The following is a 54,838-nucleotide window of genomic DNA, read 5'->3' as shown; positions in this document are numbered from 1 at the left end:
CGTCGCGCATGCGTCCGACGTCCTGCCCGCGGTCGACCCGGTCGGTCACCCAGATCACGCCGGTGTACATCCGCTCGTGCGGCCGCGTCAGCAGCATCCGCCGTGCCACGTTCTCGTCCCAGGTCACCCCGACGTCGCCGGACGGCACCCCGGACGAGGAGGCGCGGCGCGGCACCACGCGGTCGCGCAGCACCTGCAGGCGGCCGGGTTCGGCCACCGAGCCGATGCGCGCCTCCTGGTCCGTGTCGCGCAGCGCCTCGAGGCCGTACGGCCAGAGGCCGGGGCGCCGTCCGGCCGCGTGGTCGGCGGCCCAGCCGGCCACGTCGCGTTCGTGGGCGAACAGGACCTCGATCACCGCGCCTCCTTCTCGTCGTCGTCGTCGGCACGGTGGCCGTCACCGGCACGGTCATCGGCACCGGCCCGCTCGTCGGCGGCTCGCTCGGCCACCGCCCGCTCGGCGATCGCCTGGTCGGTCGCGGTCTCGTCTCCGCGCTGCTCGTCGACGTCGAGGCCGGCGGTCGCCGTCGTCCCGTCGCCGTCGCCGTCGGCCGGCTGGTCGACCGCGGCACTCGAGGCCGCCTCGGCCCGGCGGCGTCCGAGGTCGCGCGACACGTACCAGAGGTTCGGCACGAGCTGGCAGACGGCCACCGAGATCGCCGACCCCAGCACCGGGCCCGCCGCGCCGACGAGGCCGATGAACCACCACGAGAGCCCGAGGTTGAGCGGCACCATCAGCACGATGGGCAGCACCTGGAAGACCAGTCCGGTCTTGTCGGTCATGTACATGCCGACCGGGTACTTCGCCGCCTGCAGGCCGACGAACACGACGAAGCCGACGAGCATCCAGCCGTCGAGCGTGATCGCACCGCCCGACACGAAGCGGGCCAGGAACGGGCTGAGCACGGCGAGCGCCGTGCCGAGCACGAGGCCGCCGAGCAAGAACCAGAGCGTCGGCACGGTCGGCGACTCGACCCGCCCGGCGGAGCGTGCCGCCGCGTAGACCGGCCAGAGGGCGATGCCCGCGGCGGCCACGGTCTGCAGCACGATGCCGAAGAGCTGCGAGGCGAGGTTGTACTGGGCGAGCTCGTCCGGCCCGGCCAGGTGGCTGAGCAGCAGGCGGCCGGTCTGCATCGCGACCGGCAGGGCGATCATCTGCACGAGCATCGGCCAGGCGAGGCCGAGTGCCGGCACCCCGCGGTAGCTGCGGACGCGCGGCACGAGCTTCACGGCCGAGCCGATCTGTGGCGACAGGGCCCGCGCGGCCACGATCAGGCAGATCACCGAGACGAGGCTGTTCGCGACGTACGAGATGACGGCGAGGTAGCTGCCGACCGGCACGCTGAACATGACGGCCGAGCCGATCGCGAGCAGCATGAACGGGGCCACGACCGCCTGGCTGGCGACCTGCGTGCTCGTCTTCTTGAGCCCCACGAGGATGCGCTGGCCCACCGTCAGCGGGATCACCAGGCCGAACACCGCGAGGCAGAGCCCGGCAGCGAGCGAGCCACCGTCGGGCAGCAACCCCTCGCCGAGCAGCACGGGCCACCAGCCGGCGAGGGTGATGAGCAGGGCGACCGCGACCATGATGCCGCCCGACACGAGCAGCACCCGGAACGCGGTGACGATCGACCGCTTGACGAAGTCGTCGGTGCGGACCGACGACGACCCGGCCACGGCGTTGATCACGATCGCGGCGATGCCCAGGTCGGCGAACGGCAGCAGGGTCGGGAAGGTCGAGAGCAGGCCGTACTGGGCGTAGGCGTCGGTGCCGAAGTTCTGGATGATCATGCGGCTGGTGATGATGCCGAGCACGCCCGACAGACCCATCACGATCACCTTCACGGCGGCGGTCGAGCCGACGGCGGCCATCGCACCGCCCCGCTTCGGTCGTCCCGCCGAGCCCGTGGCCGCGCGGGTCACGAGCGCGTTCCGTCGTGCGCACTGCCCGCGGCGGTGCTGGTGCCGTCGGTGCTGGTGCCGGCGGTGCTGGTGCCGTCGACGCTGCCGTCGACGGCGGGTGCGCCGTCACGCCCGAACAACCGGTCGTCCGCCGCGAGCCGACCGTCACGGGTCGGCAGGTCGGCCAGCACGTCGTGGGCCGACCGGGCGGCGTCGAGCGCCTCGACGATCGCGGCGGCGAGCACCTCGGGCGACGCGGCGTCGGCGGTGACGACGTGCCCGTGGTCGGTCAGCCAGTCGGCGAGTCCCGTCTCGGTCGTCGTCACGACGGTGCAGCCGTGCGAGAGCCCCTCGACGATCGGCAACCCCACCTGCTCGCGCCAGGTCGGGCTGGGTTGCGACCAGAGCACGAGCACGCGCGAGTCGTCGAGCACCGAGTGGATGCGCGGGCGCGGCGGGTCGACCTCGAGGGTGACCGAGGGCTGCGCGACCGACAGTGCCCGCGCCTCCTGCTCGAGGGCGCCCTTGCCGAGCAGGGCGAGCGTCGCCTCGGGGCGGGCCGCGACGACGAGCGGCCAGGCCGCCGCGAGCACGCGCAGGCCCTTGCGCTCGACGAACGAGCCGACGAAGGTGACCGCCGGCGGACGGACGCCGCCGCCGCGGGCCTCGGGGTGCCGGGTCGGCAGCGCGGGCACGGTGGTCACGGTGGCGCGCGCCGCGGGATCACCGAGGAGGCGCGCGTACGTCTCACGCGCGGCGTCCGTCCCGTGGACCACCCGGTCGAGTCGACGCCAGACCGCTCGCGCGAGCACGCGTTCGCCGCGCCTCCGGAGCCGGGTGCGCAGCCGGGGCGCGGTCGCCGCGGCGAACGGGTCGGCGTTGCCGATCAGGTAGCTCACGACCGTGGTCGATCGCCCGGTGAGGCGGCGCCGCACGGCGAGCGCGCCCAGCACGAGCGCCGTGGCGGGCAGGCTCGAGGTCATCAGGGGCTCGTTGACCTCGAGGGTCTCGACGCCGGAGCGGGCCACGAGCCAGGCCGCACGCACCGGGCCGGCCGGCACGAGGTCGAGCCCCTCGGCGAGCGAGGCGTCGAAGTCGTAGCGCGTCACCCGGTAGACGATGCTCGCCGGGGCGAGTTCGTGGGCCCGTTCGAGGTGGGCCGTCCGCAGCGACTCGTACAACCGGACGGCCGGGAGGCGCGGGGCGGCCCCACGGGACGACCGAGACGAGGTCACGGTGCGTCGATGCCCCGACGGACGGTCCGACCGGAGGTCACGGCCTTGGCCGAGGTGCCGCTCGAGCGCGGTCCGCCGGAGCGCTGACCGCCCTCGGTGAGGCCGTCGAGGATGACGCCGATGACGGGCACCTGGACGCCACCGAGCGCCCGGACCGCCTGGACGAGCTGGCCCCGGGACGAGTGCCCCACCGTGGCGACGAGCACGACGCCGTCGGTCAGGCGTCCGAGCTCGAGGGCGTCGGACGAGGTGAGCACGCCGGGGGCGTCGACCACGACGACGTCGTAGCGTTCGCGCGCCGCCTCGACGAACAGCGCCATCGACTTCGAGCTGAGCAGCGGACTCGGGTTCGGGGGCACCTCGCCCGTGGCGATGACGTCGACGCGGTCGCGCCACGGGGTCACGGCGTCGTCGAACTCGACCCGCCCCACGACGACGTCGGTCAGGCCGACCTCGTCCGACACGGCCGCGAGGTCGGCGAGCCCGCCACCCCGCAGGTCGGCGTCGACGACGAGGACGGACTGCCCGCGCTCGGCGTAGGCGAGGGCGAGGTCGAGGGTCACGGCCGCGCGGCTCTCGCGGTCGTCCGCACTGACCGACGACACCGCGATCGTGCGGGCGACCGAGTCGACGTCCGAGAACTGCAGCTGCGCCCGGATGCGCCGGAAGTCGTCCGCCGCGGCACCCTGGGGCTCGTCGGCGAACGCGAGGCTGCCCCGGCGGCGGCGGCCCACGGTGCCGAGCACCGGGGCGAGGCGCAGCTCGTCGACGTCGGCCGTGCTCCGGAGGCGCGTGTCGACGACCGAACGGACGAGGGCGAGGACGACGCCGAGCGCGAGGCCGATCGCCAGACCGGTGAGCGTGATGAGCCGGCGGTTCGGGCCGACCGGCTGGTTCGGCGGGGTGGCCTCGGCGATGGGGGCGACGCTGAGGGTCGACAGGCCCGCCGCGCTCTCGGGCGACAGCGACCGGGCCTCGGCGCTCAGCGACCGGGTCACGGCGTTGGCGATGTCGGCCGCGCGCTGACGGTCGCCGTCGACGACCGCGACGTCGATGATGACGGTGTTGAGCGGGTTCTCGGCGGTGATCTGACGGGCGAGCTGCACCGGGGTCACGTCGAGGCCGAGGTCCGAGATCACGGGCTCGAGGACGATCGTCGCGGTGGCCAGGCGGGTGTAGCTCTGCACGAGGTTCTGGGTGTACGACGATCCCTGCAGCAGTTCGTTCGGGTCGGAGCCCTCGGCCGCCGACACGAAGACGCTGCTCGTCGCGCGGAAGCTGTCGGGTCGGGTCTGGGCGAAGCCGTAACCGGCCGCGCCGCCGAGCAGCGCGAGGACGAGGATGACGGGCCAGCTCTTCACGAGCGCGCGCCAGTAGTGCTGAGGATCCAACTGACACTCCCGGGTTAAGTGGCTGAACCTGGCGAGCATACCCGCAGCGCGCGAGGGCCCATGACCCCCGGGCGGGGGTGCCCGGGCCCGGTCGCACGCACGATCACCCGTTCTCACCCGCTCTCGCCCGTCGTCGTCGCGACGGGTGCGCACCCGGTCGGCGCCCGCTGGCGCAGGGGCTCACCCGGTCGGCAGCGAGACTCCGGCCCAGCGAGGACCGTGCGGGGTGATCGTGACGCGGCGCGGCTCGTCCGGCGGATCGCCGGGATCGCCCGGATCGCCCGGATCGCCTGGATCGCCCGGGGTGCCGTCCGCCCGGGCACCCGTCGGGCGGTCGATGACGACGTCGAGCCACGAGTCGGACACCCCGTCGAGCAGGCCGGCACCCCACTCGACGACGACGATCGAGCCGTCGTAGTCGAGGTCGAGGTCGTCGAGTTCGGCCTCGGTCGACAGCCGGTACGCGTCGACGTGAACGAGCGGGGTGCCCGACGCCGTCGGGTGCGTCCGGGCCAGGACGAACGTCGGGCTCGCCACCTGACCACGCACCTCGAGTCCGGCGCCGAGCCCCCGGGTCAGGGTCGTCTTGCCGGCACCCAGCGGGCCGGTCAGCACCAGCAGGTCGCCCGCCCGCAGCACGGCCGAGAGCTCGCGACCCAGCGCCTCCATGGCGTCGGCGTCGACGACGGTCGACTCGACCGGGTCGCCCGCCTCGACCGGGTCGCCGGGACCGCGGGCTCCGCCCGGGGTGGTCACGGCCGCCCGCCGAGGTAGACCCGCGGCACGCGTGCACCGACGCGGCAGGCGACCTCCTCGGGGATGGTGCCGGTCGCGTCGGCCCACTCGCCGATGGTCATCTCGCCGCGGTCACCCGGGCCGAACAGCACGGCCTCGTCGCCCACCTCGACCGGGTCGTCGCCCATGTCGACCAAGAACTGGTCCATCGCGACCCGACCCACGATCGGGCGGGGTGCGCCGGCCACGACGACGTGGACGGCGCCTTGGGCCCGTCGGCTCACGCCGTCGGCGTACCCCAGGGGCACGAGGGCCACCGTCGTGTCGGTCGGCGCGCGGAAGGTGTGGTCGTACGACACCCCGGTGCCGGCGGCGATGCGCTTGACCTTCACGACCGAGGCCGAGAGCGTCAGCACCGGCCGCAGCCCGCGGTCGGCGGCGGTGACGCCCTCGGTGACGGGGATGCCCAGGCCGTTCGACCCCATGCGGACCATGTCGAAGCGCCTCTCGGGGTGCTCGAGCGCGGCCGAGCTCGACGACATGTGGCGCTTCTCGACGGTCGCACCGAGCGCCTCGGCGTCGGCCACGGCGCGCTCGAACACCCGCGCGGCGGCCTGGTCGTCGGCCTCGCTGGTCTCGCTGACGTGAGAGAAGATGCCTCGCAGCCGCACGACGCCCTCGTCGCGCAGGGCGACCGCCCGGCCGACGAAGGCCGGCCAGTCCGAGGGCAGGCAGCCCTCGCGGTGCAGTCCGGTGTCGATGGTCAGGTGCACGAGGGCGACGCCGCCACGAGCCCGCGCGGCGTCCGCCACGGCCTCGAGTTGGTCGAGCGTCGAGACGCCGAGGTCGACGGACAGGTCGACGGCGGCCTCGAGGTCGTCGGACGGGCTGAGCTGCCAGGCGAAGAACGACGCCTCGCCGCCGATGCCCAGACGTCGCAACCGGAGGGCCGGCGCCAGCTCGACCGTGCCGAACCAGCGGATGCCCGCGGCCACGGCCTCGGGCACGAGCACGTCGGCGCCGTGCGAGTAGGCGTCGGCCTTCACGATGGCCAGGATCTCGACCGGGTCGAGGCGGGCGATCAGCGACTCGAGGTTGGCCCGGTACGCGGCCAGGTCGACGGTCGCCCGGCGCAGCGGCGTCGCGGCGGTCATGCGGTGTACCTCCGGTCCAGGCCGGCGGCGAGGCAGGCGACGACCTCGTAGGTGATGCCGTCGATCGCCTCGGCCCAGTCGGCCGCGGATCGGCGCCCGAGCGCCGGGTCGCCGAACAGGACGACCTCGTCACCGACCTCGACCGGGTCGTCGCCCACGTCGATCACGAGGGCGTTCATGGCGATCCGACCGCGGACCCGGTAGGTGCGCCGACCGATCGTGACGGATGCCCGCTCGCTCGCGGCCCGGTCGACGCCGTCCGCGTACCCGACCGGGACGATCGCGATCGACGTGTCGCGTTCGGGTCGGAAGAGGTAGCCGTACGAGACGCCCTCGCCCGCCGGGATGCGCTTGACGGTAGTCACGGGTGCGGTGAGGGTCATGGCCGGACGGAGGCCGAGGTCGGCCGAGGTGCGGTCGGGATGGGGGCTCAGGCCGTAGCTCGCCAGGCCGAAGCGCACCATGGTCGCCCGTGCGCCCGCGTAGTCCAGGGCGGCCGCCGAGGCGGCGAGGTGCAGCAGCGGTGGCCGCACGCCCCGCTCGTCGAGCAGCTGCGTCGCCCGGGCGAAGCGGGCCATCTGCAGGCCGTCCTCTTCGGCCGAGGCGTTCGACACGTGGCTCATCAGCCCCTCGACGGGCACGGTGGCGGAGTGCCCGGCGGCCCGGTCGAACAGCTCGGGCCACTCGGACTCGACGGCCCCGTTGCGGCTGAGCCCCGTGTCGATCGCGAGGTGCACGGCGCGGACGCCGACCGCCACGGCCGCCTCGAGCTGGTCGACGCTCGACACCGCCGGGGTGATGCCGAGCGCCGCGGCCTCGACGAAGTCCTCGCCGGGTGCGTGCAGCCAGGCGAGCACCGGGGCCTCGACGCCGGCCCGGCGCAGGGCCACCGCCTCGGCCAGGTCGGCCACGCCGAGCCAGTCGACGCCCGCCTCGACGAAGACGCGCGCGCACTCGACGGCTCCGTGCCCGTAGGCGTTCGCCTTGACCACCGCCATGACGGCCGCGGGCGCGACGGTCTCGCGCAGCACCCGGACGTTGTGCCGCAGGGCCGTGGTGTCGACGGTGATGGTGACGTCGTGCGTCATCGTCCTGCCCCTTCGTCGTGCGGCCCGCCGGGGTGGGCGGGCCCGAGGTCGGCGCCCTCGGCGACCACGTACGCCACGGCGACCCCGCCGTCGTGGCTCAGCGAGAGATGGAGGCGCGAGACGCCCCGCGAGTCGGCCAGCGCCCGTGCGCCCCCGCTCAGCACCAGCGACGGGGCGCCCGCGTCGTCCGACACGACGACGACGTCGTGCCAACTGACCCCGGTGGACCCGCCCAGGGACTTGATCAGCGCCTCCTTCGCGGCGAACCGCGCCGCCAGCGAGTGACGGCCCCGCGGGCTGCCGTCGTGCAGCACGAGCTCACCCTCGCGGAACAACCGGGCGGAGAGCGCCGGCGTGCGCTCGAGCGTGCGGTCGAAGCGCTCGAGGTCGACCACGTCGACCCCGATCCCGACGATCACGTCGTCACCCGCTCGCTGCGCTGTCGCGGTTGCACGGGCCGCTACTCGACGGTGACCGACTTGGCCAGGTTGCGCGGCTGGTCGACGTCGAGGCCCTTGGCCGCGGCGAGCTCCATGCCGAAGACGTGCAGGGGCACGACCGACAACAACGACTCGAACAGGGGCGCGGCCAGGGGGATGTGCAGCACCTCGTCGGCGAACGGCAGCACGGCTGCGTCGCCTTCTTCGGCGATCGCGATGACGCGGGCACCCCGCGCGCGGATCTCTTGGATGTTCGAGACCACCTTCGGGTGCAGCGAGCGGGGGTCGCGAGGGCTCGGGACGATGACGAAGACGATCTGGCCGGGCTCGATCAGGGCGATCGGCCCGTGCTTCAGCTCGCCCGCGGCGAAGCCCTCGGCGTGGATGTACGCGAGCTCCTTCAGCTTGAGGGCGCCCTCGAGGGCGATCGGGTAGCCGACGTGACGACCCAGGAACAGCACCGAGCGGGTGTCGGCCATCCAGCCGGCGAGGGTCTTGATGCGCTCGGACGACTCGAGCACGCGCTCGATCTTGCCCGGGATCTCGACCAGGTCGGCGACCTGCTCGGCCACGGCCTCGGGGCTCAGGGTGCCCCGCAGGGTCGCCAGGTGCAGCCCCAGCAGGAACAGCGCGGTGCCCTGCGCGACGAAGGCCTTGGTGGACGCGACGGCGACCTCGGGCCCGGCGTGGGTGTAGAGCACGGCGTCGGACTCGCGCGGGATCGTCGACCCCTGGGTGTTGCAGATCGAGAGCACCTGGGCGCCTCGCTCGCGGGCGTACTTGACCGCCATCAAGGTGTCCATCGTCTCGCCCGACTGGCTGATCGACACCACGAGGGTCTTCTCGTCGAGCACGGGGTCGCGGTAGCGGAACTCGTGGGCCAGCTCGACCTCGACGGGGACCCGGGCCCACTGCTCGATGGCGTACTTGCCGAGGATGCCGGCGTAGGCGGCGGTGCCGCAGGCGATGACGATCACGCGGTCGACGGTCGTCAGCCGGTCGCGGACGCCGTCGAGCTCGGGCAGCGTGACGGCACCGTCGGCGACGCGACCGAGCAGGGTCTTGGCGACCGCCTCGGGCTCCTCGCTGATCTCTTTCGCCATGAAGCTCGACCAGCCGCCCTTCTCGGCGGCCGACGCGTCCCAGTCGACCTCGAACTCGGTGGTCTCGACCGGAGCACCCGAGAAGTCGACGACCTCGACCGAGTCGGGCCGGATCGTCACGAGCTGGTCCTGACCGATCGACATGGCGCGGCGGGTGTGCGCCACGAAGGCCGCCACGTCGCTGCCGAGGAAGTTCTCGCCGTCGCCGAGGCCGATCACCAGCGGCGAGTTGCGTCGCGCGCCGACGACGACGCCGGGCCGGTCGGCGTGGACGACGAGCAGCGTGAAGGCGCCGTCGAGCGTGTTGACGACCGTGCGCAGGGCCTCGGTGAGGTCGCCCGTCGCACGGTAGGCCCGGGCCACCAGGTGCGCGGCGACCTCGGAGTCGGTCTCGCTGTGGAACTCGACGCCCTCGGCGAGCAGCTCGGCCTTGAGCTCGGAGAAGTTCTCGATGATGCCGTTGTGGATCAGCGCCAGCTTGCCGCCGTCGGCCAGGTGCGGGTGCGCGTTGGCGTCCGTCGGGCCGCCGTGGGTCGCCCACCGGGTGTGCCCGATGCCGGTCGTGCCGTCGGTCAGCGGCGTGGCCTCGAGGTCGTCGACGAGCATCTGCAGCTTGCCCGCCTTCTTGCGGGTGCCGAGGTCGCCCGCGGCGTCGATGACCGCGACCCCGGCCGAGTCGTAGCCGCGGTACTCGAGACGGGTGAGACCGCCCAGCAGCACCTCGATGCTCTTGTCGCCCGATCCGACGTATCCCACGATTCCACACATGGGCTCGATCTTAGAGGCTGTCGTCCGTGAGCCCGGCGGGCCGTGCCGAGGCCGCGCGACCGCGTGACGCACCGTCGTGCCCACCGTCGTGCCCACCGTGCGGCCGCCGAGCCGGTAGCCTCGTGCGCATGGCCGAAGCCACCCCGACGACCGCGCCCTCCACCGTGCACGCGAGCCCGTTCGTCGAGATCGGGCGAGACGCCTGGGCCGATCTCGCGCCCACCACCCGCCTGCCGCTGACCGAGACCGAGATCGTCCAGCTGCGCGGGCTCGGCGACCGACTCGACATGCGCGAGGTGCAAGACGTCTACGTCCCGCTCAGCCGCCTGCTCAACCTCTACGCCGCCGGTGCGCGCAACCTGCACCGGGCGACCAGCGACTTCCTCGGCGAACGGGCGCAGCGCACGCCGTTCGTGATCGGCGTCGCCGGGTCGGTGGCGGTCGGCAAGTCCACCGTCGCGCGCCTCCTCCGTGAGCTGCTGAGCCGCTGGGACGACACCCCGCGGGTCGAGCTGGTGACCACCGACGGGTTCCTCTACCCCAACGCCGAGCTCGAGCGTCGGGGCATCATGAGCCGCAAGGGGTTTCCCGAGTCGTACGACCGCCGGCACCTGCTGCGCTTCGTGTCGCAGGTCAAGAGCGGGGCCGAAGAGGTGCGCGCGCCCTTCTACTCGCACACGAGCTACGACATCATGCCGAGTGCCGAGGTCGTGGTCCGCCGGCCCGACATCCTCATCGTCGAGGGGCTGAACGTGCTGCAGCCCGCGGTGGCCGGTCGGCTCGCGCTCAGCGATCTGTTCGACTTCACCGTCTACGTCGACGCCCGCACCTCCGACATCGAGAACTGGTTCGTCGAGCGGTTCCTGGCACTGCAGAAGGGCGCCTTCACGCAAGAGCGCTCGTTCTTCCACCGCTTCGCCGACATGGACGAACCCGAGGCCCGGTCGTTCGCCTCGGGCATCTGGAAGTCGGTCAACGAGCCCAACCTCGTCGAGAACGTCCTGCCCACGCGGTCGCGCGCCACGCTCGTGCTGCGCAAGGCCGCCGACCACAAGGTCAGCTCGGTCCTGCTGCGCAAGATCTGACCCGGCGCCTCCGGCCGGGGCCAGGAGGCGCGGGTCAGGAGGCGCGGGTCAGGTGAGGAGGCGCGGGTCGGGTCAGGAGGCGCGGGTCACGTCGCCCCGCGCCGCGCCCCGTCGGCCGTGCGGCCCAGGGCCCCCACGCTCCGGGGCTCAGAGCGCGAGTCGCTCGCGGACGACGTCGGCCAGCGCGTGCGCCACGCGGTCGGCGGTCGCCTGGTCGGCGGCCTCGACCATGACGCGGACGACGGGCTCGGTGCCCGAGGGGCGCAGCAGCACGCGGCCCGAGTCGCCGAGTTCGGCCTCGAAGCGCCGGACGGCCTCGGCCACGCCCTCGTCGGAGGAGGCGCGTGACCGGTCGACGTCGCGCACGTTGATCATGATCTGCGGGAACACCGTCATGACCGAGGCGAGCTCGGCCAGGCTCTTGCCGGTCGCGGCCATGCGGGCGACGAGCGAGAGCCCGGTGAGGATTCCGTCGCCGGTCGTGGCGTGGTCGGCGAAGACGATGTGGCCGGACTGTTCGCCCCCCAGGGTGAAGCCGTGCTCGTTCATGTCCTCGAGCACGTAGCGGTCGCCGACCTTGGTCTGGCGGACGGTGATGCCGTGCTCGGCCATCGCCCGGATGAGGCCGAGGTTGCTCATGACGGTGGCCACGAGCGTGTCGTCGACGAGCGCACCGCGCTCTTTCTGGGCCACCGCGAGGATCGCCATGATCTGGTCGCCGTCGACCACGGCTCCGGTGGCGTCGACGGCGAGGCAGCGGTCGGCGTCGCCGTCGTGTGCGATGCCGACGTCGGCTCCGTGCTCGAGCACGGCCTCCGCCAGGTTGTCGAGGTGCGTCGACCCCACGCCGTCGTTGATGTTCACGCCGTCGGGGTCGGCACCGATCAGGGTGACGGTGGCGCCGGCGTCGGTGAACACCTCGGGCGAGACGGCCGCGGCCGCGCCGTGCGCGCAGTCGAGCACGACGTGGATGCCGTCGAGCCGGTTGGGCAGGGCGCCGAGCAGGTGCAGGACGTAGCGGTCCTCGGCGTCGGCGAACCGACGGATGCGCCCGACGTCGCCACCGATGGGCATGAGCTGCGGGTCGGCCATGGCCGCCTCGATGCGGTCCTCGACCTCGTCGGGCAGCTTCGTCCCGCCGAAGGCGAAGAACTTGATGCCGTTGTCGGGGGCCGGGTTGTGCGAGGCGCTGATCATCACGCCGAAGTCGGCACCGATGTCGTCGACCAAGAAGGCCGCGGCGGGCGTCGGGATGACCCCGGCGTCGAGCACGTCGACGCCCGAGCTGGCCAACCCGGCACACACGGCCGCGGTGAGGAACTCGCCCGAGATGCGGGGGTCGCGCGCGACGACGGCGACGGGTCGCCGCCCTTCGGCACGGCGGGCATCGGCGTGATGCCCCTTCGTGAGCACCACCGCGCTCGCCTGGGAGAGCCCCAGGGCGAGCGCGGCGGTCAACTCACGGTTGGCGAGGCCTCTGACACCGTCGGTACCGAACAAACGCGTCATCGCGAGACCTGCCTCGTGTGTGGTGCTGGTTAGCGCTTCGAGAACTGCGACGCCTTGCGGGCCTTCTTGAGACCGGCCTTCTTGCGCTCGATGACGCGGGCGTCGCGGGTGAGGAAGCCGGCCTTCTTGAGCGTGGCGCGGTTGTTCTCGCGGTCGATCTCGTTCAGCGCACGGGCGATGGCGAGGCGGAGCGCACCGGCCTGGCCCGAGGGGCCACCACCGGTGACCTTGACGGCCACGTCGTACGAGCCGAGCAGGTCGAGGACCTTGAACGGGTCGTTGATGAGCTGCTGGTGCAGCTTGTTGGGGAAGTAGTCCTCGAGGGTGCGACCGTTGACGACGATCGTGCCGGAGCCGGGCGTGAGACGCGCGCGAGCGATGGCCTCTTTGCGACGGCCGACGGCGGAGCCGCCGACGCTCAGCACGGGGCGGGGCGTCGCGGCGGCCTCGGGGGCCGAGCTCTCGGTGGTGAAGCTCTCGGGAGCCTGGTCGATGGAATCTGCGATCTGAGCCACTGTGTGGGGGTCCTTAAGTCTGAAGGCGGACGCTACTGGGCGACCTGGTCGAGGGTGTAAACCGTGGGCTGCTGAGCAGCGTGGGGGTGCTCGGCACCCGCGTACACCTTCAGCTTCTTGATCTGGGCACGGCCCAGCGAGTTCTTCGGCAGCATGCCCCGGATGGCCTTCTCGACCGCACGGGTGGGGTGCTTCTCGACCATCTCGGAGTACGTGGTGGCCGTGATGCCGCCCGGGTAGCCCGAGTGACGGTAGTAGAGCTTCTCGGCCAGCTTGGAGCCGGTGAGGGCCACCTTGTCGGCGTTGATGACGATGACGAAGTCGCCCATGTCCATGTGGGGGGCGAAGGTCGGCTTGTGCTTGCCGCGCAGCAGGGCTGCCACGTGGCTCGCGAGGCGGCCGAGCACGACGTCGTCGGCGTCGATGATCAGCCAGTTCGGCTGGACGTCAGCCGGCTTGGGGGAGAAAGTGCGCGTCACAGTAGTGCTGCTTCCTGGTCGAGGTGAGAGGTTCGTGAATCCCGCTCCGTTGCCGTTGTCACCGCAGAGGCGATGAGAACGAGTCAGGTGGAGGGCTCAACTTCGGGCGAAAGCGCGCAGTTGCGCAGACACCAAGGGTCCACGTTACCCGACACGAGCGAGACGGTCAACCGACGCTCGGCCCGCCACCGGGCGGCGAGGTCACTCCCCCAGCTGGTCGTGCGACCGCTTCACCTGCGTCAGGGCGACGCGCGCGGCCATCTCGTCGTCGGGCGGGTAGCCGACCTCGACCATCGTGAGGCCGTGGGCGGGCACCACCCTGAACTCGCCGTTGCGCTGGGCCTCGCGGCGCACGCCCACGGCGCGGTGCGCCTCCATGGCTCCCTCGCCGACGGCGACGCAGGCGCCGACGAGGTTGCGCACGAGGTTGTGGCAGAAGGCGTCGGCCTGCACCGACGCCACGAGCACGCCGTCGGCCTCGCGCCGCCACGAGAAGTGCTGCAGCTCGCGGATCGTCGTCGCGTACTCGCGGTGGCGGCAGTAGGCGGCCCAGTCGTGCAGGCCGACGAGGCCGGCGGCCGTGGCGTTCATCAGGTCGAGGTCGAGACGCTGGTCGTACCAGAGGGTGTGGCCGCGTCGGGTCGGGTCGCGTTCGGTGCCACGGTCGGCGATGCGGTACTCGTAGCGGCGCCAGAGGGCACCGAACCGGGCGTGGAAACCAGGAGGCGCGACCCGTGCACCCGAGATCACGATCTCGTCGGTCGCGCCCGCGAGCCCGTTGAGCCGCCGGGCGAGCACGGTCGGGGCGTCGAGGGGCGACTGGTCGCGCATGCCGCGGTGCGGCTTCTGCAGCTGGGCGATCTGGGCGTCGGTCAGGTCGAGGTGCACCACCTGGCCCCGCGCGTGCACCCCGGCGTCGGTGCGGCCGGCCACGGTGACGGTCGGCACGTCGCCGAGGCGGCGGAACAGCGTCTGCAGGGCGGCCTCGATCTCGCCCTGCACGGTGCGGCGGCCGGGCTGCTCGCTCCAGCCCGAGAAGTCGGTGCCGTCGTACGCGACCCCGAGCCGGAGGCGCGTCAGGGCCGGGTCGTCGATCGTCACCCGACGATCCTAGGGGGCCGACGCCGCGCCTCCTCGGCGCCCGTGGCGCAGACGACGACGGCGGTCGCGACACGGTCACCCGTGCCACGACCGCCGTCGGTCGCGTCGTGCTACCCCACGCGGGAGGCGCGGCGGCGGACCACGAGGACCGTGCCACCCATCGCCATCAGCACGAGGGCGAGTGCCAGCCAGCCGGCGACCGGCGCCGAACCCGTGAAGGCCAGCGAGCCGTCCGCGGTCGGTGCCGTGGCGCCCGGCGAGACCTCACCGGGGGCACCCGGCACGGTCGGGTCGGCGTCGTCACCGGGCGTCGTGCCCGGGTCCGTCACCGGCGGCACGGGCTCGGTCACCGGCGGCACCGGGTCGACCTCGTCGGCGAGCAGCGACACCCCGACCACGACCGGGTCGTGGTCGCTCGAGCGGAACTGGTCGGGCTGGTAGAGCTGCTCGACGTTGTAGTTGAAGCGGCTGTACTCGAGGCCGACCGACTCGCCCGCGTTGATGTTCCAGATGTCCACGCCCGTGACCGCCTCGGCGGCGGCCGGCGAGGCGAGCACGTGGTCGAGCGACCCGCTGAGGCCGCTGAACACGTAGCTGTACTCGTCGGTCTCGCTCGAGCCGAGGTCGACGTAGCCCGCGGCCCGCAGCACCTCGATCGGGTCCTCCTGGCTGTAGGCGTTGAAGTCGCCGAGCAGGAACACCTTGTCGGTGCCCACGGCGGCCTCGCGCTCGGCCGCGAACGCGACCAGGGCGTTCGCCTGGTTCACGCGCGAGGCGTTCGACCCACCCTGACCGTCGCCGAGGTCGGCGTCCGGGCCCGAACCGCTGCCCTTCGACTTGAAGTGGTTCGCGATCGCGAGGATCGTCGACCCGGCGTCTCCCCCGACGGGCCGGAAGGCCTGGGCGAGCGGCTGACGTGCGTTGCTGAAGGCGGCCGAACCGGTGAGGATCGTCGACCCGCCGACGGGCTCGACGACCGCCTTCTTGTAGATGAAGGCGAGACGGATGACGTCCTCGTTGGCGGGCAGCGCCTCCGGGGAGCGTGCGTAGTCCCAGACCTGGGACCCCGCTGCGGCGTTCAGCGCACCGACCAGGGTCGCGAGCGCGGAGTCGCGGTCCTCGCCGAAGCGGGCCGAGTTCTCGATCTCCTCGAGCGAGACGACGTCGGCACCCAGGGCGTTGATCGCGGTGACGATCTTGACCTGCTGGCGCTCGAGGCTGGCGGCGTTCGCCGCACCGCGGGCGTCGCAGCCGCCGTCGACGGTCACGGGCACGCCCGCGCGGTCGGTGTAGTAGGTGCACCCTTCGAGCGAGTCGCCCGTCGTCGTGAAGTAGTTCAGCACGTTGAAGCTGGCGAGCCGCACGTCACCGCCCACCTCGAGCGGGGCGTCGGTGCGGACGTCCTCGAACGTGACCGGCAGGTCGCCGTACGCCGTGTCGCCCGTGATGCGCACGGTCGGCTGGTACTTCCAGGCCGAGTTGCGGTAGTCGAAGACGACCGGCTCGGTGAAGGCGACCGAGGCACCCACGGTGACGGGGTCCTCGTTCGAGAGGTAGGGCACGGGGATCGACTGGTTCGCGGCGGTGAAGAAGTTCGTCGTCGCCCCGTCGTCGAGGGTGACGGCGCGGGCCGCGTTGTCGGCCACGACCGCGGCGAACTCGACGCTGCCCGGACGGGCGACCTCGGTCGGCTGGATGAGCGGCCGGTCGCCCGAGGCGAGCTTGACCTCGCCGTACTGGTTCGTCGTGTAGGTGTCCGCGACGGTGAACCCGCCCTGCGGCAGCACGAGCATGCTCTCGAGCGTCTCGCGCTGGGCGTCCGTGGCCGGCAGGCCGACGGTCGCCGCCTGCGGTGCCACGACGCCCGTCGCGTCGAGCGCCCGGAGCGACGACGCCCCGGTCACCGTGATCTGGGTCAGTCCGAAGAACTCGGTGACGGTGCCGTCCACCTCGACGTAGTCGCCGACGGCGACCGAGGAGGCGGTGCTCGCGGAGTACACGAACAGCGCGTCCGACGCGAGGTGCGTCGACAGGTCGAGCGCGCCTCCGGTGCCCGGCGTCTGGATGACGTAGCCGTTCAGGCCACCCGTGGGGTAGGTCGCCGTGACGACGCCGCGCGTGGTGACCGTGCGGCCGACCAGCGGGCTCGTGTCGGTGACGCCCTGGATCTGGGCGACGGTGACGTCGGCCTCGGGCGTCGGCTCGGGCTGCGGCTCGGGGTCGGGCCCGGGCTCGGTGCCCGTGCCGCCCGAGTTCTGCGGCGTGACGGTGGTCTGCGTCGAGAAGTCGGCCGAGTTCACGTCGGTGTCCGCACCGCCCGCGCGAGCGAGCGAGTTGGGGACGCCGTTGGCACCCGTCACCGGCGCGACCGTCGTCTCGAAGGTGTTCGAGGCGCCGTAGCCCAGCAGGTCGACGACGCCGGCGGTGCCGGCCGTGACCGACCCGGGAGCGAGCGTGAGCGGCTCGGCCTGGTCCGACAGCACGACCGTGCCGGTCGTGCCGCTCGGGTTGAGCGACGCGGTCGCGTCGGGCGTCGGCAGTTCGGCACCCGTGGCCCCGTTGCCCGGGATCGCCACCAGGAAGTGCCCCTCGGCGGGGACGGTGCCGGCGAGGGCCGAGGCCGAGAAGGCGCCGGAGCCCGTCGCCGAGCGGTACTGCAGTGACCAGCCGGCGAGCGACACCGAAGCCGAGGTCGGGTTGTAGAGCTCGACGAACTTGCGGTTGAACGGCGCGTTCGCGCTGCCGCCCTTGAGGTACGCCTCGGCGATGACGACGCCGGAGCCGTCCGGAGCGGCGACGGCGGCGACCGGCACCAGGGGGCCGAGCAGCAGCGAGAGGCCGGCCACGAGGGCAGCGGTGCCCAGTGGGGTGTGTCGGGGTCGGGATGACATGGGTTCCTTCGGAGATTCGGAAGAGGACCCTGTGAATCTACGTGCCCCACCCACCCGGGGGGTTTCCGACGCGTGTCTCCCAGGTAAACGACACCTGTTGCGAGAACGGCGAAGGGCCCGTCACCTCACGGTGACGGGCCCTTCGTGCGGTGGCGCAGGGACTACTTCGCGGCCTCGTCGTCCGACTTGGCGGCGGCGTCGGCCTCGACCTCGTCGGCGGCAGCCGTCTCGGTCTCGGGCTCGACGGGAGCGGACTCCTCGACCGTCTCGGTCTCGTCGACGGGAGCCTCGGTGGGCTCGTCGGCGGCGGGCTCGGCGACCGGGGCCGCGGCAGCGGTGGTCTTCGAGGACTTGACCTTGGGGGTCACGGGCTCGAGGACGAGCTCGATCGACACCATCGAGGCGTTGTCGCCCTTGCGGAAGCCGAGCTTCGTGATGCGGGTGTAACCGCCGTCACGGTTCTCGACGAGGGGCGCGATCTCGGTGAAGAGGATGTGCGCGGCCTCTTTGTTGTTGCGGAGGGTCTGCATGGCACGGCGACGCGAGTGGAGGTCGCCACGCTTCGCGAAGGTCACGAGACGCTCGGCGACGGGACGGAGGCGCTTGGCCTTGGTCTCGGTCGTCTTGATCGTCTTGTGCTCGAAGAGCGAGGCGGCCAGGTTGGCCAGCATGAGGCGCTCGTGCGCCGGGCCGCCTCCGAGGCGGGGTCCCTTTGTGGGCTTGGGCATTGTCTGTTCCTAAAGGTGAGTCGAGAATGGAGGGCGTCGGGCGGAGAGACCTAGTTGGTGGTCTCTTCTTCGTCGTAACCGCTGTAGAAGTGGGCTCCGTCAAACCCGGGGACCGTGTCTTTCAGCGAGAGGCCGAGCTCGACGAGCTTGTCCTTCACCTCGTCGACCGACTTCTGACCGAAGTTGCGGATGTTCATCAGCTGGGTCTCGGAGAGGGCGACCAGCTCGGACACCGTGTTGATGCCCTCGCGCTTCAGGCAGTTGTAGCTGCGGACCGACAGGTCGAGGTCTTCGATCGGCGTCTGCAGCTCGCTCGACAGGACGGCGTCGACCGGCGCGGGGCCGATCTCGATGCCCTCGGCGGCGGTGTTGAGCTCGCGGGCGAGGCCGAAGAGCTCGGTGAGGGTCCGACCGGCCGACGCGATGGCGTCGCGCGGCGAGATCGACGGCTTCGACTCGACGTCGACGACGAGACGGTCGAAGTCGGTGCGCTCACCGGCACGCGTCGCCTCGACGCGGTAGGTGACCTTCAGCACGGGCGAGTAGATCGAGTCGATCGGGATCTGACCGGCCTCGCTGAACTCGCTGCGGTTCTGCACGGCCGACACGTAGCCGCGGCCACGCTCGATCGTGAGCTCGAGCTCGAACTTCGCCTTGTCGTTCAGGGTGGCGATGACCAGCTCGGGGTTGTGGATCTCGACGCCGGCCGGAGCCGAGATGTCGGCGGCCGTGACCTGGCCGGCACCCTGCTTGCGCAGGTAGGCCGTGATGGGCTCGTCGTGCTCGCTGGCGACGACCAGCTGCTTGATGTTGAGGATGACCTCGGTGACGTCCTCTTTCACTCCGGGGACGGTCGTGAACTCGTGCAGCACGCCGTCGATGCGGATGCTGGTGACAGCAGCGCCGGGGATCGACGAGAGAAGCGTGCGGCGCAGCGAGTTGCCGAGGGTGTAACCGAAGCCGGGCTCGAGCGGCTCGATCACGAAGCGGGAGCGGAACTCCGAGATGTTCTCCTCGGTGAGGGTGGGGCGCTGTGCAATGAGCACTGTGGATTCCTTTCGGCGAAGAGTCCGCTATATGACTCTTGGCGGTACGACAGGTGGCTGGCCCGTCGGGTCTGTTGAGTTGTGGGCGCCTCGGGCGAACACGCGGGAGGCGGTGCTGACGCGGGGGAGCCCGCCGCACCCGACGGCCCCGGTGACGGGGCCCGCAGCGGGTGCGACGGGCGGTAACTCAGTTAGACGCGACGACGCTTCGGCGGGCGGCAGCCGTTGTGCGCCTGGGGGGTGACGTCGTTGATCGAGCCCACCTCGAGGCCGGCGGCCTGGAGCGAACGGATCGCCGTCTCGCGACCCGAACCCGGGCCCTTGACGAAGACGTCGACCTTCTTGACGCCGTGCTCCTGCGCCTGGCGGGCGGCCGACTCGGCGGCGAGCTGCGCGGCGAAGGGGGTCGACTTGCGCGAACCCTTGAAGCCGACGGCGCCCGACGAGGCCCAGCTCAGGACCGCACCCGAGGGGTCGGTGATCGAGACGATCGTGTTGTTGAACGTGCTCTTGATGTGGGCCTGGCCCACGGCGACGTTCTTCTTCTCTTTGCGGCGGGGCTTACGCGCGGCCGTCTTCGGTGCTGCCAATTTTTTCTCCTACAACCTTGAGGGGCGTACGGCGGGAGCCGAGGCCTATCGAGCCTTCTTCTTGCCGGCGACGGTGCGCTTCGGGCCCTTGCGGGTACGAGCGTTCGTCTTGGTGCGCTGGCCGCGGACGGGAAGGCCACGGCGGTGGCGGATGCCCTCGTAGCTGCCGATCTCGACCTTGCGGCGGATGTCGGCGGCCACCTCGCGGCGGAGGTCACCTTCGACCTTGTAGTTGCCCTCGATGTAGTCGCGGAGCAGGACGAGCTGGTCGTCCGTGAGGTCCTTGACGCGGATGTTGCCGTCGATCTCGGTCTCGGCGAGAGTCTTCAGCGCGCTGGTGCGGCCGACTCCGTAGATGTAGGTCAGTGCGACTTCGACGCGCTTGTCGCGCGGGATGTCAACGCCTGCTAGACGTGCCATGGTGGCCTCTTTTCAGAGATGGTGGAGGTCTGTCACAGCGCCGGTGCCCGGGCCTCCGACCCGGGGTGTCCCCCGCCTCCGTCCACCCGAGGGTGGACGTGACGAGTTCTGGTGCTGCTGGGATGGTGTTGCGGGGTGACCCGGGCTGGCCGGGTCGGCATCGGCACGCCGCCTGCGCGGCGGTCGAGTCAGCCCTGGCGCTGTTTGTGGCGCGGGTTGCTCTTGCAGATGACCATGACGTTGCCCTTGCGGCGGATGACCTTGCAGTGCTCGCAGATGGGCTTGACGCTGGGGTTGACCTTCATTGCTGATTCCTTGATCTCGCTGGCTTCGTGCCCCACGGGTGCGTGGGGCCGTTCCTTTCCAGCACGCCCTACTTGTAGCGGTAGACGATCCGGCCGCGGGTCAGGTCGTAGGGGCTGAGCTCCACGATCACACGGTCTTCGGGGAGGATGCGGATGTAGTGCTGCCGCATCTTGCCGGAGATGTGCGCGAGGACCCTGTGTCCGTTGGTCAGCTCAACGCGGAACATCGCGTTGGGCAGAGCTTCGATCACTGCGCCTTCGATTTCGATGACACCGTCTTTTTTGGCCATAGCCTCACTGTCGCTAAGAATAGGGGTGTTGGTCGTGCGGGGATGCGGTGCCCAGGCGCGCGGAAACGCACACGGAACACCAAAGATCGATCTTATGCGATGCCGGTATAGTTCAGCAACCCGGCCGGTCAACCCGACACGCCGGAGCATCCGACGACCGCCGCCGGCCACCCCGCCCGTCGTGCCCCCGGGTGCCGACCACGACTGCCGGGAGCACCATGCCTGAACGCTCGACCACCGCCTCCTCGCCCCGGGGCGTCGCCCGTCACGGACGGCTGCGCCGGCGCGGCCCGGTCCGCATGCTCCTCGCCCTCGTCGCGGGTGCCACGGCCGTCGTCCTCGTGAGCGGCGTGTCCGTCGCCGCGATCGCGGTCCGCACCGCGACCTCCGGCGTCCAGACGGTCTCGCTCGGCAACGAGGGCGAGGTGCAGGGCCTCGACATCTCGGCCATCGAGGGCGGAGCGAACATCCTGCTGGTCGGCAGCGACGAACGCGACCAGGGCAGCCAGGTCGACACCGGCCAGGTCGAGGGCGTCCGCAACGACGTCACGATCCTCGCGCACCTGTCGGCCGACCACACGCAGCTGACGGCCGTGAGCTTCCCCCGCGACCTGATGATCGACGCGCCCGAATGCGTGGGTGACGACGGTCAGGTCCACCCGGCCGAGGACTACGTGCAGTTCAACACCATGCTCGGCCGCGGTGGCCTGTCGTGCACGGTCACGACCGTCGAGAGACTCACCGGGCTCGCGATCCCCTACGCGGGCAAGATCACCTTCGACGGCGTCATCGAGATGTCGAACGCCATCGGCGGCGTCGACGTCTGCGTGGCCAGCCCCATCCGCGACACCGACTCGGGCATCGACCTGTCCGCGGGCACGCACACCCTGCAGGGCGGCGAGGCGTTGGCCTTCCTCCGGACGCGTCACGGTGTCGGCGACGGCAGCGACATCGCGCGCATCAGCTCCCAACAGGTCTTCCTGTCGTCGATGATGCGCAAGATCATCTCGGGCGGCACGCTCGGCGACGTGACCACGCTCTACAAGCTGGCCTCGGCCGCTCTGAGCAACATGACGCTGTCGTCGAGCCTCGGCTCCCCCGACACCCTCGTGCGCCTGGCACTCGCCCTGAAGGACATCCGGCCCGCGGGCATCGTCTTCGTGCAGTACCCGGTCGTCGCCGATCCGCGTGACTCCAACCGCGTCGTCGAGTCCACGGCCGACGCCGCCGCGCTCAACGCCGCCCTGAACGCCGACGAGAAGTTCACGCTGGGCGACGACAGCGCCGGCCGGGGTTCGGTCTCGGACGGCTCGGTCGCCGCCGGGACGACGGCTCCCTCCGCCCCCTCCGACACGGCGTCCCCGTCCGACGCGACCTCGGGGTCGGCATCGCCGGTCGATCCGGCCGCGACCACGGCACCGACGACCACCCTTCCGTCGACCATCACCGGCCAGTCGGCCGCCGAGGCGACCTGCAGCGTCGGCTCGTCCCGCTGAGCCGGCCCGCGCCTCCCGGCCTCGCGGTCCGCGGCCGCAGTGGCCCGACGTCAGGGGACGAGGAGGCGCGGCTCAGGCGATCGGGACGGGCGTCACGCCCAGCGGCGCCAGGCCGGCCGCACCGCCGTCGTGTGCCGTGAGCACCCAGATGCCGTCCGCGTGCACCGCCACGGAGTGCTCCCAGTGCGCGGCGAGCGACCCGTCGCGGGTGCTGACCGTCCACTCGTCGTCGTGCGTGAGGGTGTCGATGCCGCCGGTCGTGACCATGGGTTCGATGGCGACGACGAGCCCCGGACGCACGGCGGGCCCGCGACCGCGGACGCGGTAGTTGAAGACGGGAGGGTCTTCGTGCATGGACCGCCCGATGCCGTGACCGGTGTAGTCCTCGATGATGCCGAAGTCGCCCTGCGAGGCGATGTGGTCCTCGATCGCGCCGCCGACCTCGTTGAGGTGGGACGCCGAGGCCAAGGCGGCGATGCCGTGCCAGAGCGACGCCTCGGTCACGTCGTTCAGCCGGCGTCGCTCGGCGACCACGTCGGGTCGGTCGGGGTCGTCGAGCACGAAGGTGCGGGCGCTGTCGCCGTTCCAGCCCTCGAACTGGGCCCCGCTGTCGACGGACACGAGGTCGCCGGGCACGAGCACACGCGGGCCCGGGATGCCGTGGACGACCTCGTCGTTCACCGATGCGCACACCGTGTGCCGATAACCCGGCACCAGCATGAAGTTCGGCTCGCCCCCGCCGTCGCGGATCACGGTCTCGGCGACGGCGTCGAGCTCGAGGGTCGACACGCCGGGGCGCACGGCGGCGGCGACGGCGTCGAGGGACGCCGCCGTCAGCAGGCCCGGCCGGACGAGGCGACGGAGTTCGTCGGGCATCTTGTAGACCCCGGAGCGGCGGAACGCCACGAGGTCAGGATGCCGAGGCGACGGGCGAGAAGCCGCGGTGGGCCAGGGCCGTCTCGATGCGCCCGGCGACCTCGTCGATGCTGCCGAGTCCGTCGACCTCGACCAGCAGGCCGCGGTCACGGTAGGCGTCGATCAGCGGGGCGGTCTCGCGCAGGTACACGTCTTGACGGTGGCGGATGGCGTCCTCGGTGTCGTCCGACCGACCCTGGTCGACCGCTCGACGCCGGAGGCGCTCGACGATCTCGTCCGGGTCGGCGACGAGCTGGACGACGGTCGTCAGGGCCTGACCCTGTTCTGCGAGGTGCTCGTCGAGGAACTCGACCTGCTGCAGGGTGCGCGGGTAACCGTCGAGCAAGAAGCCCTCGGCCGCGTCGGGCTGCGACAGCCGGTCGGAGATCAGTTCGTTCGTGAGACTGTCGGGCACGTAGTCGCCGGCGTCGAGGATGGCCTTGACCTTCACACCGAGCTCGGTCTCGTCCTTGACGTTGGCCCGGAAGATGTCACCGGTCGAGATCGCCGGAATGCCCAGCGACTCGGCGATCGCCACGGCCTGCGTGCCCTTGCCGGCCCCGGGAGGGCCGACGATCAGGAGGCGCGGGCTGGGTCGGGTGTCGGCCGCGCTCATCGGAGCAGACCCTCGTAGTGACGCTGCTGCAGCTGCGAGTCGATCTGCTTGACCGTCTCGAGGCCGACGCCGACGATGATCAGGATGCTCGCGCCTCCGAAGGGGAAGTTCTGGTTCGCACCGACGGTGGCGAGGGCGATCAGCGGGATGAGCGCGATGATGCCGAGGTACAGGGCACCCGGCAGGGTGACGCGGGTCAGCACGTAGTCGAGGTACTCGGCCGTGGGGCGTCCGGCACGGATGCCGGGGATGAACCCGCCGTACTTCTTCATGTTGTCGGCGACCTCTTCGGGGTTGAAGGTGATCGCGACGTAGAAGTACGTGAACCCGACGATGAGGGCGAAGTACAGCACCATGTAGAGCGGGTTGTCGCCCGAGGTGAGGTTCGCCTGCACCCAGCTGACCCAGGCCGGCGGAGCCGTGCCGTCGGAGGGCTGGTTGAACTGGGCGACCAGGGCCGGCAGGTAGAGCAACGACGAGGCGAAGATGACGGGAACGACGCCCGCCATGTTGACCTTGATCGGGATGTACGTGTTGTTGCCGCCGTACGTCCGCCGCCCGACCATGCGTTTGGCGTACTGGACGGGGATGCGCCGCTGTGACTGCTCGACGAAGACCACGAGCGCCATGATCACCAGGCCGACGGCGATGACGAGCAGGAAGATCTCGAAGCTGCGCGACTGGGCGATGCTCCAGAGGGCGGTCGGGAAGCGCGCGGCGATCGACGTGAAGATCAGCAGCGACATGCCGTTGCCGATGCCGCGCTCGGTGATGAGCTCGCCCATCCACATGATGAGGCCGGTGCCGGCGGTCATGGTGACGACCATCAGCATCACGGCGTACCAGGCGTCGTTGGTGATGAGCTGGCTGCACTCGGCGATGCCGGACGAGCCGAAGAGGGCGCCGGAACGCGCCACGGTGATCAGGGTGGTCGACTGCAGGACGCCCAGGGCGATGGTGAGGTACCGCGTGTACTGCGTGAGCTTCGCCTGCCCGGACTGGCCCTCTTTGTACAGGGTGTCGAAGTGCGGGATGACCACGCGCAGCAGCTGCACGATGATCGACGACGTGATGTAGGGCATGATGCCCAGCGCGAAGACCGACAGCTGCAGCAGGGCGCCGCCGCTGAACAGGTTGACGAGCTCGTAGAGACCCGACGTGCCCTGGTTGCCGGCGAGGCAGGCCTGGACGTTCTGGTAGTCGACGAACGGCGCGGGGATGAAGCTACCCAGCCGGAAGAGCGCGATGATGCCGAGCGTGAACCCGATCTTGCGACGCAGGTCGGGGGTGCGCATGATGCGCGCGACAGCTCTGAACACGTGGGGCCTCCCGGTATGAAGGATAGACGACTGATGGGGGTGGCCCTGGCGGACCACCCCCTCAGGTGATTTTTACTTGCTGACGGACCCGCCGGCGGCGACGATCTTGTCTTCGGCGGAACCGGAGACCTTGTCGACCGCGACGGTGAGCGCGACGCTCAGGTCGCCCTGCCCGAGGACCTTGACCTTCTCGTTCTTGCGGACGGCACCCTTGGCGACGAGGTCACCGACGGTGACGTCACCACCCTGCGGGTACAGCTCGTTCAGCTTCTCGAGGTTGACCACCTGGTACTCGACGCGGAACGGGTTCTTGAACCCGCGCAGCTTCGGAGTGCGCATGTGGAGCGGCATCTGGCCACCCTCGAAGCCGACCTTGACCTGGTACCGGGCCTTCTGACCCTTGGTGCCACGACCGGCCGTCTTGCCCTTCGAGCCCTCACCACGGCCGACGCGCGTCTTCGCCTTCTTGGCACCGGGAGCCGGACGAAGGTGGTGCACCTTGAGCACCTGGGGACGCGCGACGTCGTCGGAGGACGTCGTCGAGGCGGGAGCGGCCTTGGTGGTCGAACCCGTCGAGGCGGCGGCCTTGTCGGCAGCCGGCTTCTTGGCGGCCGCCTTGGGGGCAGCAGCCTTGGTGGTCGTCGCCTTGGGGGCGGCGGCCTTCTTCGGGGCGGCCTTCGCGGCGGCCTCGTTCTTCTCGTCAGCCATTAGTCAATCTCCTCGACCTTCACGAGGTGGGCGACCGTGTTGACGTAGCCGCGGTTCTGCTTGGTGTCCTCGCGAACGACCGACTGGCCGATGCGCTTGAGGCCCAGGCTCCGCAGCGTGTCACGCTGGTTCTGCTTCTCGCTGATTACGGACTTGATCTGGGTCACCTTGAGGTTGGCGGCCATCAGGCACCTGCCTTCTCGGTCGCGGCGGTACGGGCTGCCTGCTCGGCACGGACCATGAAGGCCGGCATGACAGCGTCGATGTCGAGTCCACGACGGGCGGCGACGGCGCGGGGCTCTTCGAGCTGCTGCAGCGCCTCGACCGTGGCGTGGACGATGTTGATCGTGTTCGACGAACCGAGCGACTTGCTCAGGACGTCGTGCACGCCGGCGCACTCGAGCACGGCGCGGACGGGACCACCGGCGATGACACCGGTACCGGCCGAGGCCGGACGCAGCATGACGACGCCGGCAGCGGCCTCACCCTGCACGGGGTGCGGGATCGTGTTGCCGATGCGCGGGACGCGGAAGAAGTTCTTCTTGGCCTCTTCGACGCCCTTGCTGATGGCGGTGGGGACCTCGCGGGCCTTGCCGTAGCCGACGCCGACGAGGCCGTTGCCGTCACCGACGACGACGAGCGCGGTGAAGCTGAAGCGACGACCGCCCTTGACGACCTTCGACACGCGGTTGATGGTGACGACGCGCTCCAGGAACTGGCTCTTGTCGTCACGGTCGCCGCGTCCGCGGCCGCCCTGGTTGCGGTCTCCGCGACCCTGGCCGCCACGGCGGTCGGTGCGACCACCCTCGCGGTTGTTGGACTCCGAGCCGGCAGCGGTCTCGACGGGACGTTCGACGACGGCCTCGGCCGGTGCCTTGGTCGCTTCGCCCTCTGCGGGGGGAGTGGTGTTCGTAGCGTCGCTCACAGGTTCAAACCAGCCTCTCGGGCGCCTTCGGCGATGGCCGCGACGCGTCCGGCGTACTTGTTGCCGCCGCGATCGAACACGACGGCCTCGATGCCCGCGGCCTTCGCGCGCTCGGCGACGAGCTCGCCGACCTTGCGGGACTTCGCGGTCTTGTCACCGTCGAACGTGCGCAGGTCGGCCTCGAGGGTCGATGCGCTGGCGACGGTGAAGCCCTTGCTGTCGTCGACGACCTGCACGAAGACGTGCCGGGCCGAACGGGTGACGACGAGACGGGGGCGCTCTTCGGTGCCCACGACCTTCTTGCGCAGGCGGGTGTGACGGCGCTTGGTGGCAGCCGACTTGCTTTTTCCTCGTGTACCGAGACCCATGATTACTTACCTGACTTTCCGGCCTTGCGGCGGACGACCTCGCCGGCGTAGCGGACACCCTTGCCCTTGTAGGGCTCGGGCTTGCGCAGCTTGCGGATGTTGGCAGCCATCTCGCCGACGGCCTGCTTGTCGATCCCGACGACGGTGAGCTTGTTGTTGCCCTCGACCGTGAAGCTGATGCCCGCGGGCGGCTCGACGGTGATGGGGTGCGAGTAGCCCAGGGCGAACTCGACGTTCGAGCCCTTGGCCTGGACGCGGTAGCCGGTTCCGACGACCTCGAGGCCCTTGGTGTAGCCCTCGGTGACGCCGATGATCTGGTTGGCGATCAGGGTGCGCGTGAGGCCGTGGAGCGAACGCGACTCGCGCTCGTCGTCCGGGCGGGTCACGACGACCGTGCCTTCTTCGATCTTGGCTTCGATGGGGCTCTTGACGACGAGCGACAGCTCACCCTTGGGGCCCTTGACGCTGACGGCCTGGCCGTCGATCTTCACGTCGACCCCGGCAGGGATCGAGATGGGGAGTCTTCCGATTCGAGACATGACGAGTTACCACACGTAGGCGAGGACTTCTCCGCCTACGCCCTTCTTCTGGGCCTCACGGTCGGTCAACAGACCGGAGGAAGTCGACAGGATGGCGACGCCGAGGCCACCGAGCACCTGGGGGATCTCGGTCGACTTGGCGTAGACGCGGAGGCCTGGCTTCGACACGCGCTTGATGCCCTTGATGGAGCGCTCACGGGCGGGGCCGTACTTGAGGTCGATCGTGAGGGTCTGGCCCACGCGGGCGTCTTCGACCTTCCACGACTCGATGAAACCTTCACGCTTGAGGATCTCGGCGATGTGGGACTTGAGCTTGCTGCTCGGGAGCGACACGGTCTCGTGGAAAGCCGAGTTCGCGTTGCGCAGTCTGGTCAGCAGGTCTGCGACCGGATCTGTCATCGTCATGCGGTTTGTCACTTTCTCGTCCGGTTTCGACATCCGGTACACCGGGTGCCGACCTGGGCGATCGATTGGTCGACGAGCGGTTCTCGTCGACCTCAGGGGAACGGCCGGCAACCCTACGAGAGAGTTGCCGACCGGACGATCTTAGTTGGCCGAGTCGGCCGAACGGAACGGGAAGCCCAGCGCCTTGAGCAGCGCGCGACCCTCGTCGTCGTTCTTGGCGGTCGTGACGACGGTGATGTCGAAGCCACGGACGCGGTCGATGCGGTCCTGGTCGATCTCGTGGAACATGCTCTGCTCGTTGAGACCGAAGGTGTAGTTGCCGTTGCCGTCGAACTGGCGGTCGCTGAGACCACGGAAGTCGCGGATGCGCGGAAGCGCCAGCGACAACAGACGATCGAGGAACTCCCAAGCCCGGTCGCCACGAAGCGTGACGTGGGCACCGATGGGCTGACCCTCGCGCAGCTTGAACTGCGCGATGGACTTGCGGGCCTTGGTGACCTGGGGCTTCTGGCCGGTGATGGCCGTGAGGTCCTTGATCGCACCGTCGATGATCTTGCTGTCGCGAGCGGCCTCACCGACACCGGTGTTGACGACGATCTTCACGAGTCCGGGCACCTGGTGCACGTTCGTGAAGCCGAAGTCCGACTTCAGCTGCGGGAGGATCTCGGCGCGGTACTTGGCCTTGAGCCGCGGCTGGCTCGTACCAGCCTGCGTGGTGGTGTCGGTCATCAGAGGTTCTCACCAGACTTCTTGGCGTAACGGACGCGAACGGTCTTGGACACGCCGTCCTTGGTGACCGTCTCTTCGCGGAAGCCGACGCGGGTCGGCTTCTTGGTCTTGGGGTCGACGACGGCGACGTTCGAGACGTGGATCGGTGCCTCGTGGGTCTCGATGCCACCGGTCTTGGAGCCGCGCTGGGTCTGGCCGACACGAACGTGCTTGGTGACGAAGTTCACGCCTTCGACGACCACGCGGTTGCGCTCGACGAGCACCTCGAGGACCTTGCCCTGCTTGCCACGGTCTCCGCCGCGGGCCTGCGAGGCACCGGTGATGACCTGCACGAGGTCACCCTTCTTGATGTTTGCCATGACTTAGATAACCTCCGGCGCCAGCGAGATGATCTTCATGAACTTCTTGTCGCGGAGCTCGCGACCGACCGGTCCGAAGATGCGGGTTCCGCGGGGGTCTCCGTCGGCCTTCAGGATCACTGCGGCGTTCTCGTCGAACTTGATGTAAGAGCCGTCCGGACGACGGACCTCTTTCTTGGTGCGAACGATGACCGCCTTGACGACGTCACCCTTCTTCACGTTGCCACCGGGGATGGCGTCCTTCACCGTGGCGACGATGACGTCACCCAGGCCGGCGTAACGACGGCCGGAGCCACCGAGCACACGGATGGTGAGGATCTCTTTCGCCCCGGTGTTGTCCGCGATCTTGAGGCGGGATTCTTGCTGAATCACTTGTGTCTCCTTCTACGCAAGCAGGCCGCGAGGCCTACTTCGCCTTCTCGAGGATCTCGACCAGGCGCCAGCGCTTCGTGGCGCTGAGCGGACGGGTCTCGCTGATCACGACGAGGTCGCCGACGCCGGCCGAGTTGGCCTCGTCGTGGACCTTGACCTTGGACGTGCGGCGGATGACCTTGCCGTACAGGGGGTGCTTCACGCGGTCCTCGACCTCGACGACGATGGTCTTCTCCATCTTGTCGCTGGTCACGTAACCGCGACGCGTCTTGCGGTAGCCGCGGACCTCGACGGCAGCCGAGTCGACCTCGGTCTTGTTCTCGGTGGCCATTACTTGCTCTCCTCGGCGGTCTCGTCAGCCGTCTCGGCCGGCTTGTCAGCCTTCTTGGTCGACTTCTTGGCGGCCTTGGGGGCCGCCTCGACCGGGGCGGGGGTGGCACGGATGCCGAGCTCGCGCTCACGCAGGACCGTGTAGATGCGAGCGATGTCGCGCTTCACGGCGCGCAGGCGGCCGTGGCTCTCGAGCTGGCCGGTGGCCGACTGGAAGCGGAGGTTGAAGAGTTCTTCCTTCGCCTTCTTCAGCTCATCGACGAGACGCTCGTCTTCGAATGTGTCGAGCTCGACAGGACGGAGCTCCTTGGAACCGATCGCCATTATGCGTCGCCCTCCTCGCGCTTGATGATGCGTGCCTTGAGGGGCAGCTTGTGGATTGCGCGAGTGAGCGCCTCTTTGGCGATCTCCTCGCTCACGCCGCTGAGCTCGAAGAGCACGCGACCCGGCTTGACGTTCGCGACCCACCACTCGGGCGAGCCCTTGCCGGAACCCATGCGGGTCTCGGCGGGCTTCTTCGTGAGCGGACGGTCGGGGTAGATGTTGATCCACACCTTTCCGCCACGCTTGATGTGACGCGTCATGGCGATTCGAGCGGACTCGATCTGACGGTTGGTCACGTAAGCGGGCGTGAGGGCCTGGATGCCGTACTCACCGAAGCTGACCTTGGTGCCACCAGTGGCCTGGCCGCTACGGCCGGGGTGGTGCTGCTTGCGGTGCTTGACACGACGGGGGATAAGCATGGTTACGCCTCAGCTCCTGTGGTGGCGGGTGCCTTCTGCTCGCGGGGAGCGCGGTCGCCCCCGCCGCGGCGGGCGCCGTCACGGTCGTTGCGGCGCTCGGGGCGAGACGACTTCTGGTTCGCCTGCTCGCGCGCGAGCTCCTTGTTGGTGATGTCGCCCTTGTAGATCCAGACCTTGACACCGATGCGACCGAAGGTGGTCTTGGCCTCGTAGAAGCCGTAGTCGATGTTGGCGCGGAGCGTGTGCAGGGGCACGCGGCCCTCGCGGTAGAACTCGGAGCGGCTCATCTCGGCGCCGCCGAGACGGCCGGACACCTGGATGCGGACACCCTTGGCGCCGGCACGCTGAGCGCCCTGCAGGCCCTTGCGCATCGCACGACGGAACGCCACGCGAGCAGCGAGCTGCTCGGCGATGCCCTGGGCGACGAGCTGGGCCTCGGCCTCGGGGTTCTTGACCTCGAGGATGTTCAGCTGGATCTGCTTGCTCGTGAGCTTCTCGAGGTCGCCGCGGATGCGCTCGGCCTCGGCGCCACGACGACCGATCACGATGCCCGGACGGGCGGTGTGGATGTCGACGCGGACGCGGTCACGGGTGCGCTCGATCTCGATCTTGGCCACGCCGGCGCGGTCGAGCGAGGTCTTGAGCAGGGTGCGGATCTTGACGTCCTCGGCGACGTAGTCGCTGTAACGCTGTCCCGGCTTGGTGCTGTCGGTGAACCACCGCGACACGTGGTCGGTGGTGATGCCCAGACGGAAGCCGTACGGGTTGACCTTCTGGCCCATTACTTGCTCGCCTTCTTCGTAGCGTCGGCAGCCTCGACCTCATCCGGCGTCGCGAGGACGATCGTGATGTGGCTGGTGCGCTTCAGGATCTTGAAGGCGCGGCCCTGTGCACGCGGCTGGAACCGCTTGAGGGTGGCGCCCTGGTCGACGAATGCACGACTGACGTACAGGTCCTGCTCGTCGAGGTAGCTGTTCGAGGCGTCCGCCTTGACCCGGGCGTTGGCCATGGCCGACGCGACGAGCTTGTAGACGGGCTCACTGGCGCCCTGAGGTGCGAACTTCAGGATCGCCAGTGCCTCGGTGGCCTGCTTGCCGCGGATCAGGTTGACGACACGACGGGCCTTCATGGGGGTGACGCGGATGTGACGCACGCGTGCGATCGACTCCACCATTTCTCTCCTCCTTCACGTCGCCGCGTTAGCGGCGACGACCCTTCTTGTCGTCCTTCACGTGACCACGGAAGGTACGGGTGGGCGCGAACTCACCGAGCTTGTGGCCGATCATGCTCTCGGTCACGAACACGGGGATGTGCTTGCGTCCGTCGTGCACGGCGATGGTGTGCCCCAGCATGTTGGGGACGATCATCGATCGGCGCGACCAGGTCTTGATGACGTTCTTGGTGCTGGCCTCGTTCTGCGAGACGACCTTGCGAAGCAGGTGGTCGTCAACGAAGGGGCCCTTCTTAAGACTGCGTGGCATCTTCTACAACTCCTACTTACGCTTCTTGCCAGCGTTACGACGACGGACGATGAGCTTGTCGCTCTCTTTGTTGGGGTGACGCGTGCGGCCCTCTTTCTGGCCCCACGGGCTGACCGGGTGGCGTCCACCGGAGGTCTTGCCCTCACCACCACCGTGCGGGTGGTCGACGGGGTTCATCGCGACACCACGGACGGTCGGGCGGACGCCCTTCCAGCGCATGCGGCCGGCCTTGCCCCAGTTGATGTTCGACTGCTCGGCGTTGCCGACCTCGCCGATCGTGGCGCGGCAGCGGGCGTCGACGTTGCGGACCTCGCCCGACGGCAGGCGGAGCTGCGCGTAGGGGCCGTCCTTGGCGACGAGACGCACCGAGGCGCCGGCCGAGCGGGCCATCTTCGCGCCGCCACCGGGCTTGAGCTCGATGGCGTGGATGACGGTACCGACCGGGATGTTCTTGAGCGGCAGGTTGTTGCCGGGCTTGATGTCGGCGCCGGGACCCGACTCGACGACGTCGCCCTGCTTCAGCTTGTTCGGCGCGATGATGTAGCGCTTGGTGCCGTCCAGGAAGTGCAGGAGCGCGATGCGAGCCGTGCGGTTGGGGTCGTACTCGATGTGAGCGACCTTCGCGTTGACGCCGTCCTTGTCGTTGCGACGGAAGTCGATGACACGGTACTGGCGCTTGTGGCCACCACCGATGTGGCGGGTCGTGATGCGGCCGGCGTTGTTGCGACCGCCGGACTTCGAGAGGGGGCGCAGCAGCGACTTCTCGGGCGTCGATCGCGTGATCTCCGCGAAGTCGGCGACCGACGAACCGCGGCGACCCGGGGTCGTGGGCTTGTAGTTACGAATTGCCATGATTTATGCCTCTGCTCCCTAGCCGACAGCCGTGAAGATGTCGATGGAACCGGACTTCAGCGTGACGATGGCGCGCTTGGTATCCTTGCGCTTGCCGGTGCCGAAGCGGGTGCGACGGGTCTTGCCCGTTCGGTTGAGCGTGTTGATGCTGTCGACCTTGACGTCGAAGATCTTCTCGATGGCGAGCTTGATCTCGGTCTTGTTCGAACGCGGGTCCACGAGGAAGGTGTACTTGCCCTGGTCGATCAGGGAGTAGCTCTTCTCGGAGACGACGGGCGCGATGATGACGTCGCGGGGGTCTTTTCCGTAGCCGGTCATGCGGTGGCCTCCTTCTTGGACTTCGAGGCGACGAAGCCGTCGAAGGCGCTCTTCGTGAAGACGATGTCGTCGCTGACGAGGACGTCGTAGGCGTTCAGCTGGTCGAACGTGATCACGTGGACCGTGGGCACGTTGCGGACGCTCTTGAGGGTCAGCGTGTCGTCACGGTCGGTGACGATCAGCACGTGCTTGCTCGAGGCGATCGACGCGAGCAGCTCGAGGGCGACCTTGGTCGAGATCGAGTCGGCGACGAAGCTCTCGACGACGTGGACGCGGGCGCCACGTGCGCGGTCGGACAACGCACCGAGCAGGGCTGCGGCGATCATCTTCTTGGGGGTGCGCTGGGCGTAGTCGCGGGGCTGCGGACCGTGGACGATGCCACCGCCGGTCATCTGAGGAGCGCGGATCGAACCCTGACGGGCGCGGCCGGTGCCCTTCTGCTTGAACGGCTTGCGGCCGGCGCCGGAGACCTCGCCGCGACGCTTGGTCTTGTGCGTGCCCTGACGTGCGGCGGCCTGCTGGGCGACGACGACCTGGTGGATGAGCGGGACGTTCGTGACGACGTCGAACAGCTCGACGGGGAGCTCGACCGTGCTGGTCTTCTGGCCCTTGGCGTCGACGACGTCGACCGAAGCGGCCGATGCGGTAGTGGTGGCCATGAGCTACTTCCCCTTCACGGCGGTGCGGACGAAAACGATGCGGCCACGAGCACCGGGGACGGCGCCCTTGACGAGCAGCAGACCCTTCTCGGCGTCGACGGCGTGCACCGTGAGGTTGAGGATGGTGACGCGCTCGCCACCCATGCGACCGGCCATGCGCATGCCCTTGAAGACACGGCTGGGGGTCGAGGAGGCGCCGATCGAACCCGGCTTGCGGTGGTTGCGGTGTGCACCGTGCGAGGCGCTGACGCCCTTGAAGTTGTGACGCTTCATGACACCGGCGAAGCCCTTGCCCTTGGAGGTGCCGACGACGTCGACCTTCTGGCCGGCCTCGAAGGTGTCGACCGTGAGCTCTTGGCCGAGCGAGTACTCGGCGGCGTCGGCGGTGCGGACCTCGGTGAGGTGACGGCGGGGCGTGACGCCCGCGGCGTCGAAGTGACCCGTGGCGGGCTTGTTCGACTTGCGGGGGTCGATCTGGCCGGCCGCGATCTGGACGGCGGTGTAGCCGTCCTTCTCGACCGAGCGGAGCTGGGTCACGACGTTCGGAGCGATCTCGACGACGGTGACGGGGACGAGCTTGTTGTTCTCGTCCCAGACCTGGGTCATGCCGAGCTTCTTGCCGAGCAGGCCCTTGACGTTCTTGGTGGTGCTGATGGTCATGGTCGCCCCCCTACAGCTTGATCTCGATGTTGACGTCGGCAGGCAGGTCGAGACGCATGAGCGAGTCGACGGCCTTCGGCGTCGGGTCGACGATGTCGATGAGGCGCTTGTGCGTGCGCTTCTCGAAGTGCTCGCGCGAGTCCTTGTACTTGTGGGGCGAACGGATCACGACGACCACGTTCTTCTCGGTCGGGAGCGGCACGGGGCCGACGACCGTAGCGCCCGCGCGGGTGACCGTGTCGACGATCTTGCGCGCGGAAGTGTCGATGACCTCGTGGTCGTACGACTTAAGTCGGATGCGGATCTTCTGTCCCGCCATGTGTGACTCTCTCTCGTTCGGACGTCGCGCACCTCGGGGGCCGCCTGACGCTGTTCGCTGGGCGAACATCTGTTGGCACTACGTGTCTCTCGCGTACCGCTGTTCTTGTGTCAATCCATCTGCCGAAACCGGCCGGTGCCCGCGAGGAAGGACCCGGGGAGGGCCATCTTCGCCACCGCCACCTGCGCCCAGGGCTTCGCCCCGGTTCACCGCGGCCATGGCCACGGCGGTGGTTTCGTTGTGAGATGCGTCCTGCTACCCGCGGCCCAGACGCCTTGCGTCTGTGCACTGCCTGGCAGTGATCCGACACCCGGCGCAGAGGCCGGGCTCGAAATGTTGAACTAGACGATTTTGCCACACGCCTGCATTTGCTGCAACCCGGGCGTGTCGCGGATCTCAGACCGCGTCGACGACCGGTGCCGGGCGGAACCACGGCGGGTAGACGGCCACTCGCGGTGCGGCGTCACCCAGGTCGGCGAGCGTCTCTTTCACGGCGTCACGGACCTTGTCGTTGGGCACGCCCACGAGCGTCACCGACGAGAAGGGGACCGACTCGGGGACGAGCACCTCGGGGCCGAGGAGGTCGGGGTCCTTCAGGCTGAAGCGACGCACCATCGACGACGCGTCGTCGAGTCCGGCGGCGGCGCGCACGCCCTCGACCGCGGCGTCGCCCTCGGTCACCACGAAGTCGTCCCCGAGCGAGGCAACGGGCACGACGAGCATGACGAAGTCGATGGCACGAGCCTGACGGGCCGCGTCGGACCACTCGTAGCCCTCGGCACCCGTCCGGACGGCGTCCCATGCCGTCGCGTGGGGCGACAGCGAGAACGGCACGTGCGCGGCGACCGGCTGGCCGGAGGCGGTCGTGACCGAGGCCCTCAGCGCACGGGTCGCCTCGGAGCTCACGTCGAGCACGGGCGTCGCACCGGCCGTCAGGGCACCGGCCTCGAGGATGGCGGGCAGGTTCGAGACGTGGGTCCAGTGGTAGGCGCGCTGCGTCGAGAACTCGGGGACCGGCGCGGCCGCCGACTGGGCCGCGACGGCGACGGCCGCCGAGTCACGAGCCAGTGCCGGGGTGCTGCGCAGCGACTCCGGCTTGCGGTTGGAGGGGCGGCGGCGGGTGGTGACCGACCGTGCGGCGGCCGAGGGCATGCCGTCCGCGGCGCCCTCCCGCTTGCGGGGAGCGCAGATGTCGCACAACTCTCGCTCGAATCCGTGGATGCACTCGTCAGTCACTGCAGTTGTTCCTTTCGGGCGACCCGAACGGGACGCGACCCTCTAGGTTACGTCACGCCGACGACCGCCACGGGACCGGGAGGCTTCGACGAGCCGGGCCCTCACCGGAAGAGCAAGGCCCTGACCTCGGACTCGGCGGCGTGGACGCGGGCCGGGTCGATCGTCTCGCCGTGCCGGTACGCGTCCACGAGCCGCGGATCCACGTACGACGACTTGGCGACGGCCGGGGTGTTGCCGAGGACGTCGGCGGCGTCGCGCATCGCCTGCGCCACCGACCTCGACTGCCGGGAGGCCGACGCCTGCGGCCCGGAGCGGGCCAGGCTGACGGCGGCGGCGACGGTGCCGTGCAGCGTGCGGAAGTCCTTCGCGGTGAACTCGTCACCCGCGCGTTCCTTCACGTACTCGTTGATCTCGGTCGCTCGCAGCGGGTGCCAGGCCGCGCGCGCCTCCTCCGCTCCCCCGACCTCGGGCCTCCACGCGAGCAACCGGGCCCGCCCACCGCGCCGTTTCAGGCTGCGGACGACGGCGGCGAGGTCGGCGTCCCGGATGTCGGAGTCCCAGTCCTGGCCGCTCTTGCCCGGGAACGCCAGTGCCACGGTGTCACCCGAGACGGTGGCGTGCGCGCAGAGCAGCGTCGACAGCCCGTGGCTGCCGTGCTCCTGGGCGTAGCGTTCGGACCCGACGCGCAACGATCCGGTGTCGAGCATGCGGAAGGCGGCGGCCAGCACGCGGTCGCGTCCGGCACCGGCGACGCGGAGGTCGCGGGTCACGAACCGTCGCGCCGTCGGCAGCGACTCGGCGAGGGCCAGGGCGCGGTCGAACTTGATGCGGTCCTTCTGCTCCCGCCAGGTGGGGTGGTAGATGTACTGGCGCCGTCCGGCGGCGTCGAGACCGGTGGCCTGGATGTGCCCGTTGTCGTACGGCGAGATCCAGACGTCGGTCCAGGCCGGCGGGATGGCCAGGTGCTCGATGCGGCCCCGCAGCTCGGCGTCGGCCACGGCCGTGCCGTCGGCGGTGCGGTACGAGAAACCGCGCCCGGCCCGCACGCGGGTGAGGCCGGGCCGGCTCGAGTCGGTCCTCCGGAGGCGCGGCATCGGTCGAGTGAACACCGCGCGTCACCGAGGGGGCTGGGCGGGGTACAGCGGAGCCCCCGCCCTCGCGCGGGGGCTCCGGAGGTGGCCCTACTGGTTGCCGATCTTCTTGTCGGCCTGTTCTTTCGCCTGCTGGATCTTGTCGGTGTGCTTGCCACCCGTGGCCTTGTCGGCCGCGTTCGCGACGGCGTCGAGGATGTTGTCGCTGACGCCCTCGGCCTTCTCGCTCTTGAGCGCGTCCTGCACCTTGCCGTCTTGCAAGAAAGCCTGGGCCTTCTTGGTGATGTCGTCGAAGCCTGCCATGACGTCCTCTCGTCGCCGCCGGACCGTCCGACGTCACGTCCATCGTGCACCGGGAACGCGAAAGAGGCCAGACCCCAGGGGGCCTGACCTCTTTCGTCGAATCAGCAGTTCTGCGTGAGCAGGACCTACTTCTTGATCTCGGTGACCGTGCCGGCACCGACCGTGCGGCCACCCTCGCGGATGGCGAAGCGCAGACCGGCTTCCATGGCGATCGGCTGGATCAGCTGGACGCTGATCTCGGTCGTGTCGCCGGGCATGACCATCTCGGTGCCCTCGGGCAGCGTGATGACACCCGTGACGTCGGTGGTGCGGAAGTAGAACTGCGGGCGGTAGTTCGCGTAGAACGGGTTGTGACGGCCGCCCTCGTCCTTCGACAGGATGTAGACGTTCGCCTCGAACTCGGTGTGCGGCGTGACCGAACCGGGCTTGACGACGACCTGGCCGCGCTCGACGTCTTCGCGCTTGGTGCCGCGGAGGAGCAGACCGGTGTTGTCGCCGGCCTGAGCCGAGTCGAGCAGCTTGCGGAACATCTCGATGCCGGTGACGGTGGTCTTGACGGTCGGGCGGATGCCGACGATCTCGACCTCTTCGTTGACGTTGAGCTGACCGCGCTCGACACGACCGGTGACGACGGTGCCACGACCGGTGATCGTGAAGACGTCCTCGATGGGCATGAGGAAGGGCTGGTCGGTGGCGCGAACGGGCTCGGGCACGTTCTCGTCGACGGCGTTCATCAGCTCGGCGACCGTCTCGGCCCACTTCTCGTCACCCTCGAGGGCCTTGAGAGCGGAGACCTGGACGATCGGGGCGTTGTCGCCGTCGAACTCCTGGCTCGAGAGCAGCTCGCGGACCTCGAGCTCGACGAGCTCCATGATCTCTTCGTCGTCGACCATGTCGGCCTTGTTCAGCGCGACGACGATGTAGGGCACGCCGACCTGGCGGGCGAGCAGGACGTGCTCACGCGTCTGGGGCATGGGACCGTCGGTGGCGGCGACGACGAGGATCGCGCCGTCCATCTGAGCGGCACCGGTGATCATGTTCTTGACGTAGTCGGCGTGGCCGGGAGCGTCGACGTGAGCGTAGTGGCGCTTCTCGGTCTGGTACTCGACGTGCGAGATGTTGATCGTGATGCCGCGCTGCTTCTCTTCAGGCGAGTTGTCGATCTGGTCGAACGCCGACGCCGTGTTGAGGGTGGGGTACTTGTCGTGCAGGACCTTGGTGATCGCCGCGGTCAGCGTGGTCTTGCCGTGGTCGACGTGACCGATGGTTCCGATGTTGACGTGCGGCTTGGTCCGCTCGAACTTGGCCTTAGCCACTGTGGGTCCTCCTCAGGACTCGGTTGCGGTGCGGCCGGGGGCCGGGTCGATGACCCGGCCTACCGGACGCCCCGCGGATTGGTGTGTGTACATGTTACGCGGTCGTCGGACGACCACGCGGTTCAGGACTATTCGCCCTTGTTCTTCTGGATGATCTCTTCGGCGACGGCCGAGGGCACCTCTTGGTACGACTCGAACGTCATCGAGTAGACGGCCCGGCCCGAGGTCTTCGACCGCAGGTCGCCGACGTAACCGAACATCTCCGACAGCGGCACGCTGGCCCGAACGACCTTCACACCACTGGCGTCTTCCATCGACGAGATCTGCCCGCGACGCGAGCTGAGGTCGCCGATGACGTCGCCCATGTATTCCTCGGGCGTACGGACCTCGACCGCCATGAGCGGCTCGAGGAGAACGGGCTGGGCCTTGCGAGCCGCCTCTTTGTAGGCGATCGACCCAGCGATCTTGAACGCCATCTCGGACGAGTCGACGTCGTGCGCCGCACCGTCGAGCAGCAGGGCGCGGACGCCCACCGTCGGGTACCCGGCGAGCACGCCGACCTGCATGGCGTCCTGGATGCCGGCATCGACCGAGGGGATGTACTCGCGGGGGATGCGGCCACCGGTGACCTTGTTGACGAACTCGTAGGTCGACTCGGCCGTGACCTCGAAGGGCTCGAGGGCGATCTGCACCTTGGCGAACTGACCCGAACCACCGGTCTGCTTCTTGTGGGTGTAGTCGTAGCGCTCGATGCCCTTCTTGAGGGTCTCGCGGTACGCGACCTGGGGCTTGCCCACGTTGGCCTCGACGTTGAACTCGCGCTTCATGCGGTCGACCAGGATGTCGAGGTGGAGCTCGCCCATGCCCTTGATGACCGTCTGGCCCGTCTCGGCGTTGAGCTCGACGCGGAACGTCGGGTCTTCTTCGGCGAGCTTCTGGATGGCCAGCGACAGCTTCTCTTGGTCGGCCTTGGTCTTCGGCTCGATCGCGACCTCGATGACGGGCTCGGGGAACGTCATCGACTCGAGGACGATCTGCTCGGCCGGGTCGCACAGGGTGTCACCGGTGGTGGTGAACTTGAGCCCGATGACGGCGTAGATGTGACCGGCGGTCACGCTGTCGACCGGGTTCTCCTTGTTGGAGTGCATCTGGAAGATCTTGCCGATGCGCTCTTTCTTGTCTTTGGTCGAGTTGATGACCTGGGCGCCGGACTCGATCGAACCCGAGTAGACGCGGACGTAGGTCAGACGACCGAAGAAGGGGTGCACCGCGACCTTGAAGGCCAGAGCCGAGAAGGGCTCGGTCGACTCGGGCTTGCGGATGATGATCTTCTCGGCGTCGCGGACGTCGTGGCCCTCCATCGGAGGCACGTCGAGCGGCGAGGGCAGGTAGTCGATGACCGCGTCGAGCATGGGCTGCACGCCGCGGTTCTTGAAGGCCGAGCCGCAGAAGATCGGGTAGAGCTCGGAGTTGACCGTCATCTTGCGGACGGCGCCCTTGATCTCGGCGATCGTGAGCTCTTCGCCACCGAAGTACTTCTCGAGCAGCACGTCGTCGGACTCGGCGACGGTCTCGAGCAGCTTGGCGCGGTACTCGGCCGCCTTCTCCTTGAGGTCTTCGGGGATCTCTTCGATCTCGTACTTCGCACCCAGCTCGACGTCACCCTTGGCGTCGCCGCGCCACGTGAGGGCACGCATCTCGACCAGGTCGACGACGCCCTCGAACGAGCTCTCGGCACCGATCGGGAGCTGCATCACCAGCGGCTTGGCGCCGAGGCGGTTGATGATCGTGTCGACGGTGAAGTAGAAGTCGGCACCGAGCTTGTCCATCTTGTTGACGAAGCAGATGCGCGGCACGTCGTACTTGTCGGCCTGACGCCAGACGGTCTCGGACTGGGGCTCGACGCCCTCCTTGCCGTCGAAGACGGCGACGGCACCGTCGAGCACGCGGAGCGAACGCTCGACCTCGACCGTGAAGTCGACGTGACCGGGGGTGTCGATGATGTTGATCTGGTTCTTGTTCCAGAAGCAGGTCGTCGCCGCCGAGGTGATCGTGATGCCACGCTCTTGCTCTTGCGCCATCCAGTCCATGGTGGCCGCACCGTCGTGGACCTCACCGATCTTGTGGGTGATGCCCGTGTAGTACAGGATGCGCTCGGTGGTCGTCGTCTTGCCAGCATCGATGTGAGCCATGATGCCGATGTTGCGGACCTTGTTCAGGTCGGTGAGCACGTCCTGTGCCACGGGTTCCTCCGAAGGGGTAGGTGGGGAAGTTGGGGGGACGAGGAGGTGCGGTGCGCGTCGTGCGCACACCGCGCCTCCTCGTGCCGGTTACCAGCGGTAGTGCGCGAAGGCCTTGTTCGACTCGGCCATCTTGTGCGTGTCTTCACGGCGCTTGACAGCGGCGCCGAGACCGTTCGACGCGTCGAGGATCTCGTTCATGAGACGCTCGGTCATCGTCTTCTCGCGACGAGCCTTGGCGTAGCTGGTGAGCCAGCGGAGGGCCAGGGTGTTGGCGCGGTGGGGCTTGACCTCGACGGGGACCTGGTAGGTCGAACCGCCGACGCGGCGCGAGCGGACCTCGAGCGTGGGGCGCACGTTGTCGAGCGCCTTCTTCAGCGTGGCGACCGCGTCTTGGTCGTTCTTGGCGGAGACGCCGGCGAGGGCACCGTAGACGATGCGCTCGGCGAGGCCCTTCTTGCCGTCGAGGAGGATCTTGTTGACGAGCTGGCTGACGATCGGCGCACCGTAGACCGGGTCGGCGACGACAGGGCGCTTGGGAGCGGGTCCTTTACGAGGCATTACTTCTTCTCTGCTTTCGCTCCGTAGCGGCTGCGGGCCTGCTTGCGGTTCTTGACGGCCTGCGTGTCGAGGGCGCCACGGACGATCTTGTAGCGCACACCGGGGAGGTCTTTCACACGACCGCCGCGGACGAGCACCATCGAGTGCTCTTGCAGGTTGTGGCCCTCGCCGGGGATGTAGGCGGTGACCTCGGTGCCGTTGGAGAGCTTGACGCGGGCGACCTTGCGGAGCGCCGAGTTCGGCTTCTTGGGGGTGGTGGTGTACACGCGGGTGCACACCCCACGCTGCTGGGGGTTGGCCTTCAGGGCGGGAGCCTTGGTCTTGACGACCTTCGGCGTGCGTCCCTTGCGGACCAGTTGCTGAATGGTGGGCACTGGTTCTCCTCGTCGGATCTCGACGTCGTTCTCTCGAACGCGCCGAGTCGCGCTGCTCTCGCATCGCTCTGCTCTGTCCGGCTGATCAGCCGGCATCCTCGTCTCGGTGACCGAGACGGTCTGCCCGTCCCGGCCGCGAGGTCGAGGGGGCGATATTCGGGCGCGCGGTCAGGCGCACACCCGAAAGAGCTTATCTTGCGCTAGGGCCTTAATCAAATGGTCACGAGTCGGACGGCCGGGGCTGCGGACGCCCCGGGTCGACGCGTGACACCGCGAGCGTGCCCGCGACCACCAGCCCGGCGCAGACCGCCGATCCGATCACGAACGGCGACACGGCGTACCGCGCCGCGAAGAGCAGCACCCACACGAGCTCCTGGCGCACCAGGCCGTAGACGACTCCCCCGACGACGAGCATCAGGACGTACACGAGGGCCGCGGTGACGATCGACGCGACGAGGAGGTGCGGCGCGGGCCCTCCGGGGCCGGTCGCCTCGTCACCGGTGCCGGTGCGCGTCGCGCCCGCAGCCGTCGGACGGGCGAACACGGCGGGCTGGGCGGGGAACGTGCCCCGCACCTCCGGAGCCCTGTCGTCTCGGGCGTCCGAGAGGGCGGCGGACCGCAGCAGCGAGAGCAGCACGACCAGGACGGCGGCGGCGACCATGAGCGGGCCGAGCAGGGTGCCGGCGTCGGGTTCGTCGATCGGGTCACGGTCGAGCAGCAGGGCCTCGAAGCCCGCGACCATGATGACGAGCGCACCGAACAGCACGGTGCCCATGACGGCGTACACGGCTCGGGACATCCTCCGAGGCTACGCGCCGTGGGGAGGCGTGGTCGCTCGCCGGTGCCCCACGCCGCCACGAAGTGGACACGACGCCACGTTTTCTCGTGGTGGCGTGTCCACTCCATGGTGGCGTGGCACCCGCTGAGTGGGAGGACTGTTCCCGGTGGCCGCTCGGGCTACTCGCCGGCGGCGGTGTCGGAGCTCGTGCCGTCGGTGCCCTCGGCCGTGGTCGTGGGCGTCTCGGCGGCCTGCTCGGCCTGGGTCGCGGCGGCGTCCTGGAGGACGTAGACGAGGCCGCCGACGGTCCACTGGTCGGGGGTGGAACCCGTGTCGCCGCTCTCCGACGAGCCTGCGCTCGCGAAGGTCGTCACCAGGAACAACCGTGAGCCGCCCTGGAGTCTCGAGAGGAAGTCGAGCGCCTGTGCGTACGAACCGCTGATGCTGACCGTGATCGGGATGGACGAGAAGTTCGTCGTCGTGATCTGAGGGTCGGTCACGAGCTGCGGCGCAGTCGGCACCACCGGTGTCGTCGGGTCGCTCGGCGAAGCCGTCTCCGTCTCGTCGGACGAGCCGGCGTCGGTGGTCGTGGCGTCGGCGACGGGTGCCACCGGCGCGTACGCCGCGGCGTCGGCCGACGTGAAGGCCGTGATGGTCGTGCCGGATGCGGACGCCAGGCCGTCGAGTTCGGTCAGGAACGTCGACAGAGACGCCTGCGAGGGAACTGAACTCTGCAGGGTGGCGAGGTCGCCCTTGAGCGTGGACAACCCGGAGTTCGCCGTCTCGAGGCTGGCGAGACCTGAGCGGAGCGTGTCGTTCTGCTGCTCGACGGAGTCCTGCTGGGCCGAAGCCGTCGAGGCGGCCGACAGCTGCGGCTCGACGCCCACCAAGAAACCGAGGACGAGCACCACCACCCCGGTCAGGACCGCAGCGAGCATCTTGATCCGGTTGCTGTCCATGGTCATTCGCCCGTTTCGGTGTCGAAGCGGCTCGTGAAGGCGTCCGCAGTGATGTGCATCGTGATGTCGGCCTTGTAGACGTCGTCTTCGAGCGTCACGGTGCCCGGTTGGGCGTCCGCGTAGCCGGGCAGGGTCGCCAGACCGTTGAGCCAATCGGGGACCGACGGCAAGGTCGGGCTCGTCGCCTGGAAGGTCAAGGTGGCCACCCTCGACCCCTGGAGTGGCGCCGTCGACTGCGCGTACTGCACGAGAGGCGAGGCCTGGTCGAGCGTGACGCTCGTGATCGTCACGCCGATGGGCAGGGTCGCTTGCACCTGGGCGAGGTAGCCGGGCCAGTCGATGTCGGTCGAGCCGCCGACCTTCTGGGCTGCGCCGATGAGGCCGACCTCGTTCTGCGTCGCCCTGACGTCGGCGTACTTCGCCTGCTCCATCAGGAGGGCTTGGGTCTCTCCCTGCGCCACCATGAGCGCGTCCTCGGACTTCATCCGCTCGAGGAAGGCAGCACCCGTGCCGATGCCGACGACGACGGCCACGACGACGACGCCGGCCCAGGCGCGACGCCCGAGCGCGGCTGCACGACGATCCGATCGGACCTCGGGAGGCAGCAGGTCGACGCGGGGCGCGCCTCCCACGGTGATGCCGGTGTCCTTGCCGGTTCTCATGCTGCGCTCCCCAGTGCCAGGCCGAGGGCCACGGTCAGGTCGGTCGACCGCGACCGCAGGGCGGCCTCGTCGAGGTTCTTGGCGAAGCCCACCGTCGCGAACGGGTCGGCGAGGGCGACCGGCAGGCGGGTGACCTCGCTGAGCGCCTCGGGCAGGCCGGGCAGCGAGGCTCCCCCGCCGGCGATCATGATGCCCGCCACGGTCTCGGTCGGGCGCGTGTTCACGTAGTACTGGATGGTGTTGCGGAGGCTGCCGAGCAGCTCGTTGACCGACTCGAAGATGGCGCTCGAGGCGGCCTGCTCGTCGGGCGTCGTGACGGTCGTGGCGAGGCCCCGACCATACTTGATGCCCTCGGCGACCTGGGCCGAGACCTCGAGCTTCGCCGCGACGGCCTGCGTCACGTCGTCGCCGCCCGAGGGGATGATGCGCACGAACTGCGGCACGCCGTCGGCGATCATGATCACCGAGGTCGTGCTGTGGCCGATCTCGACGAGCGCGACCGTGCCCGCGATGCGCGGGCGGGTGACGAGGAGGCGCGTGTTCGAGAACGGGATGAGGTCGACCCCCAGCGTGGTCAGGCCCGCGAGCTTGCTGGCCTGGACGTTGCCGAGGACGGCGTCCTTGACCGCCGCGATGAGCAGCCCGTGGACGACGGGACCGTTCTCGCCGAGCCCCTCGGCGTACGGGTAGAAGTCGAGCAGGGCGTCGGCGACCGGCACCGGCAGCATGTCCTGCACCTGGAACGGCAACATCTCGCGGATGCGTTTGTGCGAGGCCTTGGGCACCGTCATGTCGCGGGCGAGCACACGCTGGTTGCCCATGCCGAGCACGACGCGCTTGCTCTTGAAGCCGCCGGCCGACCACAGCTGCTTCAGCGTGCCGGCGACCGTCTGCGACTCGATGACCTCGCCACGACTCGCCGCGCCCTCGGGCAGGGCGACCTCGCTGAACCGGACGATGGTCGGCTTGGCCTTGTCGACGTCGGCGACCTCGACCGCGCGCACGAAGCGGCTGCCGATGTCGATGCCCACGATGTTCTTGCCCATCAGTTCTGCTCTCTGTCAGCTCGCCGGGTCATGCCAGGCCGAGGAGGGTGAGGTACGCCGTGGCGACGGTGCCGCCGGCGAAGACGCCGACCCAGGCGCCCGCGAGCATCCAGGGTCCGAAGGGGATGCCACCGGTGCGCTGCACGCGCCGGGTGACCAGGAGGACGACGGCGAAGAGGCCGCCCAGCAGGAACGCCGCGAAGGCGCCCACGGCGAACTCGCCCCAGCCGAGCCAGGCGAGGTACAGGCCGAGCACGCCGGCGAGCTTGACGTCGCCGAAGCCCATGCCGCCCGGGTACGACAGGGCCGCGATCAGGTAGAAGGCGAAGAGCGAGGCCAGGCCGATGGCGGCACGGACGAGCGCCGCCCAGTCCCCCACGAGGATGCTCGAGGCGGCCAGGAGCGCGCCGCCGACCGCGTACGACGGCAGCACGATCGCGTTCGGCAGCCGGTGGTGCTCCAGGTCGATCACGGCGAGCGCGACACTCACGCCGGCCAGCCAGAGGAAGGCCACGAGCGAGAGGAGGCGCGACACGAGCGGCAACGCCTCGGTCGGCACGTCGGCGAGCGGCCAGAGCCGGGCGGCGACGAGCACGAAGAACAGGCCGGTGGCCAGCTCGACGATCGGGTATCGGGCCGAGATGGACGTGCGGCAGTCGCGGCACTTGCCACCGAGGGCGAGCCAGCTGACCACGGGCACGTTGTCCCGGCGACGGATCGGCGTCGAGCAGCCGGGGCAAGCACTCGCCGGGCGAGCGACCGAGAGGCCGGCGGGCACGCGGTACACGACGACGTTGAGGAACGAGCCGATCAGGAGGCCGAAACCGCCGGCCACGAGCGCGGCGACGAGCCACGGAGCGGAGGCCATCAGTTGGTGTTCCCGTCAGCTTTGTAGCCCGCTTTGACCTCGGACATGGTGGTGATGCCGTAGACGGTGGTCACAGGGTTCAGGAACTTCGGTGGGGACAGATACTTGAGCCTGCTGTCGTAGACGTAGTTCTTGATGTAGCCGTTGGCGCCGCGACTCACGACACCGCGGTACTTCTGCCCCAATGCCCCTTTGACGGTCAGGGTGCCCCGCTGGCCACCCGTGTCGTAGTTCTGCACGGTGAAGCTGTGACCGACCGAGATGATCGCGGCGTTGATCTCACGGTTCGTGTTGCCGAGCAGGGACGTCGAGCCCGAGACGGGGTTCCAGACCCACGCCGTGTTGGTCGGCGCAAGGCCCAGAACGTCCTTGTTGGGGTCGACGTAGGTCACGTCACCCGTGACGTAGAGGTAGTTCATGGGCGCGATGGTCAGCTGACCCGACAGCCGGCCCTTGACGAAGACGTCGCCGTTGCGCGAGCCGTATGCGCAGGGCCCCGTACCCGTGACGGACTCTTGCGTCGACGTCGACGTCGACGGCGGGGTCTCGTTCGCCAATGGATAGCCGACACCGTTGTTCGTGCACGTGGCCGGGGCGGACAGGGCAGAGGAGTAGTTCTTGTCGGAGGAGGAGATCGGCACGTCCTGCACGTAGATGACCCGTCCCGTGGGGACGTCGAAGGTGGCTCCCGCGGGCGAGCCGAGTCCCCCCGATCCCGAACCCACGGTGCCGCAGAGGGCCGGCGTGCCGCCACCGGTCGCGCCGTCGCCGGTCGTCTGCGTCAGCTTCGTGAGAGGTGACTTGACGGTCATCGTGCCGTTGGCGTTGAAGACGATGTCGGTCGGCCCCGTGTAGAGACAGCCGGGCGTGGGCACTTCGGTCGGCAGGTCGCTTCGCGTCTGGCGGATCAATTTCGTGTTGGTGTCGGGCAGGCCGATCGTCGACCGGCGCTCGGGCGCGCTCGTGCCGGTGCGGAACGAGGCACCGGTGCACAGCGTGTTGTTGGAATCGCGCGGCGTGTAGCTGGCCCCGGCGGACGCGGGCGTGGCGGTCGTGACGACCTTGGGGAAGGACGCCGCGCAGATGCGCATCGTGTCGTTCGAGTGGGCATCGCCGTTGACGACGTCGTTGCCGCCGAACGCGATCTCGCCGCAGCCTGTCGAGGGCCGCCCCTCCCAGGCGTGTTTGAGGCAGCTCGCCCCGACGCCGGAGTGCTGAGGGTCGATCGTCTCGTAGTCGGTGAAGTAGAGGTAGTCGGTGAAGCCCTGCTGACGGATGTCGGCCGTGACCGAACGCACCTGCGTGCCCACCTTGCCCGTGGACCGCACGCGCAGCGTGCCGGTCGTCGAGAAGGCCGAGTTGTCGACCTCGTACCGGTACTGCGCGGTCCCGCCACTGCCCGCGACGGTGGCCCAGGTACCGGAGGCGCCGTAGCCGAACGCCTTGTTCTCGGTCGTGCCGGTGGGCAGCAGCAGCGTCGTGCTGGTCGTGCTGAAAGGTGCTCGCTTGTCTCCGTACTGCGCATAGCTCGAGTCGTTCGACAGCCGCGCCTGGTACTCCTCGATGCCGGCGTAGGCGGCGCTCATCGCGCCGTTCCAGTCCTGTTCGGTGTCGGCCTTCCGCAAGCCGCCGGTGGCGACGGTCAAGGCGGTGGCGACCATCACCACGAGGACCATGCCGAAGATCAGGGCGATGGCCATGGCCATGCCCTGGTCGTCGCGACCGAGGGAGTCGAGCCGGAGTCGAGCACGGAGCCGCATCACGGCGTCACCGCCGAGGGGAAGAGGTTGGTGAGGAGCACGACGCTGGACAAGGTGACGTCGTCGTCGGTGCCCGGGCTCGCGCCTGCCACCGAGAGGGTGATCGACACGCTCGCGACGGACTTCTCCTGATCGTCGGTCAGCAAGCCGTTGGCCTGAGGGAGCAGCTGTTGTCCGGCGACGTCGTAGTAGCGGAAGAGCGGCGTCGGAATGACGGCCACGGGTGTCGCGAGCGTTCGCGAGGACGTGGCCCCGGAGAATTCCCAGAACGTGCTCGAGACCGAGACGGATTGCGTGGTCGTCTCGACGAGTCGCCGGGTCGTCGCGTCGACACGGTAGCTGGTCTGCTGCGGCTTGTTCACGGAGCCGCTCAGGTTGACCGCCGAGATGAGCGTCATCGAATCCGTCCCCGCGACGGAGAACGAGGGGGCGAGGGTCGTCGAGTTGGGCACGGGGTTGTTCGCCGCGGCCCGGACGACCCGGGACATCGAGTCGAGACCGTTGGTCGCCTCGCGAGTCGCCTGGTCGATGGTGCGGGCCTGCGACGTGGCGCGGGCCAACGACGAGAAGGTGCCCGTGACCACGGTCAGGACGACACCGAGGATCATGATGGCCACGATGAGTTCGGCGAGGCTGACGCCGTCGTCAGCGCGAACGCGTGACGCAGGTGCGACCCGGATCGGCGGCCGGCCGTTCACGGAGCGGTCCTCGGGTCGACGACGACGGTGTTCGAGGTCGATGCCGACGGCTTGAGCACGCCCAGCAGGCTGCCGATCAGCGTGCCGATCGTCACGTCCTTGAGCGACGACGTCGTCGGGCCGCTCTTGACGAACCACGTGCCGTACGGCAGGGCGACGGTGGCCGTCGTGCCGTTGCCCGTCCGGGTGAAGTTGAGGGTCTGACCGATGGCGCACCCGGGGTCGCCGTTCTGCCCGAGGGTCGAGACGGCCCGGATGGTCCTGTCGCCGTTGCCGACGTTGAGCGTCACGACACCCATCGGAACGGGAGCTGCAGCGGTCTTGCTCGACAGCGGGTCGGGCACGGCGATCGCCTGACGCTTGCCGGTCTTGCCGTCAGCCGTCGCCGGCCACGACGCCGGGTCCGGGGACAGGCAGCTGCCACCGGCGGCACCCGTCGGCGCGTAGGTGCCGGCGAAGACCTGATAGCCCGTCGCGGTCGGGAAGAGGTACTGGTCGGTGACCCGCGTCGGTGCCACGTAGCGACGGCCGTCGGACGAGAGGTAGGTCGTGGTCAGGTCGGTGGGGAGCAGCGCCTGACCGGAATAGTTGGTGGCGTAGGTCGGCCGATAGGTGTCGGCGGCCGCGTACGAGAACAGGGCGCTGGCCGTGTCACCCGCGCTCACGACGACCGTCTGCACCGGATCGGCCGCCTGATCACGATCGCGGTAGGGCGTGCCGTCGGCCCGTGAGAGGGTCACCGTGTAGGTGCCCGGCTGGACCTTCGTGGCGAACGAGCAGCCGTCGGTGTCGGTCGGATCGGGTGACGAGTCGGCCGACAGGGCCGACGCCGTGTTGCCGGTGAGGGACGCCGTGGCGATGGTGACCACGACACCTGCCGAGCCCGCACCGGTCTGGTCGAGCACGGAGATCAGGATCGTCCCGGTCGAGGGGTCGTTGATCTTGCTGACCGGGGCGAGGATCGTGTCGGCGCGGACGGGGGTGGTGGAGGTGCGCTGGCCCGTCCACGTGACGGAGACGTTCACGCGCTTGTAGAAGAGTGAACCGTTACCCGACTGTCCCGGGGTGGCACATTGCGAGTCGACCCCACCGGTGGTGACCCAGCTCGCCGTGCGCTTGACGGTGAAGGTCGTCCCGTTCAGCTCCTGGGTGGTCGAGGCGTTGGTCACGAGGAAGACGTCCGCGGCACCACGGGCCTTGTCGATCGCCTGCGACGCGAGGTTCGCGGCGACCACCCGAGAGCGGTTGTCGCTCGTCATGGACAGGACGGTGCCGACGGCGATGATCGACCCGGTGGTGATGACGGTGAAGACCAGCAGGGCGACGATCACCTCGACGAGCGAGAGGCCGGCGTCGCGGTCGGCCGGGTCGGTCGGTCGCAGACGGTCACTGAGTCGCTGGAACAAGGTGGTTCACCTCCTGGTCGGATCAGGTGTCTCGAGAAGAGAATCGGCCGGGTCGAGGCTGAGAGAGCCCCGACCCGACCGGCGTCGAGTAGGTCAGCAGCCGCCGGAGACGACCGCGGAGGACTCCGTGATGCTGAACGTGTTGTTGGCCGTGCTCGTGGCCTGGATGCAGAACGTCGTTGCCCCAGCGCCGGGAGCCGTCTTGTACGTGATGGCACCCGAGTTGTCGCTCTTCGTGAAGCCGTACTTGCCGAGTTCGGCCTGCGCCGGCAGCAGCTTCTGGCCGGTGGTCGAACCGTCGGGCAGCGCGCCCTTGTCGGTCTGGTAGGCGATGAGGGCGGTCTTGGCGTTCGACAGGTCGCTCTTCGCCGACGAGTCCTTGGCGTTGTTCTGCACACCCAGGTACACCGGGATGGCGATCGCGGCGAGGATGCCGATGATGATGACGACGACGAGGAGCTCGATCAGGGTGAAGCCCTTGTCCTTGTCTTCGGCGAGGTTCTGGCGGCGGGCGCTGAGCTTGCCCATGAGGGTGAAGTACATGTCGCTGGTCCTGTTCGGTCGGGTGCGGGAGTGGTTGTCTCGGTGATCGGGTGGGCGGTCACTGAGCTCCGCCGAGATCGATGGTGCCACCTGAGAAAGTGCCCCAGAATCCCTTGGAAGGGGGGTTTTCGAGTGCGACACGGCCCCAGTTCGGGTATCCCCCGAAAGGCCGAAAACCGCCGGTCAGCACCCGTTCGCGGGGTAGACCGGGTCGTCGCCGAGGGCCCGGCACGCGAAGGAGGCGCGAGCCGGCCTCGTGAGCCGGCCCACGCCTCCTGCGGGGTCGCCTGGTGCGTTACTTGATCAGCGACGTGATCTGGAAGATGGGCAGGTACAGCGCCACGATCATGCCGCCGACGACGACGCCCAGGAAGGCGATCAGCAGGGGCTCGATCAGGGCCGTCAGCGACTCGGTGGTCGACTTGACCTCTTGGTCGTAGAAGTCGGCGACCTTCTCGAGCATCGTCTGCAGCGAACCCGAGTCCTCGCCGACCGAGATCATCTGCGTGACCATCGACGGGAACACGCCCGACTCGGTCAACGGACCGGCGATGGACTCGCCCTGCCGCACCGACTCGGCCACCTTGACCAGCGCCTCCTCGAGCACGTAGTTGCCCGAGACCTCGCCCACGATCCGCAGCGCGGTGAGGATCGGCACGCCGGCCCCGATCATGTTCGAGAAGTTGCGGCTGAAGCGCGCGATGGCGATCTTGCGCAACAGCGCGCCGAACACGGGCAGCTTCAGCTTCAGCGGGTCGAGGAACGCCCGCACCTTAATCGAGTTCTTGTTCGTCCGCCACCAGATCGAGAACGCGATGCCCACGACGACGGCGACCGGCACGACCACCGGCATCGCCCGCGAGGCGTAGACGAGCATCATCGTCGGCAGGGGCAGCTGCCCGCCGAGGTTCGTGAACATGTCCTGGAAGATCGGCACGATGAAGAGCAGCATCACGACGACCGCGACGAGCGACATGACGAGCACGACGACGGGGTAGGTCATGGCCGACTTGATCGTCGACCGCAGCGCCACCTCTTTCTCGAAGTTCTCGGCCGTCGACTCGAGCGCCTTGTCGAGGAACCCGCCGGTCTCGCCCGCCTTGATCATGTTGATCATCAGCGGCGGGAAGTCCTTGTCGTGCTTGCCGACGGCGTCCGAGAACGAGACGCCCGTCTCGACGTCGTCGCGGACCTCGGCCATGATCTTGGCCAGCCGCTTGTTGTCGACCTGGTCGGCGAGGATCGTCAGGGTGCGCAGCAGCGACAGGCCCGAGCCGATCATGGTCGCCATCTGGCGCGACATGACCGCGATGTCCTTCATCTTGACCGAGCGGTCGCCGAGGCCGGGGATCGACACCTCACGCTGAAGGCCCGTGCCGGCGCCGGCCTCGCTGATCGAGATCGGTTGCACGCCCATCGTGCGCAGGCGGGTGATGACCGCGCCCTCGCTCGAGGCGTCGACCTTGCCCTTGACGACCTTGCCGGCCCCGTCGCGCCCCTTGTAGGCGTAGGCGACTGCGCCGGCCATCAGGCGGCCCCGCCCGAGAACGAGTCGCCGAAGTCGATGCCGCTGTCGAGGCCCTGGCTCTCGGACTTGTTGATCACGCGCGTCACGAGGCGGTCGAACCCTTCGCGGTCGTGCACCTTCTCCATCGCGGCCTTGTGCGTCACCACGCCGGTGTTCACCAGGTCGGCGAGCTTCTGGTCCATGGTGTGCATGCCGAGGTCACGGCCCGCCTGCATCGACGAGGCGATCTGGTACGTCTTGCCCTCGCGCACGAGGTTGCCGATGGCGGGGGTCATCATCATGATCTCGGTCGCCACGACCCGGCCGCGGCCGCTCGCCTTGGGCAGCAGCGTCTGGCAGACGACGCCCTGCAGCGTCGAGGCGAGCTGCGTGCGCACCTGGTCCTGCTGGTACGGCGGGAACACGTCGATGACGCGGTCGATGGTCTGCGCCGCGCTCTGCGTGTGGAGGGTGGCGAACACGAGGTGGCCGGTCTCGGCGGCCGTCAGCGCGACCGAGATGGTCTCGAGGTCGCGGAGCTCGCCGATCAGGATGACGTCGGGGTCCTGCCGCAGCACGTGCTTGAGCGCCGCCGCGAAGCTGTGCGTGTCGTGGCCGACCTCGCGCTGGTTGACGAGCGACTTCTTGTGCTGGTGCATGAACTCGATCGGGTCCTCGACCGTCACGATGTGGTCGGCCCGCGTGCGGTTGACCAGGTCGATCAGAGCGGCGAGGGTCGTCGACTTGCCCGACCCCGTGGGGCCCGTGACGAGTACCAGGCCACGCGGCAGCTTGGCGAAGGTCGACACCGACTCGGGCACGCCCAGATCGCCGAGCTGCTTGATCTCGGTCGGGATGAGTCGGAACGCCGCCCCCAGCGAGCCGCGCTGCTGGTAGAAGTTCACGCGGAACCGCGACTCGTCCGAGAGCGAGTACGCGAAGTCGAGCTCGAGCTCGTCGTCGAAGCGCTGCTGCTGCTCGGGGGTCAACAGGCTCTCGAGTGCCGTGCGCACGATCGCTGCATCCCACACGGCACCACCGGTCAGGGCGGGTCGCAGGTCGCCGTCGACCCGGATCGTCGGCATCGCGTCGGTCGTGACGTGCAGGTCGGAGGCGTTCTGCAGCACGACCTGGATCAGTGCCGAGACCAGGCCGGCGTGCGCGTGGTCGCGCGGGTGGCGGTGCAGCTCGATGCCGTGGAAGTCGGCCGTGTGCTCGGGCGTCGTGAGGGCCGCGGTCGGCTCGTCTGCGGCGACGTGCTGCGGGGCCGGGGCGTCCCAGGCCGACGCTCCCGTCGGGCTGGCCGGGGCGACCTCGGCCGACGGGAAGACGACCCCGGCGGCGGCGAACGGGGAGGCCGCCGTGCCGGGCGTCGCCGAGGCCGCACCGGTGGGCGCCGTGGACGCGAGGTCCGTCGCCGTACCGGCCCGCGCCTCCTGCATGGGGGTGGCCTGAGCCCGGGAGGCGCGGATCGGGTCGTCGAAGCGCGGGTCGACCCAGCCGGGTCGCGTCGCCGAGGGCAGCACGTGGCCGGCGGGCGGCGGGCTGAGCGGTGCCGGGGCCGTCGCCGCCGGCGCGGCCACCGAGGACGGGGCTGCGGCGGACGACGGGGTCGCCGACGGCCGGGGCAGCACGGGCGAGGGCCCGGTGTCGGGGACGAGCAGGGCCTCCTGGTCGGCGAGTGCGGCCTTGTCGACCAGCGCCTCGGCCAGGCGGGCGGCCCGACGGCTCGACGGTGCGCGGGTGGGCGTCCAGCCCATGACCGGGTCCTGACCGCCGTCGAGGCTGTAGACGGGCGACGGGGCGACGGCACCGGGCGAGGCGGGGGCCGGCGGGAACGACGACGAGGCGGACGGGTCGGCCGGGGTGGCCGACGACGCCGTGGCGGTGGCCGTCGTCGACGACCGCACCTCGTTGCCCGGGCGGCCGGGCGTCCAGCCCGCCAGGGCGGCGGCCTCGGCGGCCGCGTCGTCGGGGATGTCGTAGATCGAAGCGCTCATGCGAGAGCCCCCTCGTGGTCGGTCCGGACTCGGCCGGAGGCGGGCGTCACGCGACGACCCGCAAGATCTCTTCGACGCTGGTGAGGCCGAGCTTGGCCTTCTCCCAGCCGTCCTGACGCAGGCTCAACATGCCCTGCTCGCGGGCGACCCGGCCGATCTCGGCGCTGGACGCGCGGCTCACCGCGAGCCGCTCGATGTCTTCGGAGACGCTCATCACCTCGTGCAGGGCGATGCGGCCGCGGTACCCGGTGTTGGAGCACTGCTGGCAGCCGACGGGCTGGTACACCGTCGGGTTCTCGTCGGGCTCGACCCGGAACTTCAGGTGCGCGAGCTGCAGCGGCGAGTAAGCCGTGGGCGTCTTGCACCGGTCGCAGAGCCGACGCGCCAGGCGCTGGGCGACGACGCAGTCGATCGCCGACCCGACCAGGAACGGCTCGATGCCCATCTCGGTGAGCCGGGTGATGGCACTCGGCGCGTCGTTGGTGTGCAGGGTGCTCAGCACGAGGTGACCGGTGAGGGACGCCTCGATCGCGATCTGGGCCGTCTCGTGGTCGCGGATCTCACCGAGCAGCACGACGTCGGGGTCGGACCGCAGGATGCTGCGC

At 69.5% G+C, this 54,838-nt stretch carries 64 protein-coding genes (2 of these 64 only partly in view); 2 read left to right on the top strand and 62 right to left on the bottom strand.

The genetic code is table 11. The annotated features are described in order from the left end of the window. The 9 genes from ITJ55_RS16515 to glmS all read right to left on the bottom strand — a co-directional run. Positions 1-355, bottom strand: the beginning of a protein-coding gene (locus ITJ55_RS16515) for a glycosyltransferase family 4 protein (RefSeq protein WP_194594990.1). 659 nt of this gene lie to the left of the window's left edge; only the first 355 of its 1,014 coding nucleotides appear in the window; its start codon is at positions 353-355; its stop codon lies off the left edge, out of view. Continuing rightward, the gene (locus ITJ55_RS08435) at positions 352-1,920 is read right to left on the bottom strand and encodes a lipopolysaccharide biosynthesis protein (RefSeq protein ID WP_370544082.1); all 1,569 of its coding nucleotides are present in this window, start codon (positions 1,918-1,920) and stop codon (positions 352-354) included. Before ITJ55_RS08435 ends, ITJ55_RS16515 begins: the two co-directional genes overlap by 4 nt. Continuing rightward, the gene (locus tag ITJ55_RS08430; RefSeq protein ID WP_194594989.1) at positions 1,917-3,134 is read right to left on the bottom strand and encodes a glycosyltransferase family 4 protein; all 1,218 of its coding nucleotides are present in this window, start codon (positions 3,132-3,134) and stop codon (positions 1,917-1,919) included. The genes ITJ55_RS08435 and ITJ55_RS08430 overlap by 4 nt, the downstream gene beginning before the upstream one ends. Further along, complete coding sequence (locus ITJ55_RS08425; protein WP_194594988.1) at positions 3,131-4,525, bottom strand: polysaccharide biosynthesis tyrosine autokinase; 1,395 nt, start codon at positions 4,523-4,525, stop codon at positions 3,131-3,133. The genes ITJ55_RS08430 and ITJ55_RS08425 overlap by 4 nt, the downstream gene beginning before the upstream one ends. Positions 4,526-4,705: 180 nt before the next feature. Continuing rightward, positions 4,706-5,194: a tRNA (adenosine(37)-N6)-threonylcarbamoyltransferase complex ATPase subunit type 1 TsaE gene (gene tsaE, locus ITJ55_RS08420; RefSeq protein ID WP_194595581.1), complete on the bottom strand. Its 489-nt coding sequence runs from the start codon at positions 5,192-5,194 to the stop codon at positions 4,706-4,708. 83 nt (positions 5,195-5,277) lie between these two features. Next, positions 5,278-6,414, bottom strand: a complete 1,137-nt coding sequence (alr, locus tag ITJ55_RS08415) for an alanine racemase (protein WP_228498085.1) — start codon at positions 6,412-6,414, stop codon at positions 5,278-5,280. Further along, positions 6,411-7,502 (bottom strand): alanine racemase, encoded by a 1,092-nt coding sequence (gene alr / locus ITJ55_RS08410; protein WP_194594987.1) that lies wholly within the window; start codon positions 7,500-7,502, stop codon positions 6,411-6,413. The genes alr (ITJ55_RS08415) and alr (ITJ55_RS08410) overlap by 4 nt, the downstream gene beginning before the upstream one ends. Continuing rightward, positions 7,499-7,921, bottom strand: a complete 423-nt coding sequence (locus tag ITJ55_RS08405; protein ID WP_194594986.1) for a holo-ACP synthase — start codon at positions 7,919-7,921, stop codon at positions 7,499-7,501. The genes alr (ITJ55_RS08410) and ITJ55_RS08405 overlap by 4 nt, the downstream gene beginning before the upstream one ends. 41 nt (positions 7,922-7,962) lie before the next feature. Then, positions 7,963-9,813, bottom strand: a complete 1,851-nt coding sequence (gene glmS / locus ITJ55_RS08400) for a glutamine--fructose-6-phosphate transaminase (isomerizing) (RefSeq protein WP_194594985.1) — start codon at positions 9,811-9,813, stop codon at positions 7,963-7,965. Positions 9,814-9,941: 128 nt separating this feature from the next. Here glmS and coaA point away from each other — a divergent pair, with 128 nt between their 5' ends. After that, on the top strand, positions 9,942-10,898 hold the full coding sequence (gene coaA, locus ITJ55_RS08395; protein ID WP_194594984.1) for a type I pantothenate kinase: 957 nt from the start codon (positions 9,942-9,944) through the stop codon (positions 10,896-10,898). Positions 10,899-11,045: 147 nt separating this feature from the next. Here the strand turns inward: coaA and glmM are convergent, their stop codons facing one another. The 11 genes from glmM to infA all read right to left on the bottom strand — a co-directional run bounded on the left by glmM (position 11,046) and on the right by infA (position 20,772). Beyond that, entirely contained in the window at positions 11,046-12,407 is a 1,362-nt protein-coding gene (glmM, locus tag ITJ55_RS08390; RefSeq protein ID WP_194594983.1) for a phosphoglucosamine mutase, read from the bottom strand. 29 nt (positions 12,408-12,436) lie between these two features. Then, entirely contained in the window at positions 12,437-12,922 is a 486-nt protein-coding gene (gene rpsI / locus ITJ55_RS08385) for a 30S ribosomal protein S9 (RefSeq protein WP_082059799.1), read from the bottom strand. A gap of 32 nt (positions 12,923-12,954) precedes the next feature. After that, complete coding sequence (gene rplM, locus ITJ55_RS08380) at positions 12,955-13,401, bottom strand: 50S ribosomal protein L13 (RefSeq protein WP_056259687.1); 447 nt, start codon at positions 13,399-13,401, stop codon at positions 12,955-12,957. A 201-nt stretch (positions 13,402-13,602) separates the two neighbouring features. Continuing rightward, positions 13,603-14,502, bottom strand: coding sequence for a tRNA pseudouridine(38-40) synthase TruA (locus ITJ55_RS08375; protein ID WP_370544081.1), 900 nt, complete (start codon positions 14,500-14,502; stop codon positions 13,603-13,605). A gap of 110 nt (positions 14,503-14,612) precedes the next feature. Further along, the gene (locus ITJ55_RS08370) at positions 14,613-17,393 is read right to left on the bottom strand and encodes an ExeM/NucH family extracellular endonuclease (protein ID WP_194594982.1); all 2,781 of its coding nucleotides are present in this window, start codon (positions 17,391-17,393) and stop codon (positions 14,613-14,615) included. Between the two features lie 161 nt (positions 17,394-17,554). Beyond that, on the bottom strand, positions 17,555-18,121 hold the full coding sequence (rplQ, locus tag ITJ55_RS08365) for a 50S ribosomal protein L17 (RefSeq protein WP_194594981.1): 567 nt from the start codon (positions 18,119-18,121) through the stop codon (positions 17,555-17,557). Positions 18,122-18,171: 50 nt separating this feature from the next. Continuing rightward, positions 18,172-19,167 (bottom strand): DNA-directed RNA polymerase subunit alpha, encoded by a 996-nt coding sequence (locus ITJ55_RS08360; protein ID WP_043593322.1) that lies wholly within the window; start codon positions 19,165-19,167, stop codon positions 18,172-18,174. Positions 19,168-19,358: 191 nt separating this feature from the next. Next, complete coding sequence (gene rpsK / locus ITJ55_RS08355) at positions 19,359-19,757, bottom strand: 30S ribosomal protein S11 (RefSeq protein WP_043593323.1); 399 nt, start codon at positions 19,755-19,757, stop codon at positions 19,359-19,361. A gap of 45 nt (positions 19,758-19,802) precedes the next feature. Beyond that, a complete protein-coding gene (rpsM, locus tag ITJ55_RS08350; RefSeq protein ID WP_043593325.1) occupies positions 19,803-20,177 on the bottom strand; it encodes a 30S ribosomal protein S13 in 375 nt (124 codons plus the stop codon). Positions 20,178-20,365: 188 nt separating this feature from the next. Next, positions 20,366-20,482, bottom strand: coding sequence for a 50S ribosomal protein L36 (rpmJ, locus tag ITJ55_RS08345; protein ID WP_043593327.1), 117 nt, complete (start codon positions 20,480-20,482; stop codon positions 20,366-20,368). 68 nt (positions 20,483-20,550) lie between these two features. After that, on the bottom strand, positions 20,551-20,772 hold the full coding sequence (gene infA / locus ITJ55_RS08340) for a translation initiation factor IF-1 (RefSeq protein WP_043593329.1): 222 nt from the start codon (positions 20,770-20,772) through the stop codon (positions 20,551-20,553). Positions 20,773-20,990: 218 nt separating this feature from the next. On the opposite strand from infA, the gene ITJ55_RS08335 reads away from it, so the two are divergent. Then, positions 20,991-22,268: an LCP family protein gene (locus ITJ55_RS08335; RefSeq protein WP_194594980.1), complete on the top strand. Its 1,278-nt coding sequence runs from the start codon at positions 20,991-20,993 to the stop codon at positions 22,266-22,268. A 72-nt stretch (positions 22,269-22,340) separates the two neighbouring features. On the opposite strand, the gene map is transcribed toward ITJ55_RS08335, so the two are convergent. From map to ITJ55_RS08125, 42 genes are all read right to left on the bottom strand, one after another. Beyond that, positions 22,341-23,174 carry a type I methionyl aminopeptidase gene (gene map / locus ITJ55_RS08330; protein ID WP_370544080.1) on the bottom strand — a complete coding sequence of 278 codons (834 nt, stop codon included), beginning with the start codon at positions 23,172-23,174 and terminating at the stop codon, positions 22,341-22,343. A gap of 4 nt (positions 23,175-23,178) precedes the next feature. Continuing rightward, positions 23,179-23,799 carry an adenylate kinase gene (locus tag ITJ55_RS08325; protein ID WP_194594979.1) on the bottom strand — a complete coding sequence of 207 codons (621 nt, stop codon included), beginning with the start codon at positions 23,797-23,799 and terminating at the stop codon, positions 23,179-23,181. Then, a complete protein-coding gene (gene secY, locus ITJ55_RS08320; protein ID WP_056259704.1) occupies positions 23,796-25,118 on the bottom strand; it encodes a preprotein translocase subunit SecY in 1,323 nt (440 codons plus the stop codon). Before secY ends, ITJ55_RS08325 begins: the two co-directional genes overlap by 4 nt. Before the next feature lie 72 nt (positions 25,119-25,190). Continuing rightward, positions 25,191-25,826 (bottom strand): 50S ribosomal protein L15, encoded by a 636-nt coding sequence (gene rplO, locus ITJ55_RS08315; protein WP_194594978.1) that lies wholly within the window; start codon positions 25,824-25,826, stop codon positions 25,191-25,193. Next, on the bottom strand, positions 25,826-26,011 hold the full coding sequence (gene rpmD / locus ITJ55_RS08310; RefSeq protein WP_043593338.1) for a 50S ribosomal protein L30: 186 nt from the start codon (positions 26,009-26,011) through the stop codon (positions 25,826-25,828). Before rpmD ends, rplO begins: the two co-directional genes overlap by 1 nt. Then, positions 26,011-26,751: a 30S ribosomal protein S5 gene (gene rpsE, locus ITJ55_RS08305; protein ID WP_056259706.1), complete on the bottom strand. Its 741-nt coding sequence runs from the start codon at positions 26,749-26,751 to the stop codon at positions 26,011-26,013. Before rpsE ends, rpmD begins: the two co-directional genes overlap by 1 nt. Continuing rightward, a complete protein-coding gene (rplR, locus tag ITJ55_RS08300) occupies positions 26,748-27,119 on the bottom strand; it encodes a 50S ribosomal protein L18 (RefSeq protein ID WP_043593341.1) in 372 nt (123 codons plus the stop codon). Before rplR ends, rpsE begins: the two co-directional genes overlap by 4 nt. A gap of 2 nt (positions 27,120-27,121) precedes the next feature. Continuing rightward, a complete protein-coding gene (gene rplF / locus ITJ55_RS08295; protein WP_043593343.1) occupies positions 27,122-27,658 on the bottom strand; it encodes a 50S ribosomal protein L6 in 537 nt (178 codons plus the stop codon). Positions 27,659-27,664: 6 nt separating this feature from the next. After that, positions 27,665-28,063, bottom strand: coding sequence for a 30S ribosomal protein S8 (gene rpsH, locus ITJ55_RS08290; protein ID WP_043593344.1), 399 nt, complete (start codon positions 28,061-28,063; stop codon positions 27,665-27,667). A 141-nt stretch (positions 28,064-28,204) separates the two neighbouring features. Beyond that, entirely contained in the window at positions 28,205-28,792 is a 588-nt protein-coding gene (rplE, locus tag ITJ55_RS08285; protein WP_056259708.1) for a 50S ribosomal protein L5, read from the bottom strand. Further along, positions 28,792-29,151: a 50S ribosomal protein L24 gene (rplX, locus tag ITJ55_RS08280; protein ID WP_043593348.1), complete on the bottom strand. Its 360-nt coding sequence runs from the start codon at positions 29,149-29,151 to the stop codon at positions 28,792-28,794. Before rplX ends, rplE begins: the two co-directional genes overlap by 1 nt. A 3-nt stretch (positions 29,152-29,154) precedes the next feature. Further along, positions 29,155-29,523 (bottom strand): 50S ribosomal protein L14, encoded by a 369-nt coding sequence (gene rplN, locus ITJ55_RS08275; protein WP_043593350.1) that lies wholly within the window; start codon positions 29,521-29,523, stop codon positions 29,155-29,157. Between the two features lie 34 nt (positions 29,524-29,557). After that, a complete protein-coding gene (gene rpsQ, locus ITJ55_RS08270) occupies positions 29,558-29,854 on the bottom strand; it encodes a 30S ribosomal protein S17 (RefSeq protein WP_228498083.1) in 297 nt (98 codons plus the stop codon). Then, the gene (rpmC, locus tag ITJ55_RS08265) at positions 29,854-30,177 is read right to left on the bottom strand and encodes a 50S ribosomal protein L29 (RefSeq protein ID WP_054145424.1); all 324 of its coding nucleotides are present in this window, start codon (positions 30,175-30,177) and stop codon (positions 29,854-29,856) included. The genes rpsQ and rpmC overlap by 1 nt, the downstream gene beginning before the upstream one ends. Beyond that, positions 30,177-30,596, bottom strand: coding sequence for a 50S ribosomal protein L16 (gene rplP / locus ITJ55_RS08260; protein ID WP_043593355.1), 420 nt, complete (start codon positions 30,594-30,596; stop codon positions 30,177-30,179). Before rplP ends, rpmC begins: the two co-directional genes overlap by 1 nt. Before the next feature lie 2 nt (positions 30,597-30,598). Next, positions 30,599-31,378, bottom strand: coding sequence for a 30S ribosomal protein S3 (gene rpsC / locus ITJ55_RS08255; RefSeq protein WP_043593357.1), 780 nt, complete (start codon positions 31,376-31,378; stop codon positions 30,599-30,601). After that, positions 31,378-31,770, bottom strand: coding sequence for a 50S ribosomal protein L22 (gene rplV / locus ITJ55_RS08250; protein WP_056259716.1), 393 nt, complete (start codon positions 31,768-31,770; stop codon positions 31,378-31,380). The genes rpsC and rplV overlap by 1 nt, the downstream gene beginning before the upstream one ends. A 25-nt stretch (positions 31,771-31,795) precedes the next feature. Then, positions 31,796-32,077 carry a 30S ribosomal protein S19 gene (gene rpsS / locus ITJ55_RS08245; RefSeq protein WP_043593360.1) on the bottom strand — a complete coding sequence of 94 codons (282 nt, stop codon included), beginning with the start codon at positions 32,075-32,077 and terminating at the stop codon, positions 31,796-31,798. A 12-nt stretch (positions 32,078-32,089) separates the two neighbouring features. Next, complete coding sequence (gene rplB, locus ITJ55_RS08240; protein WP_056259718.1) at positions 32,090-32,929, bottom strand: 50S ribosomal protein L2; 840 nt, start codon at positions 32,927-32,929, stop codon at positions 32,090-32,092. A gap of 18 nt (positions 32,930-32,947) precedes the next feature. Then, positions 32,948-33,247, bottom strand: coding sequence for a 50S ribosomal protein L23 (gene rplW, locus ITJ55_RS08235; protein WP_056259719.1), 300 nt, complete (start codon positions 33,245-33,247; stop codon positions 32,948-32,950). After that, on the bottom strand, positions 33,244-33,906 hold the full coding sequence (rplD, locus tag ITJ55_RS08230) for a 50S ribosomal protein L4 (RefSeq protein ID WP_194594977.1): 663 nt from the start codon (positions 33,904-33,906) through the stop codon (positions 33,244-33,246). Before rplD ends, rplW begins: the two co-directional genes overlap by 4 nt. Positions 33,907-33,909: 3 nt before the next feature. Then, positions 33,910-34,560 (bottom strand): 50S ribosomal protein L3, encoded by a 651-nt coding sequence (gene rplC, locus ITJ55_RS08225; RefSeq protein WP_194595577.1) that lies wholly within the window; start codon positions 34,558-34,560, stop codon positions 33,910-33,912. A 16-nt stretch (positions 34,561-34,576) separates the two neighbouring features. Then, on the bottom strand, positions 34,577-34,885 hold the full coding sequence (rpsJ, locus tag ITJ55_RS08220; protein WP_043593369.1) for a 30S ribosomal protein S10: 309 nt from the start codon (positions 34,883-34,885) through the stop codon (positions 34,577-34,579). Between the two features lie 396 nt (positions 34,886-35,281). Next, positions 35,282-36,121 carry a DarT ssDNA thymidine ADP-ribosyltransferase family protein gene (locus tag ITJ55_RS08215; protein WP_194594976.1) on the bottom strand — a complete coding sequence of 280 codons (840 nt, stop codon included), beginning with the start codon at positions 36,119-36,121 and terminating at the stop codon, positions 35,282-35,284. A 101-nt stretch (positions 36,122-36,222) separates the two neighbouring features. Continuing rightward, positions 36,223-37,215: a DNA topoisomerase IB gene (locus ITJ55_RS08210; protein WP_194594975.1), complete on the bottom strand. Its 993-nt coding sequence runs from the start codon at positions 37,213-37,215 to the stop codon at positions 36,223-36,225. 87 nt (positions 37,216-37,302) lie between these two features. After that, entirely contained in the window at positions 37,303-37,515 is a 213-nt protein-coding gene (locus ITJ55_RS08205) for an Rv0909 family putative TA system antitoxin (protein ID WP_056259729.1), read from the bottom strand. 125 nt (positions 37,516-37,640) lie between these two features. Continuing rightward, on the bottom strand, positions 37,641-38,831 hold the full coding sequence (tuf, locus tag ITJ55_RS08200) for an elongation factor Tu (RefSeq protein WP_056259730.1): 1,191 nt from the start codon (positions 38,829-38,831) through the stop codon (positions 37,641-37,643). Positions 38,832-38,959: 128 nt separating this feature from the next. Next, positions 38,960-41,074: an elongation factor G gene (fusA, locus tag ITJ55_RS08195; protein ID WP_056259732.1), complete on the bottom strand. Its 2,115-nt coding sequence runs from the start codon at positions 41,072-41,074 to the stop codon at positions 38,960-38,962. A gap of 87 nt (positions 41,075-41,161) precedes the next feature. Next, the gene (gene rpsG, locus ITJ55_RS08190; protein WP_055799861.1) at positions 41,162-41,632 is read right to left on the bottom strand and encodes a 30S ribosomal protein S7; all 471 of its coding nucleotides are present in this window, start codon (positions 41,630-41,632) and stop codon (positions 41,162-41,164) included. Next, a complete protein-coding gene (rpsL, locus tag ITJ55_RS08185; protein WP_056043579.1) occupies positions 41,632-42,006 on the bottom strand; it encodes a 30S ribosomal protein S12 in 375 nt (124 codons plus the stop codon). Before rpsL ends, rpsG begins: the two co-directional genes overlap by 1 nt. Positions 42,007-42,226: 220 nt before the next feature. Next, the gene (locus ITJ55_RS08180) at positions 42,227-42,805 is read right to left on the bottom strand and encodes a DUF6121 family protein (RefSeq protein ID WP_194594974.1); all 579 of its coding nucleotides are present in this window, start codon (positions 42,803-42,805) and stop codon (positions 42,227-42,229) included. A gap of 158 nt (positions 42,806-42,963) precedes the next feature. Beyond that, a complete protein-coding gene (locus tag ITJ55_RS08175) occupies positions 42,964-43,743 on the bottom strand; it encodes a hypothetical protein (RefSeq protein WP_194594973.1) in 780 nt (259 codons plus the stop codon). Positions 43,744-43,745: 2 nt separating this feature from the next. Continuing rightward, positions 43,746-44,405, bottom strand: coding sequence for a hypothetical protein (locus ITJ55_RS08170; protein ID WP_194594972.1), 660 nt, complete (start codon positions 44,403-44,405; stop codon positions 43,746-43,748). Beyond that, positions 44,402-45,451: a type IV pilus assembly protein PilM gene (gene pilM, locus ITJ55_RS08165; protein ID WP_194594971.1), complete on the bottom strand. Its 1,050-nt coding sequence runs from the start codon at positions 45,449-45,451 to the stop codon at positions 44,402-44,404. The genes ITJ55_RS08170 and pilM overlap by 4 nt, the downstream gene beginning before the upstream one ends. A 28-nt stretch (positions 45,452-45,479) precedes the next feature. Continuing rightward, complete coding sequence (locus ITJ55_RS08160; RefSeq protein WP_194594970.1) at positions 45,480-46,319, bottom strand: A24 family peptidase; 840 nt, start codon at positions 46,317-46,319, stop codon at positions 45,480-45,482. Next, complete coding sequence (locus ITJ55_RS08155; protein ID WP_228498079.1) at positions 46,319-48,025, bottom strand: hypothetical protein; 1,707 nt, start codon at positions 48,023-48,025, stop codon at positions 46,319-46,321. Before ITJ55_RS08155 ends, ITJ55_RS08160 begins: the two co-directional genes overlap by 1 nt. A 53-nt stretch (positions 48,026-48,078) precedes the next feature. Continuing rightward, positions 48,079-48,777 carry a prepilin-type N-terminal cleavage/methylation domain-containing protein gene (locus ITJ55_RS08150; protein WP_194594969.1) on the bottom strand — a complete coding sequence of 233 codons (699 nt, stop codon included), beginning with the start codon at positions 48,775-48,777 and terminating at the stop codon, positions 48,079-48,081. Further along, positions 48,774-50,183 (bottom strand): type II secretion system protein, encoded by a 1,410-nt coding sequence (locus tag ITJ55_RS08145; RefSeq protein WP_194594968.1) that lies wholly within the window; start codon positions 50,181-50,183, stop codon positions 48,774-48,776. The genes ITJ55_RS08150 and ITJ55_RS08145 overlap by 4 nt, the downstream gene beginning before the upstream one ends. A 93-nt stretch (positions 50,184-50,276) precedes the next feature. Next, a complete protein-coding gene (locus ITJ55_RS16510) occupies positions 50,277-50,726 on the bottom strand; it encodes a type II secretion system protein (protein WP_370544079.1) in 450 nt (149 codons plus the stop codon). A 295-nt stretch (positions 50,727-51,021) separates the two neighbouring features. Further along, positions 51,022-52,254 carry a type II secretion system F family protein gene (locus ITJ55_RS08135; protein WP_194594967.1) on the bottom strand — a complete coding sequence of 411 codons (1,233 nt, stop codon included), beginning with the start codon at positions 52,252-52,254 and terminating at the stop codon, positions 51,022-51,024. After that, the gene (locus ITJ55_RS16370) at positions 52,254-54,233 is read right to left on the bottom strand and encodes a type IV pilus twitching motility protein PilT (RefSeq protein ID WP_305038563.1); all 1,980 of its coding nucleotides are present in this window, start codon (positions 54,231-54,233) and stop codon (positions 52,254-52,256) included. The genes ITJ55_RS08135 and ITJ55_RS16370 overlap by 1 nt, the downstream gene beginning before the upstream one ends. A gap of 46 nt (positions 54,234-54,279) precedes the next feature. Continuing rightward, a protein-coding gene (locus ITJ55_RS08125) for an ATPase, T2SS/T4P/T4SS family (RefSeq protein WP_194594966.1) crosses the window boundary here: on the bottom strand, positions 54,280-54,838 show its 3' portion. Its footprint extends 1,103 nt past the window's final position; only the last 559 of its 1,662 coding nucleotides appear in the window; the start codon falls outside the window, past its right edge — the gene reads right to left on this strand; it ends in the stop codon at positions 54,280-54,282.

The sequence above is a fragment of the Frigoribacterium sp. VKM Ac-1396 genome, assembly GCF_015350895.1.
Classification (GTDB): domain Bacteria; phylum Actinomycetota; class Actinomycetes; order Actinomycetales; family Microbacteriaceae; genus Frigoribacterium.
This window is presented reverse-complemented; position numbering and strand designations above follow the sequence as displayed.

Excerpts from the sequence above, each read along its gene's own strand:
- ITJ55_RS16510 (WP_370544079.1), bottom strand. The coding sequence starts at position 50,726 with ATGTACTTCACCCTCATGGGCAAGCTCAGCGCCCGCCGCCAGAACCTC.
- rplD (WP_194594977.1), bottom strand. The coding sequence starts at position 33,906 with ATGGCCACCACTACCGCATCGGCCGCTTCGGTCGACGTCGTCGACGCC.
- infA (WP_043593329.1), bottom strand. The coding sequence starts at position 20,772 with ATGGCCAAAAAAGACGGTGTCATCGAAATCGAAGGCGCAGTGATCGAA.
- glmM (WP_194594983.1), bottom strand. The coding sequence starts at position 12,407 with ATGACGCGTTTGTTCGGTACCGACGGTGTCAGAGGCCTCGCCAACCGT.
- rpsM (WP_043593325.1), bottom strand. The coding sequence starts at position 20,177 with ATGGCACGTCTAGCAGGCGTTGACATCCCGCGCGACAAGCGCGTCGAA.
- rpsH (WP_043593344.1), bottom strand. The coding sequence starts at position 28,063 with ATGACGATGACAGATCCGGTCGCAGACCTGCTGACCAGACTGCGCAAC.
- rpsG (WP_055799861.1), bottom strand. The coding sequence starts at position 41,632 with ATGCCTCGTAAAGGACCCGCTCCCAAGCGCCCTGTCGTCGCCGACCCG.
- rpsS (WP_043593360.1), bottom strand. The coding sequence starts at position 32,077 with ATGCCACGCAGTCTTAAGAAGGGCCCCTTCGTTGACGACCACCTGCTT.
- ITJ55_RS08170 (WP_194594972.1), bottom strand. The coding sequence starts at position 44,405 with ATGAGAACCGGCAAGGACACCGGCATCACCGTGGGAGGCGCGCCCCGC.
- ITJ55_RS08370 (WP_194594982.1), bottom strand. The coding sequence starts at position 17,393 with ATGTCATCCCGACCCCGACACACCCCACTGGGCACCGCTGCCCTCGTG.
- ITJ55_RS08160 (WP_194594970.1), bottom strand. The coding sequence starts at position 46,319 with ATGGCCTCCGCTCCGTGGCTCGTCGCCGCGCTCGTGGCCGGCGGTTTC.
- ITJ55_RS08210 (WP_194594975.1), bottom strand. The coding sequence starts at position 37,215 with ATGCCGCGCCTCCGGAGGACCGACTCGAGCCGGCCCGGCCTCACCCGC.
- ITJ55_RS08325 (WP_194594979.1), bottom strand. The coding sequence starts at position 23,799 with ATGAGCGCGGCCGACACCCGACCCAGCCCGCGCCTCCTGATCGTCGGC.
- alr (WP_228498085.1), bottom strand. The coding sequence starts at position 6,414 with ATGACCGCCGCGACGCCGCTGCGCCGGGCGACCGTCGACCTGGCCGCG.
- ITJ55_RS08155 (WP_228498079.1), bottom strand. The coding sequence starts at position 48,025 with ATGGCCATGGCCATCGCCCTGATCTTCGGCATGGTCCTCGTGGTGATG.
- rplQ (WP_194594981.1), bottom strand. The coding sequence starts at position 18,121 with ATGCCCAAGCCCACAAAGGGACCCCGCCTCGGAGGCGGCCCGGCGCAC.
- rpmJ (WP_043593327.1), bottom strand. The coding sequence starts at position 20,482 with ATGAAGGTCAACCCCAGCGTCAAGCCCATCTGCGAGCACTGCAAGGTC.
- rplR (WP_043593341.1), bottom strand. The coding sequence starts at position 27,119 with ATGGGTCTCGGTACACGAGGAAAAAGCAAGTCGGCTGCCACCAAGCGC.
- ITJ55_RS08180 (WP_194594974.1), bottom strand. The coding sequence starts at position 42,805 with ATGTCCCGAGCCGTGTACGCCGTCATGGGCACCGTGCTGTTCGGTGCG.
- rplV (WP_056259716.1), bottom strand. The coding sequence starts at position 31,770 with ATGGTGGAGTCGATCGCACGCGTGCGTCACATCCGCGTCACCCCCATG.
- glmS (WP_194594985.1), bottom strand. The coding sequence starts at position 9,813 with ATGTGTGGAATCGTGGGATACGTCGGATCGGGCGACAAGAGCATCGAG.
- ITJ55_RS08335 (WP_194594980.1), top strand. The coding sequence starts at position 20,991 with ATGCCTGAACGCTCGACCACCGCCTCCTCGCCCCGGGGCGTCGCCCGT.
- rpsC (WP_043593357.1), bottom strand. The coding sequence starts at position 31,378 with ATGGGCCAGAAGGTCAACCCGTACGGCTTCCGTCTGGGCATCACCACC.
- ITJ55_RS08205 (WP_056259729.1), bottom strand. The coding sequence starts at position 37,515 with ATGGCAGGCTTCGACGACATCACCAAGAAGGCCCAGGCTTTCTTGCAA.
- rplW (WP_056259719.1), bottom strand. The coding sequence starts at position 33,247 with ATGACCGGCTACGGAAAAGACCCCCGCGACGTCATCATCGCGCCCGTC.
- alr (WP_194594987.1), bottom strand. The coding sequence starts at position 7,502 with ATGACGCACGACGTCACCATCACCGTCGACACCACGGCCCTGCGGCAC.
- rplE (WP_056259708.1), bottom strand. The coding sequence starts at position 28,792 with ATGACCGACACCACCACGCAGGCTGGTACGAGCCAGCCGCGGCTCAAG.
- ITJ55_RS08175 (WP_194594973.1), bottom strand. The coding sequence starts at position 43,743 with ATGGACAGCAACCGGATCAAGATGCTCGCTGCGGTCCTGACCGGGGTG.
- rpsQ (WP_228498083.1), bottom strand. The coding sequence starts at position 29,854 with ATGGCCACCGAGAACAAGACCGAGGTCGACTCGGCTGCCGTCGAGGTC.
- coaA (WP_194594984.1), top strand. The coding sequence starts at position 9,942 with ATGGCCGAAGCCACCCCGACGACCGCGCCCTCCACCGTGCACGCGAGC.
- rplP (WP_043593355.1), bottom strand. The coding sequence starts at position 30,596 with ATGCTTATCCCCCGTCGTGTCAAGCACCGCAAGCAGCACCACCCCGGC.
- tsaE (WP_194595581.1), bottom strand. The coding sequence starts at position 5,194 with ATGGAGGCGCTGGGTCGCGAGCTCTCGGCCGTGCTGCGGGCGGGCGAC.
- pilM (WP_194594971.1), bottom strand. The coding sequence starts at position 45,451 with ATGGGCAAGAACATCGTGGGCATCGACATCGGCAGCCGCTTCGTGCGC.
- rpmD (WP_043593338.1), bottom strand. The coding sequence starts at position 26,011 with ATGGCCGCCAACCTCAAGGTGACCCAGATCAAGTCCGTAATCAGCGAG.
- ITJ55_RS08135 (WP_194594967.1), bottom strand. The coding sequence starts at position 52,254 with ATGGCCGGCGCAGTCGCCTACGCCTACAAGGGGCGCGACGGGGCCGGC.
- rplO (WP_194594978.1), bottom strand. The coding sequence starts at position 25,826 with ATGGCTGACGAGAAGAACGAGGCCGCCGCGAAGGCCGCCCCGAAGAAG.
- rpsJ (WP_043593369.1), bottom strand. The coding sequence starts at position 34,885 with ATGGCGGGACAGAAGATCCGCATCCGACTTAAGTCGTACGACCACGAG.
- ITJ55_RS16370 (WP_305038563.1), bottom strand. The coding sequence starts at position 54,233 with ATGAGCGCTTCGATCTACGACATCCCCGACGACGCGGCCGCCGAGGCC.
- rplB (WP_056259718.1), bottom strand. The coding sequence starts at position 32,929 with ATGGCAATTCGTAACTACAAGCCCACGACCCCGGGTCGCCGCGGTTCG.
- rplX (WP_043593348.1), bottom strand. The coding sequence starts at position 29,151 with ATGGCAAACATCAAGAAGGGTGACCTCGTGCAGGTCATCACCGGTGCC.
- rpmC (WP_054145424.1), bottom strand. The coding sequence starts at position 30,177 with ATGGCGATCGGTTCCAAGGAGCTCCGTCCTGTCGAGCTCGACACATTC.
- rplF (WP_043593343.1), bottom strand. The coding sequence starts at position 27,658 with ATGTCTCGAATCGGAAGACTCCCCATCTCGATCCCTGCCGGGGTCGAC.